At 68.6% G+C, this 53,066-nt stretch carries 64 protein-coding genes and 1 tRNA gene (2 of these 65 only partly in view); 34 read left to right on the forward strand and 31 right to left on the reverse strand.

Annotation, left to right across the window (positions count from 1 at the left end):
* The 4 genes from gcvPA to M1L36_RS16835 all read left to right on the forward strand — a co-directional run.
* Positions 1-538, forward strand: partial view of an aminomethyl-transferring glycine dehydrogenase subunit GcvPA gene (gene gcvPA, locus M1L36_RS16820; RefSeq protein WP_250874893.1) — the end only. The gene continues 800 nt to the left of window position 1, outside the view; only the last 538 of its 1,338 coding nucleotides appear in the window; the start codon falls outside the window, past its left edge; its stop codon occupies positions 536-538.
* Complete coding sequence (gene gcvPB, locus M1L36_RS16825) at positions 535-1,950, forward strand: aminomethyl-transferring glycine dehydrogenase subunit GcvPB (protein ID WP_250874894.1); 1,416 nt, start codon at positions 535-537, stop codon at positions 1,948-1,950. The genes gcvPA and gcvPB overlap by 4 nt, the downstream gene beginning before the upstream one ends.
* Before the next feature lie 184 nt (positions 1,951-2,134).
* Positions 2,135-2,278 carry a hypothetical protein gene (locus tag M1L36_RS16830; protein WP_250874895.1) on the forward strand — a complete coding sequence of 48 codons (144 nt, stop codon included), beginning with the start codon at positions 2,135-2,137 and terminating at the stop codon, positions 2,276-2,278.
* Positions 2,279-2,419: 141 nt separating this feature from the next.
* Positions 2,420-3,100, forward strand: a complete 681-nt coding sequence (locus M1L36_RS16835; RefSeq protein ID WP_250874896.1) for a haloacid dehalogenase type II — start codon at positions 2,420-2,422, stop codon at positions 3,098-3,100.
* A 100-nt stretch (positions 3,101-3,200) separates the two neighbouring features.
* Here the strand turns inward: M1L36_RS16835 and M1L36_RS21470 are convergent, their stop codons facing one another.
* A complete protein-coding gene (locus M1L36_RS21470; RefSeq protein WP_305794558.1) occupies positions 3,201-3,326 on the reverse strand; it encodes a hypothetical protein in 126 nt (41 codons plus the stop codon).
* Between the two features lie 103 nt (positions 3,327-3,429).
* On the opposite strand from M1L36_RS21470, the gene M1L36_RS16840 reads away from it, so the two are divergent.
* Positions 3,430-3,951, forward strand: coding sequence for an HTH domain-containing protein (locus M1L36_RS16840; protein WP_250874897.1), 522 nt, complete (start codon positions 3,430-3,432; stop codon positions 3,949-3,951).
* A 45-nt stretch (positions 3,952-3,996) separates the two neighbouring features.
* Here M1L36_RS16840 and M1L36_RS16845 read toward each other — a convergent pair whose 3' ends face one another.
* Both M1L36_RS16845 and M1L36_RS16850 read right to left on the reverse strand, forming a co-directional pair.
* Entirely contained in the window at positions 3,997-5,421 is a 1,425-nt protein-coding gene (locus M1L36_RS16845) for a dihydrolipoyl dehydrogenase family protein (RefSeq protein WP_250874898.1), read from the reverse strand.
* Positions 5,422-5,540: 119 nt separating this feature from the next.
* Positions 5,541-5,714, reverse strand: a complete 174-nt coding sequence (locus M1L36_RS16850; RefSeq protein WP_250874899.1) for a DUF7331 family protein — start codon at positions 5,712-5,714, stop codon at positions 5,541-5,543.
* 211 nt (positions 5,715-5,925) lie between these two features.
* Here M1L36_RS16850 and M1L36_RS16855 point away from each other — a divergent pair, with 211 nt between their 5' ends.
* Positions 5,926-6,084 carry a hypothetical protein gene (locus tag M1L36_RS16855; RefSeq protein WP_250874900.1) on the forward strand — a complete coding sequence of 53 codons (159 nt, stop codon included), beginning with the start codon at positions 5,926-5,928 and terminating at the stop codon, positions 6,082-6,084.
* Between the two features lie 36 nt (positions 6,085-6,120).
* On the opposite strand, the gene M1L36_RS16860 is transcribed toward M1L36_RS16855, so the two are convergent.
* Positions 6,121-6,294 (reverse strand): DUF7838 family putative zinc beta-ribbon protein, encoded by a 174-nt coding sequence (locus tag M1L36_RS16860; RefSeq protein ID WP_250874901.1) that lies wholly within the window; start codon positions 6,292-6,294, stop codon positions 6,121-6,123.
* 128 nt (positions 6,295-6,422) lie between these two features.
* Here M1L36_RS16860 and M1L36_RS16865 point away from each other — a divergent pair, with 128 nt between their 5' ends.
* Together M1L36_RS16865 and M1L36_RS16870 are read left to right on the forward strand one after the other, a co-directional pair.
* Positions 6,423-6,956 (forward strand): cob(I)yrinic acid a,c-diamide adenosyltransferase, encoded by a 534-nt coding sequence (locus tag M1L36_RS16865; RefSeq protein ID WP_250874902.1) that lies wholly within the window; start codon positions 6,423-6,425, stop codon positions 6,954-6,956.
* Between the two features lie 53 nt (positions 6,957-7,009).
* Positions 7,010-7,084: transfer RNA gene (locus M1L36_RS16870), tRNA-Val, on the forward strand.
* Positions 7,085-7,209: 125 nt separating this feature from the next.
* On the opposite strand, the gene M1L36_RS16875 is transcribed toward M1L36_RS16870, so the two are convergent.
* Together M1L36_RS16875 and M1L36_RS16880 are read right to left on the reverse strand one after the other, a co-directional pair.
* Positions 7,210-9,558, reverse strand: coding sequence for a PPC domain-containing protein (locus tag M1L36_RS16875; protein ID WP_250874903.1), 2,349 nt, complete (start codon positions 9,556-9,558; stop codon positions 7,210-7,212).
* A gap of 196 nt (positions 9,559-9,754) precedes the next feature.
* The gene (locus M1L36_RS16880) at positions 9,755-10,072 is read right to left on the reverse strand and encodes a 2Fe-2S iron-sulfur cluster-binding protein (protein WP_250874904.1); all 318 of its coding nucleotides are present in this window, start codon (positions 10,070-10,072) and stop codon (positions 9,755-9,757) included.
* A gap of 185 nt (positions 10,073-10,257) precedes the next feature.
* Here M1L36_RS16880 and M1L36_RS16885 point away from each other — a divergent pair, with 185 nt between their 5' ends.
* Positions 10,258-10,779: a GNAT family N-acetyltransferase gene (locus M1L36_RS16885; RefSeq protein WP_250874905.1), complete on the forward strand. Its 522-nt coding sequence runs from the start codon at positions 10,258-10,260 to the stop codon at positions 10,777-10,779.
* A gap of 41 nt (positions 10,780-10,820) precedes the next feature.
* On the opposite strand, the gene M1L36_RS16890 is transcribed toward M1L36_RS16885, so the two are convergent.
* From M1L36_RS16890 to M1L36_RS16930, 9 genes are all read right to left on the reverse strand, one after another.
* On the reverse strand, positions 10,821-11,207 hold the full coding sequence (locus M1L36_RS16890) for a hypothetical protein (RefSeq protein ID WP_250874906.1): 387 nt from the start codon (positions 11,205-11,207) through the stop codon (positions 10,821-10,823).
* Between the two features lie 80 nt (positions 11,208-11,287).
* Positions 11,288-12,664 carry a cytochrome P450 gene (locus tag M1L36_RS16895; RefSeq protein ID WP_250874907.1) on the reverse strand — a complete coding sequence of 459 codons (1,377 nt, stop codon included), beginning with the start codon at positions 12,662-12,664 and terminating at the stop codon, positions 11,288-11,290.
* 139 nt (positions 12,665-12,803) lie between these two features.
* Positions 12,804-13,673, reverse strand: a complete 870-nt coding sequence (sucD, locus tag M1L36_RS16900; protein ID WP_250874908.1) for a succinate--CoA ligase subunit alpha — start codon at positions 13,671-13,673, stop codon at positions 12,804-12,806.
* Positions 13,670-14,824: an ADP-forming succinate--CoA ligase subunit beta gene (gene sucC / locus M1L36_RS16905; RefSeq protein ID WP_250874909.1), complete on the reverse strand. Its 1,155-nt coding sequence runs from the start codon at positions 14,822-14,824 to the stop codon at positions 13,670-13,672. Before sucC ends, sucD begins: the two co-directional genes overlap by 4 nt.
* 66 nt (positions 14,825-14,890) lie before the next feature.
* A complete protein-coding gene (locus M1L36_RS16910) occupies positions 14,891-15,118 on the reverse strand; it encodes a hypothetical protein (RefSeq protein ID WP_250874910.1) in 228 nt (75 codons plus the stop codon).
* 115 nt (positions 15,119-15,233) lie between these two features.
* Positions 15,234-15,596, reverse strand: a complete 363-nt coding sequence (locus tag M1L36_RS16915; RefSeq protein ID WP_250874911.1) for a hypothetical protein — start codon at positions 15,594-15,596, stop codon at positions 15,234-15,236.
* A gap of 66 nt (positions 15,597-15,662) precedes the next feature.
* Positions 15,663-16,358 (reverse strand): DUF2238 domain-containing protein, encoded by a 696-nt coding sequence (locus tag M1L36_RS16920; RefSeq protein ID WP_250874912.1) that lies wholly within the window; start codon positions 16,356-16,358, stop codon positions 15,663-15,665.
* Entirely contained in the window at positions 16,355-16,960 is a 606-nt protein-coding gene (locus M1L36_RS16925) for a hypothetical protein (RefSeq protein ID WP_250874913.1), read from the reverse strand. The genes M1L36_RS16920 and M1L36_RS16925 overlap by 4 nt, the downstream gene beginning before the upstream one ends.
* Positions 16,961-17,088: 128 nt before the next feature.
* Positions 17,089-17,307: a hypothetical protein gene (locus M1L36_RS16930; protein ID WP_250874914.1), complete on the reverse strand. Its 219-nt coding sequence runs from the start codon at positions 17,305-17,307 to the stop codon at positions 17,089-17,091.
* A 159-nt stretch (positions 17,308-17,466) separates the two neighbouring features.
* Between M1L36_RS16930 and M1L36_RS16935 the strand changes: the two genes are divergently transcribed.
* From M1L36_RS16935 to M1L36_RS16945, 3 genes are all read left to right on the forward strand, one after another.
* A complete protein-coding gene (locus tag M1L36_RS16935) occupies positions 17,467-18,420 on the forward strand; it encodes an NADPH:quinone reductase (protein WP_250874915.1) in 954 nt (317 codons plus the stop codon).
* A gap of 177 nt (positions 18,421-18,597) precedes the next feature.
* The gene (locus tag M1L36_RS16940; protein WP_250874916.1) at positions 18,598-19,974 is read left to right on the forward strand and encodes a sodium-dependent transporter; all 1,377 of its coding nucleotides are present in this window, start codon (positions 18,598-18,600) and stop codon (positions 19,972-19,974) included.
* An 80-nt stretch (positions 19,975-20,054) separates the two neighbouring features.
* Positions 20,055-20,498, forward strand: coding sequence for a hypothetical protein (locus M1L36_RS16945; RefSeq protein WP_250874917.1), 444 nt, complete (start codon positions 20,055-20,057; stop codon positions 20,496-20,498).
* A gap of 57 nt (positions 20,499-20,555) precedes the next feature.
* On the opposite strand, the gene M1L36_RS16950 is transcribed toward M1L36_RS16945, so the two are convergent.
* Both M1L36_RS16950 and M1L36_RS16955 read right to left on the reverse strand, forming a co-directional pair.
* Positions 20,556-20,951 carry a secondary thiamine-phosphate synthase enzyme YjbQ gene (locus M1L36_RS16950; protein ID WP_250874918.1) on the reverse strand — a complete coding sequence of 132 codons (396 nt, stop codon included), beginning with the start codon at positions 20,949-20,951 and terminating at the stop codon, positions 20,556-20,558.
* A gap of 97 nt (positions 20,952-21,048) precedes the next feature.
* Entirely contained in the window at positions 21,049-21,768 is a 720-nt protein-coding gene (locus M1L36_RS16955; RefSeq protein ID WP_250874919.1) for a uracil-DNA glycosylase family protein, read from the reverse strand.
* A gap of 161 nt (positions 21,769-21,929) precedes the next feature.
* Between M1L36_RS16955 and M1L36_RS16960 the strand changes: the two genes are divergently transcribed.
* Positions 21,930-22,595 carry a helix-turn-helix domain-containing protein gene (locus M1L36_RS16960; protein ID WP_250874920.1) on the forward strand — a complete coding sequence of 222 codons (666 nt, stop codon included), beginning with the start codon at positions 21,930-21,932 and terminating at the stop codon, positions 22,593-22,595.
* 44 nt (positions 22,596-22,639) lie between these two features.
* On the opposite strand, the gene M1L36_RS16965 is transcribed toward M1L36_RS16960, so the two are convergent.
* Entirely contained in the window at positions 22,640-23,347 is a 708-nt protein-coding gene (locus M1L36_RS16965; RefSeq protein ID WP_250874921.1) for an FxLYD domain-containing protein, read from the reverse strand.
* 133 nt (positions 23,348-23,480) lie between these two features.
* On the opposite strand from M1L36_RS16965, the gene M1L36_RS16970 reads away from it, so the two are divergent.
* Together M1L36_RS16970 and M1L36_RS16975 are read left to right on the forward strand one after the other, a co-directional pair.
* The gene (locus M1L36_RS16970) at positions 23,481-25,025 is read left to right on the forward strand and encodes an acyl-CoA carboxylase subunit beta (RefSeq protein WP_369694269.1); all 1,545 of its coding nucleotides are present in this window, start codon (positions 23,481-23,483) and stop codon (positions 25,023-25,025) included.
* Positions 25,026-25,030: 5 nt separating this feature from the next.
* Positions 25,031-25,288 (forward strand): DUF8022 family protein, encoded by a 258-nt coding sequence (locus M1L36_RS16975; protein ID WP_250874923.1) that lies wholly within the window; start codon positions 25,031-25,033, stop codon positions 25,286-25,288.
* Positions 25,289-25,331: 43 nt separating this feature from the next.
* On the opposite strand, the gene M1L36_RS16980 is transcribed toward M1L36_RS16975, so the two are convergent.
* The gene (locus M1L36_RS16980) at positions 25,332-25,829 is read right to left on the reverse strand and encodes an MOSC domain-containing protein (protein ID WP_250874924.1); all 498 of its coding nucleotides are present in this window, start codon (positions 25,827-25,829) and stop codon (positions 25,332-25,334) included.
* An 88-nt stretch (positions 25,830-25,917) separates the two neighbouring features.
* A complete protein-coding gene (locus tag M1L36_RS16985; RefSeq protein WP_250874925.1) occupies positions 25,918-26,598 on the reverse strand; it encodes a glycerophosphodiester phosphodiesterase in 681 nt (226 codons plus the stop codon).
* A 100-nt stretch (positions 26,599-26,698) separates the two neighbouring features.
* On the opposite strand from M1L36_RS16985, the gene M1L36_RS16990 reads away from it, so the two are divergent.
* The 3 genes from M1L36_RS16990 to M1L36_RS17000 all read left to right on the forward strand — a co-directional run bounded on the left by M1L36_RS16990 (position 26,699) and on the right by M1L36_RS17000 (position 30,084).
* Positions 26,699-28,504, forward strand: coding sequence for an acetyl-CoA carboxylase biotin carboxylase subunit (locus M1L36_RS16990; protein WP_250874926.1), 1,806 nt, complete (start codon positions 26,699-26,701; stop codon positions 28,502-28,504).
* Positions 28,505-28,753: 249 nt separating this feature from the next.
* A complete protein-coding gene (locus M1L36_RS16995) occupies positions 28,754-29,068 on the forward strand; it encodes a NifU family protein (protein WP_250874927.1) in 315 nt (104 codons plus the stop codon).
* Between the two features lie 65 nt (positions 29,069-29,133).
* The gene (locus M1L36_RS17000) at positions 29,134-30,084 is read left to right on the forward strand and encodes a biotin--[acetyl-CoA-carboxylase] ligase (protein ID WP_250874928.1); all 951 of its coding nucleotides are present in this window, start codon (positions 29,134-29,136) and stop codon (positions 30,082-30,084) included.
* Here M1L36_RS17000 and M1L36_RS17005 read toward each other — a convergent pair.
* The 4 genes from M1L36_RS17005 to M1L36_RS17020 form a co-directional block, all read right to left on the reverse strand.
* On the reverse strand, positions 30,081-31,160 hold the full coding sequence (locus tag M1L36_RS17005) for an amidohydrolase family protein (RefSeq protein WP_250874929.1): 1,080 nt from the start codon (positions 31,158-31,160) through the stop codon (positions 30,081-30,083). The genes M1L36_RS17000 and M1L36_RS17005 overlap by 4 nt on opposite strands.
* A 1-nt stretch (position 31,161) precedes the next feature.
* Positions 31,162-32,388: an HD domain-containing protein gene (locus M1L36_RS17010; protein ID WP_250874930.1), complete on the reverse strand. Its 1,227-nt coding sequence runs from the start codon at positions 32,386-32,388 to the stop codon at positions 31,162-31,164.
* Positions 32,389-32,505: 117 nt separating this feature from the next.
* Positions 32,506-33,663: an HD domain-containing protein gene (locus tag M1L36_RS17015; protein ID WP_250874931.1), complete on the reverse strand. Its 1,158-nt coding sequence runs from the start codon at positions 33,661-33,663 to the stop codon at positions 32,506-32,508.
* A gap of 36 nt (positions 33,664-33,699) precedes the next feature.
* Positions 33,700-35,601 carry a hypothetical protein gene (locus M1L36_RS17020; RefSeq protein WP_250874932.1) on the reverse strand — a complete coding sequence of 634 codons (1,902 nt, stop codon included), beginning with the start codon at positions 35,599-35,601 and terminating at the stop codon, positions 33,700-33,702.
* Positions 35,602-35,732: 131 nt separating this feature from the next.
* Between M1L36_RS17020 and M1L36_RS17025 the strand changes: the two genes are divergently transcribed.
* A complete protein-coding gene (locus tag M1L36_RS17025; protein WP_250874933.1) occupies positions 35,733-36,395 on the forward strand; it encodes a helix-turn-helix domain-containing protein in 663 nt (220 codons plus the stop codon).
* Between the two features lie 45 nt (positions 36,396-36,440).
* Here M1L36_RS17025 and M1L36_RS17030 read toward each other — a convergent pair whose 3' ends face one another.
* From M1L36_RS17030 to M1L36_RS17040, 3 genes are all read right to left on the reverse strand, one after another.
* Complete coding sequence (locus M1L36_RS17030; protein ID WP_250874934.1) at positions 36,441-36,908, reverse strand: DUF6114 domain-containing protein; 468 nt, start codon at positions 36,906-36,908, stop codon at positions 36,441-36,443.
* A 2-nt stretch (positions 36,909-36,910) separates the two neighbouring features.
* Entirely contained in the window at positions 36,911-37,507 is a 597-nt protein-coding gene (locus tag M1L36_RS17035; protein WP_250874935.1) for a DUF6230 family protein, read from the reverse strand.
* A 118-nt stretch (positions 37,508-37,625) separates the two neighbouring features.
* On the reverse strand, positions 37,626-37,943 hold the full coding sequence (locus M1L36_RS17040) for a hypothetical protein (protein WP_250874936.1): 318 nt from the start codon (positions 37,941-37,943) through the stop codon (positions 37,626-37,628).
* A 142-nt stretch (positions 37,944-38,085) separates the two neighbouring features.
* On the opposite strand from M1L36_RS17040, the gene cofD reads away from it, so the two are divergent.
* From cofD to M1L36_RS17060, 4 genes are read left to right on the forward strand one after another with little or no spacing between them, the layout of a single operon-like run.
* The gene (gene cofD / locus M1L36_RS17045; RefSeq protein WP_250874937.1) at positions 38,086-39,078 is read left to right on the forward strand and encodes a 2-phospho-L-lactate transferase; all 993 of its coding nucleotides are present in this window, start codon (positions 38,086-38,088) and stop codon (positions 39,076-39,078) included.
* The gene (locus M1L36_RS17050; RefSeq protein WP_250874938.1) at positions 39,078-39,881 is read left to right on the forward strand and encodes a beta/alpha barrel domain-containing protein; all 804 of its coding nucleotides are present in this window, start codon (positions 39,078-39,080) and stop codon (positions 39,879-39,881) included. The genes cofD and M1L36_RS17050 overlap by 1 nt, the downstream gene beginning before the upstream one ends.
* The gene (locus M1L36_RS17055; protein WP_250874939.1) at positions 39,878-40,753 is read left to right on the forward strand and encodes a triphosphoribosyl-dephospho-CoA synthase; all 876 of its coding nucleotides are present in this window, start codon (positions 39,878-39,880) and stop codon (positions 40,751-40,753) included. The genes M1L36_RS17050 and M1L36_RS17055 overlap by 4 nt, the downstream gene beginning before the upstream one ends.
* The gene (locus M1L36_RS17060) at positions 40,750-41,436 is read left to right on the forward strand and encodes a DUF447 domain-containing protein (protein WP_379820289.1); all 687 of its coding nucleotides are present in this window, start codon (positions 40,750-40,752) and stop codon (positions 41,434-41,436) included. The genes M1L36_RS17055 and M1L36_RS17060 overlap by 4 nt, the downstream gene beginning before the upstream one ends.
* 20 nt (positions 41,437-41,456) lie before the next feature.
* Here M1L36_RS17060 and gvpO read toward each other — a convergent pair whose 3' ends face one another.
* Together gvpO and gvpA are read right to left on the reverse strand one after the other, a co-directional pair.
* Complete coding sequence (gvpO, locus tag M1L36_RS21475; protein ID WP_305794559.1) at positions 41,457-41,984, reverse strand: gas vesicle protein GvpO, halophile-type; 528 nt, start codon at positions 41,982-41,984, stop codon at positions 41,457-41,459.
* A 17-nt stretch (positions 41,985-42,001) separates the two neighbouring features.
* The gene (gene gvpA, locus M1L36_RS17070; RefSeq protein ID WP_250874940.1) at positions 42,002-42,289 is read right to left on the reverse strand and encodes a gas vesicle protein GvpA; all 288 of its coding nucleotides are present in this window, start codon (positions 42,287-42,289) and stop codon (positions 42,002-42,004) included.
* A gap of 146 nt (positions 42,290-42,435) precedes the next feature.
* On the opposite strand from gvpA, the gene M1L36_RS17075 reads away from it, so the two are divergent.
* The 10 genes from M1L36_RS17075 (at position 42,436) to asd (ending at position 49,527) form a co-directional block, all read left to right on the forward strand.
* Positions 42,436-43,059 (forward strand): GvpL/GvpF family gas vesicle protein, encoded by a 624-nt coding sequence (locus M1L36_RS17075; RefSeq protein WP_250874941.1) that lies wholly within the window; start codon positions 42,436-42,438, stop codon positions 43,057-43,059.
* A gap of 1 nt (position 43,060) precedes the next feature.
* The gene (gvpG, locus tag M1L36_RS17080) at positions 43,061-43,315 is read left to right on the forward strand and encodes a gas vesicle protein GvpG (RefSeq protein WP_250874942.1); all 255 of its coding nucleotides are present in this window, start codon (positions 43,061-43,063) and stop codon (positions 43,313-43,315) included.
* The gene (locus M1L36_RS17085; protein WP_250874943.1) at positions 43,312-44,163 is read left to right on the forward strand and encodes a hypothetical protein; all 852 of its coding nucleotides are present in this window, start codon (positions 43,312-43,314) and stop codon (positions 44,161-44,163) included. The genes gvpG and M1L36_RS17085 overlap by 4 nt, the downstream gene beginning before the upstream one ends.
* The gene (gvpJ, locus tag M1L36_RS17090; RefSeq protein ID WP_250874944.1) at positions 44,156-44,656 is read left to right on the forward strand and encodes a gas vesicle protein GvpJ; all 501 of its coding nucleotides are present in this window, start codon (positions 44,156-44,158) and stop codon (positions 44,654-44,656) included. Before M1L36_RS17085 ends, gvpJ begins: the two co-directional genes overlap by 8 nt.
* On the forward strand, positions 44,653-44,940 hold the full coding sequence (gene gvpK, locus M1L36_RS17095) for a gas vesicle protein GvpK (RefSeq protein WP_250874945.1): 288 nt from the start codon (positions 44,653-44,655) through the stop codon (positions 44,938-44,940). Before gvpJ ends, gvpK begins: the two co-directional genes overlap by 4 nt.
* Positions 44,937-45,839 carry a gas vesicle protein GvpL gene (gene gvpL, locus M1L36_RS17100; protein ID WP_250874946.1) on the forward strand — a complete coding sequence of 301 codons (903 nt, stop codon included), beginning with the start codon at positions 44,937-44,939 and terminating at the stop codon, positions 45,837-45,839. Before gvpK ends, gvpL begins: the two co-directional genes overlap by 4 nt.
* Positions 45,826-46,071: a gas vesicle protein GvpM gene (gvpM, locus tag M1L36_RS17105; RefSeq protein ID WP_250874947.1), complete on the forward strand. Its 246-nt coding sequence runs from the start codon at positions 45,826-45,828 to the stop codon at positions 46,069-46,071. Before gvpL ends, gvpM begins: the two co-directional genes overlap by 14 nt.
* A gap of 409 nt (positions 46,072-46,480) precedes the next feature.
* Positions 46,481-46,669, forward strand: coding sequence for a 30S ribosomal protein S17e (locus M1L36_RS17110; RefSeq protein ID WP_250874948.1), 189 nt, complete (start codon positions 46,481-46,483; stop codon positions 46,667-46,669).
* Between the two features lie 179 nt (positions 46,670-46,848).
* Entirely contained in the window at positions 46,849-48,345 is a 1,497-nt protein-coding gene (locus M1L36_RS17115) for an MATE family efflux transporter (RefSeq protein ID WP_250874949.1), read from the forward strand.
* A gap of 144 nt (positions 48,346-48,489) precedes the next feature.
* Positions 48,490-49,527, forward strand: a complete 1,038-nt coding sequence (asd, locus tag M1L36_RS17120; protein WP_250874950.1) for an aspartate-semialdehyde dehydrogenase — start codon at positions 48,490-48,492, stop codon at positions 49,525-49,527.
* A gap of 8 nt (positions 49,528-49,535) precedes the next feature.
* Here asd and M1L36_RS17125 read toward each other — a convergent pair whose 3' ends face one another.
* Positions 49,536-49,808 carry a hypothetical protein gene (locus M1L36_RS17125; RefSeq protein WP_250874951.1) on the reverse strand — a complete coding sequence of 91 codons (273 nt, stop codon included), beginning with the start codon at positions 49,806-49,808 and terminating at the stop codon, positions 49,536-49,538.
* A gap of 108 nt (positions 49,809-49,916) precedes the next feature.
* Here M1L36_RS17125 and M1L36_RS17130 point away from each other — a divergent pair, with 108 nt between their 5' ends.
* Positions 49,917-50,282 carry a VOC family protein gene (locus M1L36_RS17130; RefSeq protein WP_250874952.1) on the forward strand — a complete coding sequence of 122 codons (366 nt, stop codon included), beginning with the start codon at positions 49,917-49,919 and terminating at the stop codon, positions 50,280-50,282.
* A gap of 14 nt (positions 50,283-50,296) precedes the next feature.
* Here M1L36_RS17130 and M1L36_RS17135 read toward each other — a convergent pair whose 3' ends face one another.
* Positions 50,297-53,066, reverse strand: the 3' portion of a protein-coding gene (locus M1L36_RS17135) for an FAD-binding and (Fe-S)-binding domain-containing protein (RefSeq protein WP_250874953.1). 416 nt of this gene lie beyond the right edge of the window; 2,770 of the gene's 3,186 nt are visible here — the last part of the coding sequence; its start codon lies off the right edge, out of view — the gene reads right to left on this strand; its stop codon occupies positions 50,297-50,299.

The following is a 53,066-nucleotide window of genomic DNA, read 5'->3' on the forward strand; positions in this document are numbered from 1 at the left end:
CGAGGCCGCCTCGCTCGGACTTGGCTACGCCGACGGGATGGGCATGGGCCTGTTCGCCTGCGACGAGTCGTTCCTCCGGCAGGTGCCGGGGCGACTGGTCGGCGTCAGCGAGGACGCGACGGGCAAGCGCGCCTACACGCTCACCCTCCAGACGCGCGAACAGCACATCCGCCGCGAACGCGCCACCTCGAACATCTGTACGAACCAAGCGTGGGTCGCGCTCCGGGCGGCCATCCACGCGGCGTCGCTCGGTCCCGAAGGGCTGGTCGACCTCGCGAACGACTGCGTGAGCGCCGCCACGGACCTCGCCGAGCGCGTCGACGCCGTCAAGGGGGTGCGTGCGCCGGTCCACGACCGCCACCACTTCCGTGAGTTCGTCGCCCACACCGACCAACCCGCGGCGGCCGTGGCCGCCGACCTCGCCGACGAGGGGTTCGCCGTCCACGTCGTCGGAGAGCACCGCATCCAGATCTGTACGACCGAACGGACCGACGGGCAGCGCGACGCGCTGGTCGAAGCACTGGAGGACGCAGCATGAAGTACGAGCAAGCACGCTGGACCGACGACTCGGAGGAACTGTACGAACCGCTGCTGTCGGAGAAACACACCCGCGAGGTCGAGGTCGAGTCGGACCTGCCCGACCACCTCATCCGTGACTCGGTCGACCTCCCCGACCTCTCGGAACCCGAACTCGCGCGCCACTACACGCGGCTCTCGCAGATGAACTACGGCGTCGAGACGGGGCCGTTCCCGCTCGGGTCGTGTACGATGAAGTACAACCCGAAGTTCGCCGACGACGTCGCCGCTCACCCGAAGGCGGCGACTCACCCCGAGCGACCCGCATCCACGCGCCAGGGGACGCTCGAACTGCGCTACCACCTCCAGGACGTGCTCGGACGCATCGGCGGGATGGACGCCGTCACCCTCCAGCCACCCGCCGGCGCGGCCGGTGAGTTCACGGGCATCCTCGTCGCGAAGGCGTACCACCAGTCGCAGGGTGACGACCGCTCGGAGGTCATCGTTCCCGACTCCGCACACGGGACGAACTTCGCGACGGCCGCGATGGCCGGCTACGACGTCGTGACGCTCCCCGGTGCCGACGACGGCCGCGTCGACATGGAGGCGCTCGAAGCGGCCGTGAGCGAGGAGACCGCCGCGCTGATGCTCACCAACCCCAACACGCTGGGGCTGTTCGAGCGCGACATCGAGGCCATCGCCGAACTCGTCCACGACGCGGGCGGGTTGCTCTACTACGACGGTGCGAACCTGAACGCGCTGCTCGGGCGCGCTCGTCCCGGCGACATGGGGTTCGACATCATGCACTACAACGTCCACAAGACGTTCGCGACGCCCCACGGCGGCGGCGGCCCCGGCGCGGGTCCCGTCGGCGTCTGTGAGCGCCTCGCCGAGTTCCTGCCCGACCCCCACGTCCGCAAGACCAACGGCGGGTTCGAGGAGTACGCCCCCGAGCAGTCCGTGGGGAAGGTCCACGGCTACGGCGGGAACTGGCTGGTGCTCGTCCGCGCCTACGCCTACATCGCCCGGCTCGGTGACGCCGGACTCTCCGACGCCTCCGCGAAGGCCGTCCTCAACGCCAACTACCTCGCCTCCCAGATCGACTACGACATCCCGTTCGGCCCGTTCCACCACGAGTTCGTCGCGAGCGCGGACGAGGACGCCGCCGACGTGGCGAAACGGATGCTCGACTACGGCGTCCACCCGCCGACGACGAAGTGGCCCGAGGCGGTCCCCGAGGCGCTGATGACCGAACCGACCGAGATCGAGAACCGCCGGTCGCTCGACCAGCTCGCCACCGCGTTCGACGCCGTCGCGAACGAGGACATCGACACCATCGAGCAGGCCCCCGAGAACACCGCCGCACGCCGCATCGACCAGGTGACGGCCGCGCGCTCGCCACGTCTCTCCTGGCAGGCGCTCGACGAGGAGTAACGGCGGCCATCGGACCGCCCTCCGGACCACCCGCTCGACGACGCCGGTTGGCGGTTCGTCACCCGAACACGGAACCGGTGACCGCTTCGTCGGAACCGGGACCTGAAACCGTCGAAACGGTCGGAACCCGTGAACAACGGTGTCCAGTCGTTATATCTCGCCGAAGAGTACCGACACTCGTACCATGGGAATACTAGGTCGCGTGATGGGCGGGAGCGAACCGACGCCGAAGTACCAGTGTTCGGCGTGTCGCGAAGTGTTCGAGTCGGAGACGACCGAGGGCCTCGTCTGCCCGGTCTGTGGCGACCACAACGTCAACCCGTTCTGAGTGGCCCGCGGGGCCGACCCTTCTCGTACTCCTCCTCACCTCCCCGAGCGGCCGCGTTCGCGCGCCGGCCGCCTCCCGACGACTGCACGGTCGGCGTCGCCCGCGAACAGAGCTTTCCCGGCAGCGTCCGTGCGTCTGCGTATGTTCGACACCGACCGCGTCAGCGCCGTCACGTTCGACTCCTACAGCACGCTCGTCGACGTCGAGTCGGTCGAACGGGCACTCGCGGACCGGGTCGACGAGCCACGCCCAGTGTCCCGACTCTGGCGGTCGCGCTCGCTGGAGTACACGCTCGTCGCCAACCACGTCGACGCCTATCAGCCGTTCTACGAGATGAACCGCGACGCGCTCGCCTACGCCCTCGACGTCCACGACGTCTCGGTGAGCGAGGACGAACGCGACGACATCCTCGCGACGTACCACGAACTCGACGTGTTCGAGGACGTCCGCGGGAGCATCGAGCGACTCCACGACGCCGGCTACCCCTGTTACGTCGTCTCGAACGGCAACCCCGAGATGCTCGACTCGATGGTCGAGCACGCCGGCATCGACGACCTGCTCGACGGCACGGTGAGCGCCGACGAGGTCGGTCGGTTCAAACCGGACGACGAGTTGTACCGCCACGCCGCCGAGCGCGTCGACGAACCGCTCGAGGAACTCGTCCACGTCACCGCGCTGTGGCTCGACGTGCAGGGGGCACGCCACGCCGGGATGCAGGGGGTCTGGCTGAACCGCGACGACGACCCGTGGGAGCCGTTCGGCCCGGAGCCGTCGCTCGAAGTGGACTCGCTGACGGCCTTCGCCGACGAACTGCTCGGCTGAACGGTAGCGCGGGCGCGATGGCGACGGCGCGGTCGCGGCAGGGGCGGTCGCTCCGCTCTCTCGTCTCTCTTCGGTCGGGACCCGCGTGGCCCTCCTCCGCTCAGTCGACGAGGCCCACGTCGTGGACGTGACGACCGAGCGCCGCCGCCGTCTCGAACGTCCGTCCACAGGCCTCGCAGGTGTGTTCGCGCTCCCGGTCGGTCCGGTCGGTCTCGTCCCCACCCATACCGTGGTATCGGCCCCCACGGAGATAACGCTTCACCCGTCAGTCACGTCAACCTGAAAAAGGTTCATGTTCGACGCAACCTCGTCCGACTAGTGAGGACAGCATGGGAGCACCCAACGACCACGAGCGACGCGTCGAACTGTACGTTCGGTCGCTCGCACCCGGCGGCACGCATCGCCAACAAGACACCGTCGTCCGCCGACTCGACGCCCTCCTCGGTGAGGGAGCCATCGCGGACTACGACGTGCGCGTCTGGGGGGACCGCATCTGTCGGAGCTCCGCGTGTGCACGCACGGCCGACGGGAAGCACGTCCAGGACCGCCTCGCGCGCGTCGAGCGCTGGGCCGAGCGTGAGGGCCGCTCGCTCGACGGCATCTACCGCGAGGTCGAGTGCGAGTCGACCATCACCGACGAGTCGTGGGTCGAGGTCCGGTTCCCCGAGATAGCGCTCGCGGAGTTCGAGGAGGACGAACTCGTCCACCTCGCACCGTCACACGACGTGGACGCCGACGAACTGATTCGCGTCACCGACCGACTCGCAGACCTCGCCGACGTCACCGACGAGTCCGACGAGCACTCGGACGGTCGTGGCCGACGCCTCGAGGCCGGTCCCGTCGACCACTGAGCGACCTCTCTTCCCGACTCTCCCCTCCTCTCTCGAATCGCCGCCTCACTCCAGCCGCTCCTTCGCGTCCCGGAACAGACCGTCGAGAATCTCGGGCGTCGTCGGGTGGTACGCCCGGTCGGGAATCTCGCGGACGTCCATCCCTCCTTCGACGACCACCTGCATCGTCTTCGCCATCACGTCGGCGTGGTAGTGGAGTCCCTGGTAGCCCAGCACGGTGCCGTCCGTGCCGACGACGAGCCGAGCGAGGCCGCGAGGCGCGTCCTTCGTCTCGAACACGCCGTCCTGGTCGGCCGCACGGGTGACCGAGACGTAGTCGAGGCCGGCCTCCTCGGCGGCCGCCTCGGAGTGGCCGACGCGGGCGTAGGGGTAGACCGCCAGCCCCGAGAAGACGACGTGGTGGTGGGTGCTGTGGTACTCAAGGAGCGAGTCGCCGTCGCGGTGGCGCAGGACGTTGTCGGCGGCGACGTGGGCCTGCTCCTTCGCGACGTGCAGGATGGGTTCGCGGTCGTTGGCGTCGCCGACGACGAACACCCGCTCGTCGTCCCGGGTCTGCATCGTCGCGTCGACCCACCCCTCGTCGGGGTCGATTCCCCGAGCGTCCAGCCCGAGACCGTCGAGGGCGGGGCGACGCCCGGTGAACAGGTACAGGTCGTCGGCCTCGACCTGCTTCTCCTCGCCGTCCCGTTCGTAGGTGAGGCGGACCCCGGAGTCGGTCTCGTCGGCGTCGCCGTCGCCGACGCCCGTCGGCGCGACGCTCTTCTCCGTGGCGTTCGTCAGCACCTCGACGCCGAACTCCTCGCGGTACGTCTCGAGCAGTTCGTCGCCGAAGGCGGCGTCGGCCTCGTCGAGCGGACGGTCGTCGTGTTCGACGACCGTGACGTCCATCCCACCCGCTTCGGCGAGGTACGGCACCATCTCGAGACCGACGTAGCCAAAGCCCATCACGACGGCCGAGTCGCCGAACCCGGTCGCGTCGAGGACGTCCGCGCTGGTGTGGTAGTCGACGGAGTCCAGACCGGGGACCTCCGGGACGTTCGGCGTCGACCCCGTGGCGACGACGACGTAGTCGGCCTCGACGGTCTCCTCACCGATGCGGACCGACCCGTCCTCGCGGAGCGTCGCCGTCTCGTGGTGGAAGGTGACGTTCTCGCGGCTGGCGAGGTCCTCGACCGCCGCGCGTCGGTGTGCGGCGAAGTTCGAGACGTGCTCGTCTTTGGTGGCGACGACGCGATCGAGGTCGAGGGCCGGCGGGTCGCCGGGGAGGCGGTCGTCGACGCGGGTCTGGTAGTGGTGGGCGGCCGCCGAGTAGACGTCCTTCGAGGGCATACAACCCCTGAGGATACAGAGGCCGCCACCGGGGTCGCCGTTGTCCGCGAGGACGAGTTCGACGTCCGGTTCGTCCGCGAGGCGGTCGGCGACGGCGACCCCCGCGCTGCCGTAGGCTCCGATGACGACGACACGTGTCATACCGGGTGCGCGTCCGGCAGTCGCTTAGCGCTTCGCCCGGGCCGCCCCTCGACGCGACGACCGTCGCGACCGCTCTCCGTGTGGTGGTCTCGAAAATGGAGGTGTTCCAGCGAGGACCGTCAGATGTCCTGCGGTGGCTCGCGCGCTATCGGATAGGCGACGTCGGACTGAATCCACGCCCCGTTCGCGTCCGGGTCGTAGATGATGACCTGGCCGTCCTCGAGTTCGAGGGCGACACAGTCCGTCTCCGTCGGCTGTTCCGTCTGGGACTCGTCGTACGTCCGTGTGCTCATTGTTGGGTTCGTGTTCTGTGGTCGTACCGTTCGACAATCGGTAGTATGTCACCAAGTAGCATAAGTCTTCCACTCGCGTGCCACGTTCTCGCAGTACCGCGAAACGCCGGTTGGGTGGACACAGGAAGCTCATCTCGGCTGTGTGTCAATCGTATGCACTGCAGATAGTCGTCGGCCTCCCCGCGAGGACTACTCTCGAGAGCGGTGTGTCGTGGGACCGACGGTCCGGCGGGTCCTCGGCGACCAGGCGTCGAGCGTGCTCGTCTCGGCGTCCGGGGTGCTGATTCCGCTCTCGGCGCTGTTGCTCGTCGGGAGTCTGGTGCTCGTCGGCAGACGCGTCACTCCGGCCGGCGCGGCCGCTGGAGCGTGAGTGTGTCGTGAGAACGGGTTGCGGGTGTCGCGCGGCTCAGGCCTGTACGTCGGCGTCGCTCTCGATGTCGCCGATGCGGACGAAGCCGTAGTCACACTCGCTGCACTGCCACTTCGTCTTCTCGCCGAGGTGGACGAGCGTGCTCGCCGTCCGCCAGAACGTCTGCTCCTCGCCGCACTCCGGGCAGTAGTGTTGGGTTTCGAGGCTCATACTCCGGCTTCCTCCCGCGGCGCACTTCACGCTTCGCTTTCACTCCGGACCGACGGTCACGTTCGTCGGTGGGTGGGGCGACCCTCGCCTCCGACCGGGTATAAGTCGGTGGCCGACGAGGGAGTGGTATGAAGATCTACACCGGTCGCGGCGACGAGGGGATGACCGACCTCCGGAACATGGCACGCGTCTCGAAGACCAGCGCGCGCATCGAAGCGTACGGCACCGTCGACGAGGCCAACGCGCTCATCGGCGTCATCCGCCCGTCGGGGCACGACGACATCGACGAACACCTCCGGGCCATCCAGAACCACCTCCACGTCATCCAAGCGGACTTCGCGGACCCCGACGACGACAGCGACGTCCCCCGCATCGACGAATCGGACGTCGACGAGTTGGAGTCGTGGATGGACGGGTACGACGACGAACTCGACCCGCTGACCTCGTTCATCCTCCCCAGCGGGAGCGAACCCGGGGCGAAGCTCCACCACGCACGCGCGGTGGTCCGACGGGCCGAACGCCGCGCCGTTCAGTTGGCCGCCAGCGACCCCATCAACGTCGAGGCCATCGCGTACCTGAATCGGTTGTCGGACGCGCTGTTCGTGTTCGGACGCGTCGTCAACAAACGCGAGGGCGTCCCCGAGGAGTCACCGACCTACTGAACGTCACACGACAAGGGAATCGTTAAGTCCCGGGACCGATTTCGTTCGACTGCGGGTTGGTGATCTAGGCCGGTTATGATACCTCCTTCACACGGAGGAAGTCGGCGGTTCAAATCCGCCCCAACCCACTCCTCTCGGTTACGTCTCCCACCCAGAGCGTAGCGGCGAGCAGTCGACACTCACGGTCGGTCTCGGTAAGTAGCGAACCGAGTGCTACTGGGCGGTGAGCACGAAGAGAAGGTCCGAGAGTCGGTTACTGCTGTCGCCGTGCCAGCAGCGCCGCGGCAACGAGTGCCACGAGCGCCGCGACGACGCCGAAGCCGGGGCCGAAGCCGCTGGAGGAGTCGGTGGTTTCGCTGTCACCGCCTCTGACGACGTCGGTGACGCCCTCGGTCGAGTTGTTGTTGCTCACCGGTGCGGCGGGCCCTGCAGCCACGTCCTCACCGTCGGTCGTGGTCGTTGCGGAGCCGCCGTCGGTGGTCGGGGCCGGTTCGCTGGTGGTCGGAGCGGGCGTCGTCGTGTCGTCCGCGCCGTCCGAGGTTCCGCTGTCGGTGTCGCTCTCGCCGTCGGTGTTCGTCTCGTCGGAACTCGACGAGTCGTCACCGCTGCCGACGTCGGAGTCGCTGCTGGAGTCGGACCCGTCGTTCGTTCCCGAGGTCGAGTCCGACCCGTCGTCGCTGGAGTCGTCCGTCTCCGAACTGGTGTCGGAGTCGTCGCTCGTGTCGGACGAGGTGTCGTCGGTGCTGTCGTCGGTCGGATCGTCGCTGGTGTCCGAATCGTCGGACGACGAGTCGTCGGAGCTCTGGTCGTCCGTGCCGTCGTCGGAGTCACTCGAATCGTCCGAGTCGTCGGTTTCGGAGCCGTCTCCGCTCTCGGGAGTGCTCGTGTCGTCCGAACCGTCGCTGTCGGTGTCGGAATCGCTGTCGTCGGCGTCGTCACCGGACCCGTCTTCGGGAGCCTCGGTCGTGTCGTCGGGGGTCTCCGTCTCGTCCGGCGTTTCGGTGTCTTCTGGTGTCTCGGTGTCGTCCGGCGTTTCGGTGTCCTGCGACGGAGCCTCCGCGTCGACCGTCAGTGAGTAGTGGTTGAAGCCGGTGATGCCGTCACCGCCCACCACGACGTAGTACTCGCCGTCCTGGGGGACGGTCGCCGAGAGCAGTCCGCCACCGCAGTTCGTCCCGGGGGTACAGCGGGCGCGGTCCTCGTCGAGCACGTTACCGTCGCCGTCGACGATCCGGTAGTCGAACGAGTTGGTGACGTACCCCTGCCAGTCGAGGCTCACGTCGATGGTCGAGTTTGCAGCCGCGGAGACGGCGTAGTAGTCCGTGTCGCCGTCACCGAGGACCGCGTCGAGCGAGTCCGAGGACATCGCCGCCGCCGAACTCATCGCGTCGTTCGACTCGTAGCTATCGGGACTGGCCGTGTCGACGCCGAACTGGTAGCTCTGCGGGTCCTCCTCGGGGAGGTCACCGTCGTAGGTGTACTCGACGGTGTACTCACCGCCCGTCGTAGCGAGGCCACCGACCTGAACCGCGTCCGGACCCATCTCGGCGCTGTCGAACGTGTTGCCGGACGGGCCCGTGACGGTCACGGACATCACGTCAGGGGTCCCCGCGAGCGCGGAGACGCGGAGGTAGTTCCCCTCCTCGACGTCGACGGTGTAGGTGTCGGTCGTGTCGCTCTGACTCACAGTGTCGTCGTAGCTGTTACCGGGACTGGCGGACTTCGGGTCGCCGTCGTCGACCTGCTCGGTCGTCTCGTTCTCCGGCTGCTGGAAGCTCGTCCACATCTCGTAGGCGTCGTAGCCGCGCACGCCGCCGCTCACGTGGACGTAGTAGGTCCCGTCTGCTGGTGCGTTCGTCGAGACACCCCGCGGGTTGCACGGGCCGGCACCGGGCGTACACTGGCTGCTGGTCTCGGCGAGCACCGTGCCGCTCTCGTCGAGAATCTCGATGGTGTAGGAGTTGTCGAGCAGGTTCTCGTCGCGGTCGAGGTCGGCGACGATGCCCGTTCCCTCGGCCGCTTCGAGAGCGAACCAGTCGTCGTCACCCTCGGTGAGTTCGGCGTCGACGGTCGTCGTCTCGGAGAGCGTCGTCGCGGAACTCATGGCGTCGTTGGACTCGTAGCTGTCGGGACCGACGGTGGTCACCTTGAACGAGTAGTCCGCGGGGTCGCTGCTGGGGTAGTCCCCGCCTCCGTCGAACTCGACGGTGTACTCTCCGGTCTCGGGGGCCTGTGCGCCAAGCAGAATCCACTCGACATACACGTCGTACGAGTCGAGCGTCTCCCCGGAGGGCGTGTAGATGGTCGCGTCCATCGTGCTCGGGCTCCCCGTGATGCTGCCGAGGCGGATGTACTCACCCTGTTCGGCTGAGAACGTGAACGAGTCGCTCGTGTCGTTCTCCGACAACGACTCGTCGTAGCTCTGGCCGGTCGAGATGGCCGTCGGCGCGTTGCCGCCGTCCTGGGCGGCCGCACCGACGCTGATGGCGGTCGCCATCCCACCGAGAACCACCGTGAGGGCGAGTGTGAGGGCGAGGATGCGGGGAAGGGCAGTGCGTGTGCGGGAACGTGCCGGCGTACTGGCCGGTCTCCTAGGACGCATAGTCCCGCGTTCAAGACCAACCAGTATATATGTTCACAAAATAGCATATTTCCGTGAGTTTCTTTGTTGGGTGTATGTCTGCCGAAAGCGCCGAATTCGTCGCGCTGAGCCGCGACGATGCGTGTCCTTGCACAGGCAACCGAAACGAACGACATACCCTCAGACATTTTGGTAAGGAAACTGTCAGTTGTGCGGGTCACTCGGGGCCGGTCCTGCCACCCCAAACTAGCTTCTCGGGAATCCGGACGTGTGTGTCCCGCTCGACCGACAACTGGCAGGACAGCCGTGGGTAGCCGAACCGAGCTGCCAGTCGGTCGTGCCAGTGGTTGGGTGCACGAGGTGTCAGTAGTCGGGCCCCACAGGTCGCACAGAGGCCGCGACCGCCACAGTTCGCCCGCTCGGTGAGTGTGGTGTACGGCGAGAGCCCTTCGGCCAGCAACACCTCCCGGAGATTCGCCCCACGGGGGACGGCCAGTTCAGTCGTGCCGCCGTCGTGCTCGACCCTGACCGTCACGGTCGGACCGTCGTCGCTCGTCGCGTCTCGCTCGGTCGCTCCGTCGTCGACACGCCGGGTTTCTCACGACCGGAGAGAGGGCTGTGAGAGGGTTACACGTTGTCCAGGCGGCGACTCCCCGTCTCCGACCAGCGACCGAGAGGGGGACCGGACGACCTTTCGCCCGGAGCCACGAACGGCACCCGATGACCGAGGAGACCGACGACACCGACGACGGGCGCATCGTCGTCGTCGATGGCGAGACGCGAATCGAGGACGCGCTGGCGGTCCGACGAACGGTGTTCATCGAGGAGCAGGCGGTCCCCGAGGACCTCGAACTCGACGCCTACGACGACGCGCCCGACACGACCCACCTCGTCGCGTACGACGGCGACCGGCCGGTCGGAACCGCACGACTCCGCCCGTACGACGGTGAGACACACGAGGAGAGGAGGGATGGAGACGACGGGGACGGCGAGCACCAGACGGGGACCGTCGGGAAGGTCCAGCGGGTCGCCGTCGTAGCCGACCGCCGCGGCGAGGGGTGGGGCCGACGACTCGTGACCTGCATCGAACACGTCGCGCGCGAGCGGGGATTCGACCGACTCACGCTCGACGTCCAGACCCACGCGCGGGAGTTCTACGAGGGACTGGACTACGAGGTCGTCAGCGAGGACGAGTTCCTGGACGCGGGCATCCCGCACGTCGAGATGGAGAAGCGACTGTGAGCGGAGCGTGCGGAAGAATCGATTGCGGTGCCGCGCGGCGTCTACCGGTCCGAACGGATGCGGTACTCGTCGCGGGCGGCCTGGAGCGCGGCCGCGAAGATGGCGAGGTAGTCGACGAGGTCGAGGTCCTCGAAGCGGTCGCCGCCGAGACCCTGGCCGCTCGACGTCTTGACCTCGAGACCGTCGTCGTCATCGTCGTCCTTCGTCGAGACGGTGTCGATACCTGCTTCGTCGTCGTCGACGCTCCCGACGGCGCTCGACGTATCGTCGGTGGTGGCGTCCGGCCCCGACGAGCCTCGCCCCTTGAGCTTCAGCACGACGAACAGGACGGCGAGCAGGCCCAGCGCCCCGACGATGCGTTTGATCTTGCCGCCGCCGCTCTCGACCTCCTCGATGTCGACTTCCTCGGCGATATCTGAATCGGACATTGTCGATTGCAGTGGTTCGCCAGCCGCGTATTTAGTCACTCAATTGCCGGTGATTTTGGCCTCGAAATGGCGGCCGCGCGTCAGGTCTGTTCTCTCACCGCACGCTCGTGGAGGACGATCTCGATGGGGTCGCGAGGGTGCATCGTCAGCGACGGCCGGAGGTCGAGGTCCGGCGACGAGGCGAGTTCGGGTGTGAACCGTCGCAACGCCATGCTCAGGATTATCTTCGCCTCGACCAGCGAGAACTGGCGGCCGATACACGCTCGCGGGCCGGCCCCGAACGGGAAGTAGGCGTACGGGTGGCGCTCGCGGGCGCGCGCCGGCGTCCAGCGGTCGGGGTCGAACGTCTCTGGGTCCTCCCAGTAGTCGGGGTGGCGGTGGAGCACCCACTGGGGCACCATCAACAGCGAGTCCGCCGGCACCCGGTAGCCACTCAGTCGCACGTCGACGTTCGGCTGACGGAACATCGTGTACACCGGCGGGAGCACGCGCATCGTCTCCTTCAGGACGCGCTCGGTGTACTCCAGGTTCCGGAGGTCGCCCATCCCCGGGCGCTCGCCCGCGTCGAGCACCGCGTCGACCTCCTCGTGGAGTCGCTCGAGCACCTCGGGGTGGTTGCCGAGCTGGTGGAACGCGTAGGTGAGCGTCAGCGCCGTCGTGTCGTGCCCCGCGAGCAGCATCGTCGTCATCTCGTTGTGGACCTGTTCGGCGGTCTGGTCGCCCGCACCCTCCGCGCGAAGCAGTCGCGAGAGGAAGTCGTCGCCCGCGTTCCCGCCGGAACGAGCGTGCCCGCTGGTACGACCCAACGCCCGGCGACGCTCGATGAGGTCGTCGACGACACCGTCGAGCGTCTCCAGTGCCTCGTTGTACTCCCTGTTGCTCGGCGTCGGCACCCACGGCGGCGTCAGAAAGCGGATGGGGTCGGGTTCGAACCGCGCCCCCAGCGGTTCGAGGTTGTTCTGGACCTCCAGCACCGTCTCCGGGTCGGGGTCGACGCCGAACATCGCGTTGACGATGACGTCGACGGTGAGCCGCGCCAGCGGCAACTGCACGTCGAACGGCTCGCCGCTGGGCCACTCGTCGAGCGCACGTTCGGTCTTCTCGCCCATCGTGTCGACCAGCCCCGCGATGCGACCCATGTTGAACGCGGGTTGGGCGATGGCGCGCTGTCGCTCCCAGTACTCGCCCGTCGAGAGGAGGAGACCGTCACCCAGCAACCCCGTGAGCGCGTCGTCCTGGAAGTCGGCCTTCCGGAACGCCGCCTCGTCGTTCGTCAGCACGGTCTCGACGTCGTCGGGGTTCATCAGGATGTACGTGTCGAGGGGCCCGAGTCGGAACGTCGCGATGTCGCGGTACGCGCGGCGGACCGCGTCCATGAACCGAAACGGGTCCCGCGCGTAGTCGAAGGTGCTGCCCACGACCGGCGGTTCGGGCGGTCCGGGCGGCTGGGTGTTCATAGAAAACGTAGGGTTCGGCGAGCGATAAGGGTTGGTTCGTTCGGGGTTCCGTAGTGTGGTTCCGGGGTCGACGAATCCGACGCGGTCGCTCGCCGTCGGACCGAGACCACACCGAAAAATCGTCGACGGACGACGCCGCTTACAGCAGGTCCTCGACGTTGTCGGCGACCTCCTCGGGGGTGTCGCCGACGGGGACGCCCGCGTCCTGGAGCGCCGAGATCTTCGACTCTGCCGTCCCGGTCCCGCTACCGGAGACGATGGCCCCTGCGTGACCCATGCGCTTGCCCGGCGGTGCGGTGCGGCCCGCGATGAAGCCCGCGACGGGCGTGTCCATCTGCTCGCCGATGAACGCGGCGGCCTCCTCCTCGTCCTCGCCACCGATCTCACCGCACATCACGACGGCGTCGGTGTCGGGGTCCTGCTCGAACAGGTCCAGCGCACCGATGAAGTCCGTCCCGATGATGGGGTCGCCGCCGATACCGACGGCGGTCGTCTGGCCGATGCCACGCTGCGTGAGGCTGTCGACGACCTGGTAGGTCAGCGTCCCCGAGCGGGAGACGAGACCGACGTTCCCCGACGAGAAGATGTTGCCCGGCAGGATGCCGAGTTTCGCCTCGCCGGGCGTGATGAGACCGGGGCAGTTGGGACCGACGAGGTGCGTGTCGGTCTCAGAGAGGCGCTTGTAGACGCGCGCCATGTCCTGCTGGGGGACGCCCTCGGTGATGGCGACGACGAGGTCGAGGTCCGTGTCGAGCGCCTCGAACATCGCGTCGGCGGCGAACGCCGGCGGGACGAACACGACGCTCGCGTCGGCCTCTTCCTCCTCGACGGCCTGCGAGACGGTGTCGTAGACCGGGATGCCGTCGACGTCCTGGCCGCCCTTGCCGGGGACCGCACCGGCGACCACGTTCGTGCCGTAGTCGACCATCTGCTGGGTGTGGAACTTGCCTTCCCCACCCGTAATGCCCTGTACCACCACGCGCGTGTCGTCGTCTACGAGAATGCTCATTTGTCTGCCTCCGTGTCCGCGTACTCGACGGCACGCTGGACGGCGTCCTCCAGCGTCTTCTCGACCGTCACGAGGTCCGTGTTCAGAATCTCCATCCCCTCCTCTGCGTTCGTCCCCGCGAGGCGGACGACGACGGGCTTGGGAATCTCCTCGAACGATTCGAGCGCCTCGTTGATACCCTTCGCCACCTCGTCACCGCGGGTGATGCCGCCGAAGATGTTGAACACGACGCTGTCGACGTTCTCGTCGGAGAACACCATGTCCAGCGCGTTCGCGACACGGGACGCCTTCGCGCCGCCCCCGATGTCGAGGAAGTTGGCGGGTTCGCCGCCGTAGTAGTCGACGAGGTCCAGCGTCGTCATGACGAGGCCCGCGCCGTTGCCGATGATGCCCGTGTTGCCCGAGAGCCGGACGTAGTCGAAGCCGTACTCGTCGGCCTTCGCCTCCAGGTCGTCCTGGGAGCTGTCGCCCTCCTCTTCCATCTCCTGCAGGTCGGCGTGGCGGAACAGCGCGTCGTCGTCGATGTTCATGACGGCGTCCGCACAGACGACTTCGCGGTCGCTCGTTATCATGACCGGGTTGACCTCGATGTCCGTCGAGTCCTTGTCGTCCCAGAGCTGGTAGAGCGTCGTGAGAACGCTCGCGACGTCCATCGCGACGTCGCGCTCGACGCCCGCGTCGTAGACCGCCTTGCGGGCCTGGAACGGGTGCATCCCGAACGACGGGTCGACGTGCACGCGCGAGATGGCCTCGGGCGTCTCCTCGGCGACCGACTCGATGTCGACGCCGCCTTTCGTCGAGACCATCGCGACGGGCTTGCCCTCGTTGCGGTCCATCGTGACGCCGACGTACAGTTCGTTGACGAAGTCGACGGCCGCCTCGACGAGCACGCGGTCGACGTGCAGCCCCTTGAGGTCCATCCCGAGGATGCGGTCCGCGGCCTCGCGGGCCTCCTCCTCGTCGTCAACGAGTTCGATACCGCCGGCCTTCCCGCGGCCCCCGACCTGCACCTGCGCCTTGATGGCGACCGGGTAGCCCACGTTCTCGGCCGCTTCGACGACCTCGTCGACACTCGCGGCGAGCTTCGAATCCGGTACCGGAAGCCCCGCGTCGGCGAACACCTGTTTCGCCTGATACTCGTGGAGTTTCATCGCCTGTAGGCGCGTTCGGACTCCGCTTAAATCCCGCCGGTTCCGGTATGGTTCGCGGTCACTCGGTCACCGACGAGAGCCGCCCGTGTGGGCGTGTTGCTCGGTCGGGTCGTCGTCTCTCTCGTCGACGAGGCTCACGAACACCACGGTGAGACCGACGACGACGAGGTGTGACCCGAACCACGCTGGATGCGGGTAGTAGATGTCGTTACAGCCGTCGGTGAACTCCACCATCGGGTACGGCGAGAGTCGGACTCCCGTCACCGTCTCGGCGTGCGTTACGCTCGGGTCCAACCGACGGCCGTCGAGAGACCGACGATATTCACTGTCGAAAGAGAGTAGCAGACGAGGACCACACCGAGAACGACCGAGACCGCACCGACCCGTCGGAGCGTCCGCGCCGGGAGACTCACCGCCACTCCTCCTCGCCGGCCTCGGGCCCGTCGAGCGACGGGCGGGGAGCGCCCCGGTGCCGCTCGTACGCGGTTTCGATGCCCTCGGCGACCAGCCCACAGAGCGCGAACGTCGCGGCGAGGAACGCCGGGTGGGCGTACGCGACGGTGTTACAGCCGTCGTCGTAGACCAGCGCCGGTACGGGGACGCCGTCCACGCCGACGACCCAGACGCTCTGCGGGGAGAACGACGGGGTGTGGTTGAGGCAGGCGGCCGCCGTGGACCACTCCGCCGTCGGGACGCCGGGGACGAACCAGAGGACGAAAGCGACGGCCGTACAGCCGGCGAACACCGTCAGGCCGACGCGCGAGCGGGTCATTCGTCGTCGGTCTACCACGAAGTACTGTATATACGTTCGCCCTGATTCTCACGAAAATATGACGGCTCAGCGACCGGCCCCACGCGCAGTCATGCGGTTCGCCAATTGGTTCGAGACGTCGGCGAGTCGCGACGCGCCGAACGTCGCGACGACGAGGCCCCCGAGCGAGTTGTAGAACAGGTCGAGGACGGTGTCGTCGAGACCGTACTGCGTGAGCACTTCCCCCGTTCCGAACAGTTGGGCGGAGACGCCGATGTAGAACTCCAGAAGCTCCCAGACGACGCCGAACGCCATCACGAACAGCAGGATGGCGAGGAACATGAGCCGCGGGGGGAGTCGAATCGCCGCCGAGTACTGCTGGAGCGCCAACAGAGTCGCGAGCGCCGCCCCGGCGACGAGCGACGAGGACAGCGCGTGGGTCAGGTGGTCCCACCACCAGGTCCCCGAGTACAGCGAGACGTCGAGACCGGGAATCGTCAGCGTCCCGAGCGCGTGGAGGAACATCGCGGTCGTGATCCAGAGCACGAGGCCGACGCCGAGGGTAACGTCGAACCGCCGCGAGAGGAGGTTCGGCAGGAACGTGACGAGGAGACCGACGCCGGCGTTGACCGCGACCCCACCGTTGCCCGAGAGTACGCCGACGGCGACCATGGCGGCCAGCGACGCCTGGAGGACGCGGACGATGGTGCGCTGGCGTGCGGGGGTCAGACGGCGCTGGCGCGGGGCGGTCTCGCGGTGGTCGGTCCGTTCGCTGGCGGTCACGCCGACACCCCCTCGACGCCCGTCTCCTCGTACGTCTCGCGGAGTCGCCGGCGGAAGTACCACCGGAAGACGCCGCCGGCGACCAGGCTCCCCAGCAGCGCGGCGGTGAACACGACCATCAGCGCCGTGTTGTCCGCGACGAACGGCGTTCCGAGGTACCGTGCCGACGCCGCCGACCCGAGCGCCCAGAACCCCGTGAACGCGAGCGTCGTGACGACGACGAACCCGACGGCGACGGTCGGCGTCATCCGGAGGTCGGTCGTCAACTGGAGCGCCGAGATGGCGAGCAACGCCAGCGTGGCGATGCCGATACCGCTGGCGACGTCGTCGAGGAACGACGGTCCGTACGCGCCGACCCCGATGGGAACCGTCGCGACGAGCAACAGCGCCCAGGGCACGGTCCGTCGCCAGGACCGGTAGACCACCGGGGGGACGAGCGCGACGGCCGCCGCCGCGAGCGCGAGCGTCGTGTCCACCAACAACCCATCCAGGAGGTACCCGACCGCACCCACGACCAGGAGCACCGTGAACAGCCACGCGACGACCGCGTTCACGCGTCGATTCCTGACGAACCACTCCTCGGGCAACTGCTGTTGACTCATGACGGACTCCACGCGACGTGCCGCGAGCGGTGTGACTCACGGCGCGTCACCTGAGCGTCGTTCGCTTCCGGCCCGCAATAACCTGTCGTCGAACCGACCGGAGTTCGGAGGTGTCGCGGCCGTGCGCGTCAGTCGTCGAGGTTCGCGTAGAACAGCGTGCGTGCGCACTCGGGGCAGACGAAGGGGTCGATGCGGTGTTTCTCCTTCACGCCGAGACTGCCGAGCAGTCCCTCCCGGTTCTCCTCGGAGACGGCGCGGACCTGGAACCCGTCGTCTGTTCGGAGTTTCATCGGTTCGAGCGTCACACCGCAGTCGGGACAGCGTCGGTCGGTCGGTTCGGAGACCATACCGTCGGTATCGCGCCCGTGACCTTCACTCTACAGGGCATCGCGGCGGCCCGACCGTCCCTCGGGGCAGACGCCCGCGTCCGTCGCTCGTCTCGTGGCCGGTCGGGTCCGCCGACGTGCTCCACCTACGCTTTTGGAGTCGGGCGACGACGGCACACCATGCACGCTGTTCGCTACCACGAGACGGGCGGCCCCGAGGTGTTGCAGGTCGACGACATCGACCCGCCGGACCCGGGCCACGGCGAGGTCGTCGTCGACGTCCACGCGGCGGGCGTCAACCCCGTCGACACCTACTTCCGGACCGGTGCGTACCCGGTGCCCGAACTGCCGTGGGTCCCCGGGTCGGACCTCGCGGGCGTCGTCGGGGCGGTCGGTCCCGACGTGACCGGGTTCGACGTAGGTGACCGGGTGTTCGGGACCGGCCTCGGCCGGACGGTGCAGGGTACCCACGCCGAGCAGGTCGTCGCGCCAGCGGACCTGCTCGCGACGCTCCCCGACGACGCCTCGTTCCTCGAAGGGGCGGCCGTCGCGCTCGTCGGCGTCACCGCCTGGCAGGCGCTCGTCGGCTACGCGGCGCTCGAACCCGCCGAGACGTGCCTGATTCACGGTGGGAGCGGCGGCGTCGGCCACGTCGCGGTCCAACTCGCCGAGGCGGCGGGAGCGACCGTGCTGACGACCGCGAGCGAGCAGTACCACGACCACCTCCGCGACCTCGGTGCCGACCGGGTGTTCGACTACCGCCGCGACGACCTCGAAGCGGCCATCGCCGAGACCGCCGCGCCCGACGTGGTCCTCGACACGTTCATGAACGAGTACTTCCCGCTCGACGCGCGGGTCGCCGCCCCCGGCGCGCGCATCGTCGGCATCGGGAACACGAGCGACGAGGCCCGCATCCCGCTCGGACAGGCCAAGAGCAAGGACCTCGACTTCCAGGTGATGTCGATGTTCAACGTCGAGGACACCGCGGCCGTCCTGGAGCGACTCGGTCGCCTCGTCGTCTCCGGCGAGGTCGTCCCCGAGGTCGCCCAGACGTTCGCGCTCGACGAGACCGCCGACGCCCACCGCACAGTGATGGAGGAGTCGTTCCTCGGGAAACTCGTCGTCGAACCCTGAGACCGCGTCGGTGGAGCGACCCGGCGGTCACCCCGCCGCGAAGGCTACAGTCGGGAATAGGCCGACAGTTTACCGGAAGCGCCTCGTATCACCAACACGTGGGCCGAGTGACGATTTCACGCGAGACAACTTCCGCCGCGTTTATTATTGGGGCCAGTGTCCTCACGGCGCACACACATGGTAGAACGTGAGACGTGGGCGACACGAGCGGGGTTCATCCTCGCGGCAATCGGGAGCGCGGTCGGACTGGGGAACATCTGGCGGTTCCCGTTCCAGACCGCGACCAACGGGGGGTCGGCGTTCCTGCTGGTGTATCTCGTCGCCGTGCTCGTCATCGGCATCCCGGCGTTGCTCGGCGAGTTCGTCATCGGGCGGCGCTCGAACATCAACGCCATCGAGGCGTTCAACAAACTGGGTCGGCCGCAGTGGGCGTTCATCGGCGCTATCGGCGTCATCGGCAGCTTCTGGACGCTGTCGTACTACAGCGTGGTCGGCGGCTGGGTCATCCGGTTCGTCTACGGCTTCGGGTCGGGCGTCGTCCTCGACGCGCCACAGGAGTACTTCGGGTCGGTCGCCGCCGGACCGGAGGCGGCCGCGCTCCACGCACTGTTCATGCTCATCACGGTGACCATCGTCGCACTGGGCATCGAAGACGGCATCGAACTGGCGACGAAGTTCATGGTGCCGAGCATCGTCGTGTTGCTCCTCGGCCTCGCCGTCTACGCGTTCACGCTCCCGGGAGCGGGTGCGGGCTACGAATTCTACCTCTCGCCGGACTTCGCGGCGGTCTCGAACAACGCGATGACCGTCGTCCCCGCAGCGGCCGGGCAGGCGCTGTTCAGCCTCTCGGTCGGGTTCAGCGTGATGATAACGTACGCCTCCTACCTCGGGAAAGACGACAGCCTCACCGCCGACGGTCTCACCATCGCGGTGTCGAACACGTTCGTCGGCGTGCTCGCCGGTCTCGTCGTCATCCCGCTGCTGTTCGCGGCGGGCATCGGTATCGGTGACGGCGGTCTCGTCAGCGGCGGTGGCGGTGCGGGCGCGGTGTTCGTCGGCGTCACGACGGCGCTCGCGGACCTCCCGGGGGTCGCCGCGCAGGTCGTCGGCGTCGTCTTCTTCGGGACGGTGCTGGTCGCGGCGCTCTCTTCGTCCATCAGCCTGCTCGAAGCGGTCGTCTCCTACCTCGTCGACAACTACCGACTCTCGCGTGCGCCGACCGCGGCGGGACTCGGGACGGTCATCTTCCTGCTCGGCGTCCCCTCGGCGCTCGACACGGCGTGGCTGACGTGGTTCGACGGCATCGGCGTCTCGCTGTTCCTGCCCGTCGCCGTGTTCCTCGTCGTCCTGTTCGTCGGCTGGATCCTCGGCGCGGAGGCCGTCGACGAACTCCGACAGGGCACTAGCGGCGGGTCGACGCTCCCGATGGTGTGGCTCTGGGGGCTACGGACCGTCGTGTTGCTCGCTATCCTCGCCGTGTTGGCACTGAACTTCTACGACCTGTTCTTGACGCCCGAGGCCGGCGACTACTACATCGTCCCGCCTGGGCTCTGAGCGACGGTCTGTCACGGTCTTCCACCGCCCGCACTGCCGCGGGCGCGGAACGTATACGGCTCAACTGCGTACCGAGGGCAATGGCATCTCCTCGGTCGCGTTATCCCTCGTCGAGCGACGAGCCACCGCCGACGGCCAGCGCCGAGTACCGCCCCGGGTACTGCAACATCGGTCACCGCGAACAGCGTCGACGCTACCGGTACGCCGGCGTCGGCGCGCTGGTGACGCTCGTCTACCTGAGCGCGGTGCTCGCGGCGAGCGCCCCCGCGGGGTTGGTCGTCGGGGCGTTCGCACCGCTCGCGCTGGCCTACGAGTTCTTCGTCCAGGCGCGCGCCCAGTTCTGCGTCAAGTTCGCCGTGCTCGGTCGCTACGACTTCACGGGGTCGGGCGGCGAGGCGGGCCGGGTCGCCGACCCGGAGAACCGCCGTGCCGACACCACCTCCGCGATTCGAATCACGGTCGTCTCCGTCGTTGCCGCGGGCGTCACGACGGGCGTCCTCTACGCGCTCGTCGAGTCGCTCTGAGGCGACGAGCGAGCGTCCACCCTCCCCGACCCTTCCCGCCACTGGGCCGTCCCACGCTCACTGCAGGTGGACCGACACGCGGCGCTCGCGTGGCCCGTCGCACTCGACGAACAGCACCGACTGCCACGTCCCGAGAGCCGGCCTGCCGTCCCGGACTGGGACGGTCACGTCACGCCCGAGGAGCATCGACCGCAGGTGGGCGTCGGCGTTCCCGTCCAGTTCGTCGTGCGCCCACTCGTGTTCGGGCGCGAGTCCGGCGACGAACCGCTCGATGTCCCCGACCAGTCGTGGCTCGAACTCGTTGAGCGTCACGCCCGCCGTCGTGTGAGCGACGAACACCGTCGCGAGACCGTCGTACCCGTCGGGGAGCGCGTCGGCGACGCGGTCGGTCACGTCCAGTACCTCGACCCGCTCGTCGGAGCGGACGGTGAACTCCGTGGGTCCTCCGTTCATGGGTGTCGTTCGCACGCCGGGGAGAAATCCTCGGTGGTGGTCGCTCGCAGGGGGAGGGTGAGGGACGCCCGTCACCGGGAAGCGGTCGGGGCAGGTCTCAACGGACGCGCCAGGACTCCTCGCCGGGGAGGAACCGCCCCAGGTCGACCTCCCGGCGGAAGTCCGTCGACTGGAGGGCGCGGAGGGCGTCGACGAGGCGGTCGTGGTCGTCGTCGCCCCACTCGCTCGGGTCGCGGATGGGGTAGACGAGGAAGCCGCTGCCCCGAATCTCGGTGCCGTGGAGCGCGGCCATGTCGGTGTCGACCTTCGCGGCCTGTGCGGTGTACTGTTCGAGGACGTGGCGAGTCGCACGCTCGCCGACCGGAAGCAGGACGTGGGCGGCGATAGCGCGCAACTCGGCGTCGAAGTACCGCTCCATCTCGGTGTACTCTCGGGCCGTCGGCGTCCCGTCGGGGACGCACATGTGCAGGTACGAGAGGAACGTGTCGGTCACCGTCGGGCGCTGGCCGGGGTCGGCGAGCAACCCCGCGTCGGCGAGCGCCCGCTGGAGGCGGACGCCGGACTCGTTGGTGAACGGGACGCCCACGCCGTCGATGGCCGACGCCCCGTCGTCGTCGGCGTCCGTCGCCGGCCCGGACGACCCGGTTCGTGCGGACTCCGGCGTCCCGCCGTCGGCGAGTCGCGCGCCGCCGTGGACGCCGGGGTGGTCGCCGACGACGTGGAACGCGGCGTTCGCGTCGCCGTATCCGGCGACGTACTGCTCACAGGGCGGGCGCATACCGAACGGGTTGCTCGTCCGGTCGGTGACGTTCTCCACGCGAGGCTGTAGCCCTCGCGCGCTCAAAGCCGGTGCGGTTCGGGGACGGTTCGGTTCGTCACGGGTCGCCGGCCGCGCGACCACCGCGGCAGTCAGCCGAGAAGCGGCCACTGTCGCTGGAAAGCCGAGCCTCTTTGCCGCCGCTGGTCGCACGGTGGGTTATGGGAGTCGTCGTCACCGGGACCGTCCCCGTCGAGGAGTTCGCGCTGGCACACACCCGCTCGACGGTGCCGTCCGTCGAGTTCAGCGGCGGACGCATCGTCAAGTCCTCCGAGGACGAGGTCGTCCCCATCCTCTGGGCGCGCGGAGCCGACCGCGACGAGATACGAGAGGCGCTGGAGGAGGACCCGTCGACCGAGGACACGGAGATACTCGCCGACCTCGACAGCGAGTGGCTCTACCGGATGCGCTGGACCGAGCGGGTCAGACTCGTCGTCCAGATGATCCTCGACTCGCAGGCGACGTTACTGGACGCGGAGGTCGGTGCCGGGTCGGGCGTCTGGTCGCTCCGCGTGCTGTACCCCACCCGCGAACAGCTCTCGTCGACCTACGAGTTCTGCGACGACAACGACCTCACGTTCGACGTCCGGAAGGTGTACGAGATGAACTCCGAACCCGCCGGCCAGTACGGCGTCACCGAGGGCCAGTTCGCCGCGCTCCGGGCGGCCTGCGAGGGGGGGTACTTCCAGGTCCCCAGAGGGACCGACCTCGACGCCATCGGCGAGGAGTTGGACCTCTCACACCAGGCCGTCTCCGAGCGCATTCGACGCGGGATGGACCGCCTCGTGACGGAGACGTTGCTCATCGGCAACAGTCGCGACCACTGAACTCGGTCGGGTGACGGTGAGGACGGCGTCCGTTGCGGTGGTGCTCAGGCGTCCCCGGCGTTCTCCTCGGCGGAGCGCTCGCCCGACTCGTTCCGTCCCGTCTCCTCGTCGTCCTCCCGGCGACGCTCGCGTTCGAGGTCGTCGGGCGTCGGTTCGTCGCCGTCGATGGACCGGGGGTCGCTGGCGTCGACGGCGGCGACGTCGTGGTACGACGCGTCGTCGGGGACGTAGACGGTGAACGAGACGTCGCGACGGTCGCCCGAAGCGAGGTCGTACGCGCGGCTCTCGACCTTCCGGGCGACGGTGCCGTCCTCGTCGTAGAACACGACCTGGAGCGTCGCCGAACGGTCCTCGCCCTGGTTGACGAGGACGCCCTCGACCTCGACCAGGTCGCCGCGCTGCCGGTCCAGGTCGACGGCGGTGCCGTTCCGGGTGAGTCGCGGGTCGGCGACGTCGAGAGTGTCGCTGGCGGTCCGGCGCGCGGTCCGGTACTGACGGACGCGGTTCTCGACGGCCTCGGCGTACCAGTCGGCGTCGCCCGAGAGCCGTTCGCGCAGGGCGAGCACGTCGTCCTCGATGTCGTCGACGACGGTGCCACCCCCGTCGCGCGTGGCGAGTCGGTCGAGGTTCGCGCGGATAGCGTCGACCTCCTCGCTGACGTCCCGGTTGGCCTCGCGCTCGACGTCGTCGAGCGTGTCGCGCACGTCGATGAGGGGGGGCAACTGCCCGTCGTTCGCGCCGGATTCGGACATAGAGGGTGCTACTCCCGACGACGGGTTAGGCGTTTACCCCCCGGAAACGAGGGCGGGGTCGGGTCGTCGCGAAACCGGCCTGTTCCCGGTATTCTTTTGACCCGACTCGGAGAACCACCGACAATCAATGACGATGGACGAGCGCATCGACGACTTGCGCGAGCGGAAGGCCCGCGCCGAGCTGGGAGGCGGCGAGGACCGCATCGACTCCCAACACGAGAAGGGCAAGATGACCGCCCGCGAGCGCATCGACCACTTCCTCGACGACGGTAGCTTCGAGGAGATGGACCAGCTTCGAACGCACCGCGCGAAGAAGTTCGGGATGGACGAACGCCAGATACCCGGCGACGGCGTCGTCACCGGCTACGGGACGGTCGACGGCCGGACCGTGTTCGTGTTCGCGCACGACTTCACCGTCTTCGGCGGGTCGCTGGGCGAGGTGTTCGCGGAGAAGGTCTGTAAGGTGATGGACAAGGCGATGGAGGTCGGTGCCCCCATCGTCGGGCTGAACGACTCGGCGGGCGCGCGCATTCAGGAGGGAATCGCCGCGCTCGGTGGCTACGCCGACGTGTTCCACCGCAACCAGCAAGCCAGCGGCGTCATCCCCCAGATATCGGCCATCATGGGGCCGTGTGCGGGCGGGGCGGTGTACTCCCCGGCAATCACGGACTTCATCTTCATGGTCCAGGAGACCAGCCACATGTTCATCACCGGCCCCGAGGTCATCAAGACCGTCACGGGTGAGGAGGTCGGGTTCGACGAACTCGGCGGCGCACAGACCCACGCCGGGAAGACGGGCGTCTCGCACTTCGCCGAGGCCGGCGAGGAGGAGGCGCTCGACGACATCCGGATGCTCCTCTCCTATCTCCCCCAGAACAACGTCGAGGACCCGCCGAGCGTCGAGCCGTGGGACGACCCCGAGCGGGCCGACGAGCACCTCAACGACGTCGTGCCCGACCAGCCACAGAAACCGTACGACATCCACGAGGTCATCGGTGGAGTCCTCGACGAGGACTCGTTCTTCGAGGTGCAGGAGGACTACGCCCGCAACCTCGTCGTCGGCTTCGCTCGCCTCGACGGTCACTCGGTCGGCGTCGTCGCGAACCAGCCACGCGCCAACGCCGGCACGCTCGACATCGACGCCTCGCTGAAGGGCGCGCGGTTCGTCCGGTTCTGTGACGCGTTCAACGTGCCCATCGTGTCGTTCGTCGACGTGCCCGGATTTATGCCCGGCACCGACCAGGAGCACAACGGCATCATCAAACACGGCGCGAAGCTGCTGTACGCCTACAGCGAGGCGACCGTCCCGCTCCTCACCGTCATCACCCGAAAGGCGTACGGCGGAGCGTACTGCGTGATGGCGTCGAAGCACATCGGCGCGGACGTCAACTACGCGTGGCCGACCGCCGAAATCGCCGTCATGGGGCCCCAGGGCGCGGTCAACATCCTCTACCGCGGGGAGTTGAACGAGGCCGACGACCCCGAGTCGCGCCGTCAGGAACTCATCGACGAGTACCGCGAGGAACTCGCGAACCCCTACACCGCCGCCGACCGTGGGTTCGTCGACGACGTGCTCGAACCGCCCCAGACCCGCCAGCGACTCATCAAGGACCTGGAGATGCTCCGCAGCAAGCGCGTCGATGGCTCGTCACGCAAACACGGGAACATCCCGCTGTAACCGCCATGACCGAACACCTCAGCGGCCTGGCCGACGCCGACCCGGAGGAAGCGGCCGCCATCGTCGCCGCGGTCCGGGCACACCTGCGCGCGCAGGCCCCCGCCGCGGCCGCCGCCGACGAGAGCGAGGACACGTGGGAGGGGTCGCGCTGGTCGTTCGCCGGCCGCCTCGAAGCGACCGGCGTGCGCGGCCTACGCCGGCGCGTCCCGGCGTCCGCACCGCGCGACGCCTGGACCGCGTCGGGTCGGTCCGACCGGTTCTGAGGCGGGAGCGTCGCCGCTCACTGACTCCCGTTCGCTACGCCGCTCAGAGCGGCGTGACCGCGTCGCCGACGGCGAGTTCGCCCGACTCGACGATGCGTGCGCGCAGGCCGCCGCGGTGGACCAGCGCCTCTCTGATACCTCGCTTCTCCAGTGACCGTTCGAGGTACGAACAGGGCTCACAGAGTTCGACGCCCTCGCAGACCGCCTCGCCGACGCGGAATCGCTCGCCGACGAGGTGGTCGAGCGCGACCCCGCCGACCGTGACGTTCCGTCGGTGTTCGCCCGGGGAGAGCGTCACGTCGTAGTCGCGTTCGACGGCCGCGAGCGTCTCCCGTTCGATGAGCGTGACGTCGTTGGGCGTCTCGCTGGCCGCGTCCGAGAAGGTGCCCGCGCCGTCGAAGTACCGGTCGCCGCGCAGGCCGCGGTCGGCGACGGCCTCGACTCGCTCGACCGGTTCGACGGGGGCCGCCGACTCGGGGGCGACGTGAACTGCGAGAACGGTGCCGGGTCGGGGGGCGGTCGTCTCCGCGTCGTCGTCCATACCACGAGTACGTCGACCGCGAGGTAACTCTTCGGCCGACGGGGAACCGGGAGGTTCGGTCGGCCGCGCGAGTCGCGGCGCGCGGGGGTCAGACTACGGCCCAGTCGTCGACGATGAGGCCGTCGACGCCCATCTCGCGGAGTCGCCGGGCGGTCGCCGGGCGGGCGACCGTCCACACGTTGACCGCGAACCCCTCCTCCTGTGCCCGCGCGATTCGGTCGGAACTGTCGGTACACAGCCCTACCGAGGGGTGGAGCGCGGCGCAGTCGAGGGTCCGCGCCCGCGCGAGACCGTGTCGCCAGTCGCGGCCGAGTCGCTTCAACTCCTGGTGGAACAGGTAGCCCAGTGGGAGGTCCGACACCGCACGGACCTCCTGGAGCGCGGCCGGTTCGAACGAGGAGACCAGCACGTCGTTCGCCACGCCGTCGAGGACGGCGAGGAGGTCGCCGGCCATCCCGGCATGTTTCAGTTCGACGTTGACGCCGACGGCGTCGGGGACGTCCGCGAGGAGGGCCGCGAGGAGGGGGATGGACTCGTCGCTGTCGAGGACGCGAAGCGACTCCAGGCGAGCGTAGGCGGTCTCCGAGACCCGACCGCGCGCGCCGGTGAGTCTGCGGAGGCGGTCGTCGTGACAGACGACGAGTTCGCCCGAGCCACAGCGACGGACATCGATCTCGACCATGTCGACGTGGGCGGCCGCCCGACGGACCGCGAGGCGGGTGTTCTCGGGTGCCCGGTCGGCACACCCGCGATGCCCGATGACCTGCATACCGCTTTCGATGACGTCGACTGACAAATAGCTCCGCGGTGAGGCTGGACACTCGGGACCGATAGAAACAGGTACCCGTTGGGAATAGTGCCACGCAAGAATGTTCGACAAGGTACTCGTCGCCAACCGTGGCGAAATCGCGGTACGAGTGATGCGCGCCTGTGAGGAACTCGACGTCGGCACCGTCGCCGTCTACTCCGACGCCGACAAGAACGCCGGACACGTCCGGTACGCCGACGAAGCGTACAACGTCGGCCCGGCACGTGCGGCCGACTCCTACCTCGACCAGGAGGCAATCGTCGACGCCGCGAAGAAGGCCGGCGCGGACGCCATCCACCCCGGCTACGGCTTCCTCGCGGAGAACGCCGAGTTCGCCGCGCTCGTCGAGGAGACCGAGGGCGTCACGTGGGTCGGCCCCACGAGCGACTCGATGGAGCAGATGGGCGAGAAGACGAACGCCCGCAAGGTGATGCAGGCCGCGGACGTCCCCATCGTGCCCGGGACGACCGACCCTGCCGAGTCCGCCGAGGAGGTCAAGCAGTTCGGCGACGAGCACGGCTACCCCGTCGCCATCAAGGCCGAGGGTGGCGGTGGCGGCCGCGGGATGAAGGTCGTCTGGGACGAGAGCGAGGCCGAGGACCAGTTCGAGACCGCCAAACGCGAGGGTGAGGCGTACTTCGACAACGACTCGGTCTACCTCGAACGCTACCTCGACCACCCGCGGCACATCGAGGTCCAGGTCGTCGCCGACCACTCCGGCAACGTCCGCCACCTGGGCGAGCGTGACTGTTCGCTCCAGCGCCGTCACCAGAAGGTCATCGAGGAGGGCCCCTCGCCCGCGCTCGACGAGGCGATGGCCGAGGAGATTCGCGAGGCCGCCCGTCGCGGTGTCGCCGAGGCCGACTACCGCAACGCCGGGACCGTCGAGTTCCTCGTCGCCGACGGCGAGTTCTACTTCCTCGAGGTCAACACCCGTATCCAGGTCGAGCACACCGTGACCGAGGAGATCACGGGTATCGACATCGTCAAGTGGCAACTGCGAGTGGCCGCCGGCGAGGAGTTCGACTTCTCTCAGGACGACGTCGAACTCGAGGGCCACGCGATGGAGTTCCGCATCAACGCCGAGAACGCGGCGAACTCCTTCGCGCCCGCGACCGGGAAACTGGCGACGTACGACCCACCGGGCGGTATCGGCGTCCGGATGGACGACGCGCTCCGACAGGGCGACACCATCGGCGGGGACTACGACTCGATGATCGCGAAGCTCATCGTCTACGGGAGCGACCGCGAGGAGTGTATCGCCCGCTCGAAGCGCGCCCTGGAGGAGTACACCATCGAGGGTGTCACGACCATCATCCCGTTCCACCGGCTGATGCTCACCGACGAGAAGTTCGTCTCGGGCGAGCACACCACCGACTACCTCGACGAGGAACTGGACACCACGCGCATCGAGGAGGCTCAGGAGAAGTGGGGCACCGAGACCGACGCGAGCGACGACGAGGAGGTCGTCGAACGCGAGTTCACCGTCGAGGTCAACGGCAAGCGATTCGAGGTCTCGCTCGAAGAGCGCGGTGAACTGGCGGTCGCCGCCGCTGGCAGCGCCAACGGCGGGTCCAACCGCCCCAAGCAGCGCTCGGGTGGCTCCGGAGGCTCCGGTGACTCCTCGGGCGGGTCCGACGCGACCAGCGCCGCCGGCGACACCGTCGCTGCCGAGATGCAGGGGACCATCCTCTCGGTCGGCGTCAGCGAGGGCGACGAGATCGAAGCCGGCGACGTGCTCTGCGTGCTCGAAGCGATGAAGATGGAGAACGACATCGTCGCAGAGCGCGGCGGCACCGTCACCGAGGTCGCCATCAGCGAGGGCGAGTCGGTGAACATGGGCGACGTGCTGGTCGTCATCGACTAACAACGACCTTTTACGCACGCGCCGGGGTCGCTCTGCGACCCCGGCAGTGTAAACGCTCGAACGAAAGGATTCGTCGCCCAGTTCACGCTCCTCGAACGTTCCGTTCGCTCGTCAGCCCGCTCACTCGTTTCACTCGTCGCAGTACAGCGTGCTGGCGACGACTGCACCGACAGCACTGCACCGCTCCGCCCCGAATCACATCCACCCCGACCGTGGACACTAAACTGCTCGACCACCTCCTCTCTGGTAATGAGTAGTGACGCCGCCGCAGTCGACGAGAACGACCTCCGCGAGCGCATCACCCAGTTCCTGATGCGGAACTTCCCGCAGATAGAGGGCCACGGCGGGAGCCACGAGATTCTCGACCTCGACGTCGAGGCGGGGTCGGTCACCATCGCGCTCGGCGGCGCGTGCGAGGGCTGTGGGGTCTCGCCGATGACCACCCAGGCGCTCGAAGCGCGCCTCCCCCGCGAGATTCCAGAGATTCAGGTCGTCCGCGCGGAGACGAGCGACACGTTCTCGGCTGGCGGTCGCGGCTTCGACCCCGACGACGTCCCGTTCTGAGCGGCCGTCCGATTCCTTCCGCACTGGACGAACAGTCTCAAGCACCCTCCAGCGCAAGCGAGCGCATGAACCAGACGCGCTTGCGGGTCCTCGAAGCGCTCACCGACGGCCCGGTGACGGGGCCTGCCATCGCCGAGCACCTCGACGTCTCGCGGAACGCGGTGTGGAAACACGTCGAGGCGCTGCGCGAGGACGGCTTCGACGTCCGGAGCGGCGACGACGGCTACACGCTCGGCGGGCTGCCGGCGCTCCACGAACTGTCGGTCGTGCTCGGTCTCGACGCGCCGTTCACCGTCGAGTCACACGCGCGACTCGACTCGACCAATCGTCGGGGACGCGACCTCGCCGAGGAGGGCGCTGCGGACGTGGTCGTCCTCGCGAACGAACAGACCAGCGGGCGCGGCCGCCTCGACCGGACGTGGGAAGCACCGCCGGGTGGAGTCTACCTGAGCATCGTCGTCCGTCCCGACGTGCCGATGCGCGACGCGCCGCTGTTCACGCTCGCCGCCGCCGTCGCGACCGCACGCGCTGCCCGCGAGCAAGGCGCCGACGCGCACATCAAGTGGCCGAACGACGTGGTGGTTCCGAGAGACGGCACCAGCTACGACAAACTGTCGGGCATCCTGACGGAGATGCAGGGCGAGGCCGACCGCGTCGAGTGGGTGCTCCCCGGCATCGGGACGAACGCCGAGGCGAGCACCGCAGACCTCCCAGAGGGGGCGACGAGCATCCGCGCCGAGACCGGTGCGGTTGACCGGCGCGCGTTCGTCCAGCGGTTGCTGGAGGAGTTCGACGCCCTCCGGGAGAACCTCGATTCGGTCGTTCCCGCGTGGCGCGAACTGGCGCTCACGCTCGGCCAACGCGTCCGCGTGGAGACGCCCGACGGCGACGTCGTCGGCGAGGCTATCGACGTCGAACGGCCGGGAACGCTCGTGGTCCGCCGCGACGACGGCGAGGAGGTTCGGGTGAACGCGGGCGACTGCGAGCACCTGCGGCCGGTCGCCAGCGAGGATTAGGGGAGCAGCACGCGCTCGACGTCGCTCGTTCCAGCGCGCCGGACGACCGCCCGGACCACCTCCTGTGCGCCCGCGAGGTTGTCCGAATCGCCGTCGAGCACCAGCAGTCGGGCGTCGCGGCCCGGTTCGACGACGCCGCAGTTCAGCCCCAGCGCGTCCGCGCCGGCGTGGGTCGCCATCCCGAGTATTTCGGTGGCCGTAAGGTCGTACAGCTTCGCTGTGAACTCCATCTCGCGGAACATCGACGGGGCGTTGAGGAAGACGTTGTCCGTCCCGAGCGCGACCGTCGTGTGCTCCCGAAGCTCCTCGACGGGTGGGAGACCGACGTCGGTGACGAGGTTCGAGCGCGGACAGACCGCGACGGGAATCTCCTCGTCGGCGACCCGCTGGAGGTGGTCCGAATCGGCGTGGACCATGTGGACGAGCAGGTCAGGGTCGAGCGCGAGCGCGGGGTCGATATCGCTGGCGTCCACCTCGCCGGCGTGGATGGCGAACGGCTTGCCGGCGTCGCGGGTCGCCGCCCGCTCGTCGGTGAAGTCGTAGTCGTTCGCGCCGCTCGCGCCGAACCCGTCGGCGACGTCGAGCACGGCCGTCTCCTCACGTCCGAACACCCGCGCGTCGATGGCGAGGTCGTCGAGCGCCCGGTGGAGGAGGTCGACGCCCGCGACGCCACCTTCGCGGAACTCGAAGAACGCGCCGGTCCCCGACCGCTCCATGTACCGCAAGGAGCGAACCATCCCGGCGACGAGGTCGGCGTCGTCGGCCGCCCGCAGGAGGCGGTGTTTCAGACCGTCCGGTGGCGCGACGAGTTCCTCCAGCGAGAGACCGCCGCCGGCCTCCTTGGCGATGGAGTCGCCGATGTGGGTGTGGGCGTTGACGAACGCCGGGAGGACGACGGCGTCGGAGTCGACCGGCGCCTCCTCGACGGCCGTTACCGTGCCGTCCTCGACGACGACGCGACCCTCCACGGGGTCGAACTCGCGCCCGCGGAGAATCGTCCCTTCGACCGTCGTCTCACCGTCGGTGGTGACGACGTCCGGGTCTCCGGTCGGCGTGTCGTGACTGTCACCGTTCATCTCAGAGCGCCTCGAACTCGTCGAGCGTCGCGGGCCGGGACTCGCGGATGTCGCTCACCAGCGCGTCGAGGTCCAGGCCGAGGACCGCCTCGGCGGCGTGGCCGACCTGTTCGGTCTCCTCGCGCGGGGCGTAGACGCCGAGTCGCCACTGGTCGCGCTGGACCCGCAGGACGGCCTTGACGAGCGTCGACTGCTCGCGCAGGCGACGGACCTGCCCGTTGACGACGACGCGACTGGTCGACTCCGGGATGGAGGGTCGCGACGGCACGTCGAGGACGACGTGTTCGGGGTCGACGCCGGCCTCCTCGGCGACCTCGCGTTCGAACTCGCGAATGGCGTCGTGGTCGGCGTCGATGAGGTCCTCGTCGACGGCGTCGAACTCAGCCCACACCGCCCGTTTGTAGAGGTCGCGCGTGTCGAGACGGCGGGCGTACTCGGCGGTCTCCTCACAGCGCCGGAGCGCGACGGTGAGGTCGCGGTCGTCCATCCGCCGGAGCGTCCAGGCGTCGGTCGCGTCCGCCCGGAGCAGGCCCTCCGCGGCGCGCCGGAGCATCGACTTCGAGATGCGCGCGACGTGGTGGCTGTAGACGGTGGGGTTCATCAGCGCACGAGCGAGCAACAACGACTCGCCGGTCTGGACGTTCCCCTCTCCGAGCACCAGTTCGCCCTCGGTGAAGTCGAGTTCCCGCACGAGTCGGCCGGTGTCGATGGTGCCGTAGGGGACGCCGGTGTGGTGGGCGTCGCGGACGAGGTAGTCCATCCGGTCGACGTCCAACTCCCCGGAGACCAACTGGCCGTACTTCCCCTCCCCGCGGACGAGGTCGGCGACCGACGACGGCGAGAGGTCGTGTTCGCGCAGCACCTCGGCGACCTGCCCCTCCCCGAGCAGATCGTCGATCTCGTCGTGGTACCGCCCCGTCTGGCGGTAGATGAGCCCTTCGAGGTTGTGGGAGTACGGACCGTGGCCGGTGTCGTGGAGCAACGCGGCGGCGCGGATTCGGTCGGCGTTCTGGCCCTCGATACCGAGGTTGTCGAGCGCGCGGTCGGCGAGGTGGTAGACGCCCAGCGAGTGCTCGAATCGCGTGTGGTTCGCCGAGGGGTAGACGAACGAGACGGTACCGAGCTGTCGGATGCGCCTGAGTCGCTGGACGAGCGGCGTGTCGAGCAGCGCCTCGGCCACACCGTCGACCTCGATGTGGTCGTGGACGCTGTCCTTGATGGAAATCATGGTCGCGGTTTGTTCGGGGTCGCTTAAAAACCGTCGCACCGAGTCGGCGTCAGCGCGGTCTCTCGTGCGGTTCAGCGCCCTCGGCGCTCGCTACCGCTCGGACTCGGCAGTGCCCGCTCACTCCCCGGCGATGCCGAGCACGTCCCGGGCCGCCGTCGCTACGTCGTCGACGCACTCGTCGGGCGTGTAGACGCCCAGTCGCCACCGCGCTCGCTCGCCCGCACGGAGCGCGCCGACGAGGTCGGACGCCGTCTCCAGCCGTTGGACGACACCACCGACGACGACGCGGGCGTTGGCCTCCCGCATCGACGGGAGCGAGGGGACGTCGAGCAGGACGTCGTCGTCGGGCACGTTCGCGCGGTCGGCGATGTCGCGCTCGGCCTCTCGAATCGACTCGCGTGGGAACTCGGTGACGCCGGCCGGGACGGTCTCCTGACCGACCCACACCGCGCGTTTGAACAGGTCGCGTTCCTCGATGCGACGGCCGAGGTCGGGGGCGTGCTCGCGGAGGGCGAACAGCAGGTCGTGGTCGGCGAACCGTCGGAACGTCTCGATGGGGACGCCGCCGTCGACGATGCGCTCGGCACCGCGTTCGAGCATGGTTCCGGCGATACGCGAGACGTGGTGGCGGTAGACGATGCCGTTCATCAGCGACCGGGCGAGCAGCATCGACTCGGCGGTCTGGACGTTCCCCTCCGCGAGGACCAACTCGCCGTCACGGACCCGGAGCTGGCGGACGAGTCGGCCGGTGTCGATGGTGCCGTAGGGGACGCCGGTGTGGTGGGCGTCTCTGACCAGGTAGTCCATCCGGTCGACGTCGAGTTCGCCCGAGACGAGCTGGCCCAACTCGTCGTCGCCAGCGACGAGGTCGGCGACGCGGTCGGGCGAACAGTCGAACTCCCGCAACACGGCGGCGGCCTCGGTGCCCGACAGCAGGTCGTGGATCTCGTCGTGGTGCTCGCCCGCGTGGCGCATGATGACGTCCTCGGTCTGGTGACCGTAGGGTCCGTGGCCGATGTCGTGGAGGAGCGCGGCGGCCCGGACGTGGCGAGCGCGCTCGCCCGTGACGCCCAGCGAGTCGAGCGCCTGGCGCGCGAGGTGGTAGACGCCCAGCGAGTGCTCGAATCGCGTGTGGTTCGCCGAGGGGTAGACCAGTCGGACCGTCGAGAGCTGTTTGATGTGGCGTAACCGCTGGAAGGCGGGCGTGTCGACCAGTGCGTCCGCCAGCGGGTCGAGGGCGATGTGGTCGTGGACGCCGTCCTTGACCGTGTTCATGTCCCTCGCTCGTGAGGGGGAGAGAAAGGTGCCTCGCTACGCGGACGGGCGAGCGTCCAGGCCCGACAGGACCGTCCCGAGCGAGAACAGTCCGTCGTCGTCGTCGTCGCTCTCGTTCCCGCTGCTCCCGTCGTCGTCACCGCCCGTCGCGCCGTCGAGCGTGTCGCCGACGCCGTCGGTGACGTTCTCGACCGTCTCACCGGTCTCCTCGACCGCGCTGGAGGTCTCGGTCGTGGTGGATTCGGTGGAAGTGGATTCGGTCGTCTTCTCCGTCGACGTGGTCTCGGTGGACGTGGTTTCCGTCGTGGTCTCGGTCGTCGTGGTCTCGGTCGTCCCCGAAGTCGTGCTCTCCGTCGTCGAGTCGTCGGTGCTGAGAAGTCCGCTCGTCGTGTTGTCGACGGCGTCGGTGGTGTCGTCGACGGCGTCAGTCGTCTCGTCGACCACGTCGCTGGTCGTGTTCGTCACCGCGTCGGTCGTGTCGTCGGTGGTGTTCTCGACGGCGTCGGTGGTGTCGTCGACCGCGTCGGTGGTGTCGTCGACGGTGTCGCCAGCAGCGGTGTCGTTCGTCGCGTCGTCGAGCGCGCCGGTGACACCGTCGGTCGTGTTGTCGACCGTATCGGTGGTGTCGTCGACGGTCCCGCTCGTCTCGCCGAGCGTGTCGTCGGTGGTGTTGTCGACGGTGTCGGTGGTGTCGTCGACCGCGTCGGTGGTGTCGTCGACGGTGTCACCGACGTTGTCGCCCGTCTCGTTCACCAACTCCCGGGTCTCGTTGCCGGCCTCCGTCGGGTCCGAGACGGTGTCGTTCACCGCGTCGGTGGTGTCGTCGACGGTGTCGCCCACCGTGTCCGTCGTGTCGTTGACGGTGTCACCGACCGTGCCCGTGGTGTCGTCGACCGCGTCACCGGTGGTGTCCGTGGTGTTCTCGACGGCGTCACCCACGTCGTCGGTGGTGTTCTCGACCCCGTCGCCGACCGTGTCGGTGGTGTCGTTCACCACGTCTCCGACCGGGCCGGTCGCGTTGTTGTCGACCACGTCCCCGACCTCGTCCGTGGTGTCGTCGACGGTGTCGCCGACCGAATCGGTCGTGTTGTCGACCGTGTCACCGACGGTGCCGGTGGTGTTGTTGACGGTGTCACCGACCGTCCCCGTAGTGTTGTCGACGACGTCTCCGACCGTCCCCGTGGTGTTGTTGACCGTGTCGCCGACCGTGCCAGTGGTGTCGTCGACGACGTCGCCCACTGTCCCGGTCGTGTTGTCCACGACGTCCCCGACGGTGTCGGTCGTGTTGTTCACGACGTCACCGACCGGGTCGGTCACGTTGCCGATGGGACCGCTGTCGTTCGCGCCCGGAATCGGGAGCTGTGGGAGCAGCGTGCGGAGCGTCGACGCGGACACCCACAGACGCATTCGGTCGGCGTGGGCGCGCTGGAACGCGAGGTCGAGTTTCCCGCCGCGGATGGAGCCGTCGGTGATGTCGACGTCGTCCATCACGAGTTTGAACCCTCGGCGCTCGTCGACGGGCGACCGGATACAGAGCTTCCCGACGACGATCTTCGAGGCCTCGACCGTGAACGGCCCCTCGTGGCTCTCGGCTTTGGTGTCGGCGGCGAGCGAGCGGATGTTCAGCCGCGTCGTCTCCTGTCGGTAGGCGTCGATGGCGACGTTCGAGAGCACGAGGTTCGCGGGCAGACAGCCCGCGTCGACCAGCGATGCGAGACTCCCGTTCCCCGACTCGCTCGCCGAACCGTTCGTCGAACCGTCGGCCGAGTCGTTCGACGTCCCGTTCTCCTGGAGGAGCAGCGGTGGGCCGGTGCCCCGTACCGTCTCGTCCTCGGCCACGCCGAGACCGACCGCGGAACTGGCCGGCGCGACGGCCCCCACCAGCAACGAACAGACGAGTCCGACCGCGAGCATCGTACGGAAGGCGCTGGGGTTCACGACTGACGCGTGGTACGACAGCGCACGACAAGGGGGTTGACCGAGGCATTGCCGGTGGTTTAAGAGCCCCTATCGAGACCCATAACCGTTAGCCAGAACGGTAATACTGGAAACTATGTTAGTAGTCGGATATGCGATACGTCACCATCGCACTATATCCTCCGAGCGGCGGTATCCATCCGGTGGGGGCGTCGATCTCGGAGCTCCCCGGCGTCGAACGGGAGGCGCTACGGTACGTCGACGCGATGTTCGACGGCACCGGCGTGCTGTTCTACGAACTGAGTGGACCGCTCGACACGCTCCGCGAGCGCCTTGACGACCACGAGGACGTCATCGACTACGAGGTGCTCGACGTCACCGAGGCGGCGTCCTACATCTACGTCTACGTCAAGCCGGGGCCGCCCGCGGGGACGCTGATGTACCTCGCTCAGAAGTACGCGCTCGTCGTCGAGACTCCCATCGAGTTCCGCGAGGACGGTGCCGTCCTCATCACCGTCGCCGGCCGTCAGGAGAGCCTGCGGGAGGCGTTCCACGAGTTCCCCGACGACCTGGTCGTCCACGTCGAGTGTGCCGGGGAGTACGCACCCGGTGACGGCCAACTGCTGACCACGCTGACCGACCGTCAGCGCGAGGTGCTGAAGACGGCGTTCGAACTCGGCTACTACGACGTGCCACGCGACGCGACCCACGAGTCCATCGCCCGGGAACTGGACGTCGCTACCTCGACCATCGACGAACACCTCCGGAAGGCGGAGGCACGCCTGTTCGGGACGCTGCTCCAACGGGGCGTCTGACTCTCCTCGAACCGTCGCTAGAAAAAGAACCGAACCGGTGAGCGCTCAGTCCGTCGTCTCCGCGGCGTCCGTGGACGAGGACTGCTCGGTGGGTGCGGCCGCCGACTCCTCGCTCGGGTGGACCCACGCGATGCACAGCGCGCCGCCGAGGATGCCGAGCAGCGTCCCGACGACGAACCCCCCGAGCGCGCCGAATATCGAGATGATGCTGATGAGCATCCCCGCCGCCCCGAAGAACTCCGCCAGTTCGGGTTTCGCCAGGGCGAACAGCCCACAGAGCACCACGAACACGGCGAATATGAGCCCGACGAAGGCGAACTCCGTCGGGATGAGCGCGAACTTCATCGCCAGGTCGAGCGGGATGATGCCGATGACCAGCCCCGAGAGCGTCAGCAACACGCCACCCCAGAACGGGCGGTCGTGTTTCCACGACTGCCAGCGCGACCGGTAGCTCGCCGCCCGCTGGACGGGGCCGGACTGCCGGACCGTCGACACGGCGTCTATCGCACTCATGGTCAGTTGGACGCCGCGCAAGCGGTCTTGGGCGCGGTCGCCGAGTCGTTCGGGTTGAGCGTGGTCTGGACCTGAGTCCCGGGCAGCGTGATGGAGTTCACGAACTGCGCCTGTGACTTGATGGTCGCGTCCTCGATGGTGACGCCCGGCGCGGACAGCGAGATCTGGTCCTGGACGTCGGCCGAGGGCGCGCCGGCCTGGATGGTCTGGCCCTGGTCGAACGTCAGGTCGGCGTTGAGGTACGTCGCCTTCTGTGTCAACCCGGTGAACTCAGCGGTCTGATCGGACTTGATGGACAACCGCATCGTGTCGCCGTTCGGCATCTCGATGTCCTTGTACAGGTGGAGCCCCGAGATGGTCCCGCTGTCTATCTGTGCGGTGAACGACGGGTAGGCCGCACACTCGGAGTTGTTCTCGACGCTAGCGTACTGCTGGAACCCCTCCCCTTGCAACTGGTCGAACTCGACGGTGAACCCCCCGACGCCCGCAGTCGGGACGGCCACTGCGACACCACCCATAACGATGGAAGCGCCGACGCCGAGCAACAGAACGTTCCCGACCACGAACGCGATGACGAACCGCCGTCTGTTAATTGCCATGGTCTATCACGACACACTGTACGTTCGACCCTAACCCTTCGCTGGGTTATTCCCGGTCGTTTAAGTGCCAGTGCGCTGTCGTTCAACCGTTCGTGACTGTCTACCCTCCGAGAGTACGCTACTCGGCCGTCGCGATGTTCCACTCGCTGTCGGCGACACGCTCGGTCAGGAGGCGTTCGTCGGTGTCCCCGAGGACGCGAATCTCGAACGCGCCCTGCCGACGCTGGACGTCGACCGAGACGGTCCGGACGTCGGCGGTCGTCTCGCGCTCGATGGGGTCGGGGCGCTCACCGTCGCGGACGGCGACGAGTCCGAACTCGCCGTAGGGGACGCGCTCCGACGCCGCGAGGAGGTCGTCCTCGTCGTAGAGGTCGACGGTCATCCCCTCGGTCGTATCGGCCTCCGCGACGACGAGTCGGTAGGTTTCGAGCGACATGGTGGGCGGGACTCGCGCCACCCCCGTAGTCGTGGTGGCCGCACACTGCAAGCCCCGGCCACCACACGCCGCCTCGCTCGCGGGCTCTCCCCCGAGGGCCGTGACAGTCAGATACAAGCCCGTAACCGCACAACGCCGAGCCATGACGACGTTTCTCGCGGGCGGAACTGGGACGCCCAAACTGCTGGCCGGTGCCGACGCGGTGTTCGCCCCCACCGAGACGACGGTGGTGGGCAACACGGGCGACGACGTGGAGATAGCGGGCCACCTCGTCAGCCCGGACCTCGACACCCAACTGTTCCTCGACGGCGGCGTCCTCGACCGCGAGACGTGGTGGGGCATCGCCGACGACGGGGGGACCACTCACGAGCACCTCCACGACCTCGCCGAGTCGGCCGGTCTCGACACCGAACCACGCTACCTCCCCCCCGAAGCTCAGACCGCAGGTCGGGACATCGCCCGGTGGCGGCGCTTCTCGGGCGTCGCGGAGTTCATGTACATCGGCGACGCCGACCGCGCGGTCCACCTCACCCGTACCGGCCTCGTCGACGAGGGGTACACGCTGACCGAGGCGACCCGCGTGCTCTGTGACGCGTTCGACGTCGAACGCACCCTCCTGCCGATGAGCGACGACCCCGTCGCGACGATGATTCACACGCCCGACGGTCCGATGCACTTCCAGGAGTGGTGGGTGGCGCGCGGCGGTGACCCTCGCGTCGAGGACGTGGAGTTCCGCGGTGCCGAGACGGCGACCGTCACCCCCGCCGTCGCGGACGCGCTCGACGCACCGGTCGTCATCGGCCCCTCCAATCCGGTGACGAGTCTCGGGCCGATGCTCGCGCTCGACGAGTTCCGCGCGGCGCTCGACTCGACGCCGGTGGTCGCCGTCTCGCCGTTCGTCGGCGACCGGGTGTTCTCCGGGCCGGCCGCGAAGCTGATGGCCGCGACCGGTCGCGACCCCTCCACGGCGGGCGTCGCCGACACCTACCCCTTCGCCGACGCGTTCGTCCTCGACGACGAGGACCCGACAGACCTCGACCGACCCGTGGTCCGTACCGACACGACGCTCGACACCTCGGACGACAGCGAGCGCGTCGCCCGCGCCGTCCGCGCGGCGCTCGACGAGGTGGCGTGATGTGCGCCGCGACGACACGTTTCGACCCGTTCGAACCACGCGTCGCGGTCGCGAGCCTCTCGGGAGCGGCCGACGCCGAGTGGGCACGTGCAGCCAGCGAGTACGCCGGGTGTGCGTTCCTCGGCGGTGTCTCGCTCGACGACGCCACACGGGAGGCGGCCCGAGCGCTCGTCGCCCGCGAGCGCGAGGAGTTCCTGCCCGACGACCCCGTCGCGTTCGTCGACGCCCAACTCGCGGCGCTGGCTGACGTTCCCGTCCGTCCCGCGATGAACGTCCGCAGTGCGACGCTCGACCCCGTTCGCGCCGTCGGCGCGGTCTGTGCCGACCACGGCGCGCTCCTCGAACTGAACGCGCACTGCCGACAGGACGAGATGTGCGCGGCCGGCGCGGGCGAGACGCTCCTGCGCGACGGCGACGGACTGTGCGAGCAAGTCGCCGCAGCCGCGGCGACGGGGGCGACGGTGAGCGTGAAACTACGCGCCGAGATTCCTGGCGTCGACCTGCCGACGCTCGCGCCCGACCTGGTCGCTGCGGGTGCGGCCGTCCTCCACGTCGACGCGATGGACTCCGAACACGTCGTCGGGGAGGTCGCCGCCGCGTGCGACGCGTTCGTCGTCGCCAACAACGGCGTCCGTGACCGCGAGACGGTCCGCGAGTACCTCGACTTCGGTGCGGACGCGGTGAGCGTCGGTCGCCCGAGCGACGACCCGCGTGTGCTGAGGCGAGTCCGCCGCGCGACCGACGAGTGGTTCGCCACGCACGCTCCCGAGACGACCGAGGAGCGACCGACGGGGGCACGATGAGCGAGGGTACTGGTGACCGCTCGACCGACGACGTGCGTCGGCGTACCCCCGCACGGAACGCCGAACTCGCCCTGCTGCTCGAAGTCGCGGGCACGCCGAAACCGGGCAACGTCGACCGCCAGCGCGACCACCCCGACCTCCACTTCGACCACTTCCTCGCGGGAGCGGTCGGCGCGGCCCCCGGACTGCGCGCGGCCGCCGGCGACGGGCCGCTCGGCGAGGCGTTCGAGCGAGCGGTCTGTGGGATGGCCGACCAGCGTGGCGGCAACACGCAGTTCGGGGCGCTGTTGGCGCTCTGTCCGCTCGTCCGCGCGGCGAGTCGCGACGACTCGACGCACGAGGGCGTCGAGGCCGCCGTCGCGGACACGACGGTCGACGACGCCTGTGCGTTCTATCGCGCGTTCGACCACGTCGGCGTCGCTGTCGGTGACCCGCCCGAGGAGATGGCCGCCCTCGACGTCCGCCGTGGGAGCGCGGCGGTCCCGGCGGTCCGCGAGCGTGGACTGACGCTCGCGGAGCTGATGGCGCAGAGTGCGTCCGTCGACGGCATCGCCCGCGAGTGGACCGAGGGGTTCCCGCGGACGTTCGCGACGGCCGAGCGTGTCGTCGCCGACGACGGTCCCGTCTCCGAGCGCGGTGCGCGAGCCTTCCTCCACCTGCTCGCCGAGGAGGGTGACACGTTCGTCGCGAAGACGAGCGGCGAGGCCGCCGCGGAGGAGGCGACCGAGCGCGCGCGGGCGGTGCTCGCCGGCGACGCGGACGCCGAGACGGTCGCCGCGGAGTTCGTCGAGCGGGGTGTCAACCCCGGGACGACCGCCGACATCGTCGCGGCGGGGCTGTTCGTCGCGCTCGAACGCGGGGTGGTGGTGTGACTGGCGAGAGGGAGACTGGCGACGGGGGAGTCGGAGCGGAACGGACGGGCCACGAGCACGTCGGGCCGCCCGCACCAGCGGGCTGGCCGGTCGGCTGGGAGGGGGCGACCGAGTCCGTCGTGACGACGCTCGGTCCCAACGACCGGTGGAACGTCGCCGCGCTGGGGCTGTTCGCCCCCGCGGACCCGACGACCGACCCCGGCGACTCCGGCGGCCCCGACGCGCGCGTCACCGCCCGAACGTGGGGGCGGACCCGGACGTGGCGGAACTTCCGCGAGCGCGGCGCGGGGTACGTCCAGTTCACCCGCGACCCGGTGGACTTCGTCGAGGCGGCGTGTACCGTCCGCGAGGAAGACGAACCGGTCCTGCCGAGCGCCGACGCGTGGGTCCACGTCACCGTCGACGCCGTCGCGGAGGGAGCGGCGGGCGAGACGGAGTGGGTCGAGTGGGCGCTGTCGCCCGTCGAGGCGAGCGTCGAGCGACGGGTCGTCCCGACGGTCGACCGTGCACACGCTGCGGTGGTCGAGGCGACCGTGGCGGCCTCGCGACTCGGGGTGCCGGGGTACGAGGACGCGAGGCTCCGCGGGCGAATCGAGGACTGCGAGTCGGTCGTCGACTCGTGTGGCGGGCCGCGCACCAGAGAAGCGTGGAAGCGGTTCGAGGCGACCCTGGAGGACGCCTGACCGGTCGACCGTTCGGCGAGTCAGACCTCCGACTCGCCCGTGTCGCCGCGGTGGAGTCGCTGGACGCGCCGGTACGACTGGAACTCCCCGCGGTCGTTCAGGTCGATCTCGTAGCGGCCGAGGATGTCCTGGGTGTCGGGGACGGCCTTGCGCTCGACGACCTCGACGACCGCCAGCCAGCCGTCGTCCTCGCCGTCGTCGTCGCGCTGTCGGCCGACCTCGACGAGCGCGTCGAACGGGTGGCCGATGAGTTTGCCGGCGTTCGACCGGACCGTGTCGCGCACTTCGATGAGGCCGACCGTCCCGTCGTCGCTCTGGCTTGCTTCGGACTCGTCGTCGCCGACGTCTTCGTCGTTCTCGTCGCTCACGTCGTCCTCCGTGGTCGACGATTCGGCGGTCGATTCGTCGTCCGTCGTCGTGTCGGTTGTGTCGTCATCGATGGTCGGGTCGTCTTCGTCGTGCTGGTAACAAAAACCATCGTCCTGTGCGGGGCGGGTGCACCGCTCGCCGCCGGCGGTGAGCGCTCGACACTGGTCGGTGTCGGACATAGCTCACTCGGTGGCGCTCAGGACTCCTCGACTTCGATAGCGCGGGGTTCGATGGGGCCCACGCCCGTCTCGAGGTTCTGCATGTCCTCCAGTTCGCCAGTCTGACTGGCTTGTTCTATCATCGATATCTGTTGGGCGTAGTGGATGAACGTGTCGACGGACGCGACCACGACGCGGGCTTCGACGGTCAGGATCTCGATACCGACCACCGAGATACGGGCCCAGACGTCGATGACCATACCCTTGTCGAGGATTCGGTCGAGGACCTCCGCGAGACTCGACGCGTTCGGCGTGTTGGTTGCCATCGGGTACCGACACTCGAAGCGAGGGGTAGACCCTATTGCCTGCACAGGCCGGTCGGCCCCCCGCGGACCGGGACGGGGGACGTCGACCTTTCGTGTGCAGGCACGGGTTATTGGTAGCGGTCTGGAGAATCCCCGCGCGATAGCGGATGAGCGACAACCTTTACGCGTACGGCGTCACGCCCGACGACGGGAGCTTGGCGGTCGACGCGACGGGCGTCGACGGCTCCGAGGACGTCTCGACGGTCTCACACGGGCCGCTGGCAGCCGTCGTCTCGCCGGTCGACGACATGGACCCCGAGCGGACCGACGAGAACGTCCGGGCGCACGACGACGTCCTCAGAGCGGTGATGGTCGACGCCGAGCGGACCGTCGTCCCGATGCAGTTCGGGATGGTGTTCAAGGGCAAGCGACCGTTGAAGAACATCCTCCGAACGGGCCGACCGACGTTCTCGCGGTCGTTGAACGACATCGACGGCACCTACGAGCTCGGCGTCAAACTCGTCGCCGAGGAGGGGGCCACGGTCGACCGCGAGGCGGTCGCCGAACGGGTCGACGAGCGACTCGCGCCGGTGAGCGTCGGTACCGTCGAGAACGACCTGTTCTCGGACCGACTCGTCGTGAACAGCTCCTACCTCGTCGAGCGCGACGAACGCGAGGCGTTCGACGAGGCCATCGACGACATCGACGAGGCGTACGACGCGCTCACGCTCCAGTACACGGGACCGTGGGCACCGTACAACTTCGTCGACGTCGCCATCGAGGCGAAGTGAGATGACGTTCGTCGTCGACGACCTGCTCGTCCGGCCGTTCCTCGGACTGCTCAACGTCATCCACTCGATGGCTATCGAGGGCATGTACGACACCGACGCGCTCCGGGACGAACTGAAGGAGAACCGTCTGCTGTTCGAACTCGGGGAGCTGACCGAGACGGAGTACGAGGAGCGTCGCGCCGACATCGAGAACCGCCTGGAGGTGGCCGAACAGGCACGCGAACAGTTGAGCGGCCGCATCGAGGTGCGACAGTGAGTCCCGACGACGAGGCCGGCGGCACGAACGGCGAGTCTTCGAGCGAGGAGACCGAGACGACCCTCGCCGAGCGCGCCCGTCAGGACCTGGTCGACATCGTCACGTCGCTGGCGACCGGCGCGACCGGGGACGCCCTCGACGCGCTCGAGGACCTCGAGAGCGTCGCGACGGAGGCCGGCGAGCTGGCGGGGACCGTCGACGCGGACCGACTCCCCGACGCCGTCGACCTGAGCGAACTGCCCGAGGCCATCGACGTCGACGCCCTCGCCGGTGCCATCGTCTCCGGCGAAGCGGGCGACGCCGTCGACACGACGAAACTGCTCGACGTGCTCGAACTCGGTGACCTGTTCGACGCCGTCGACGTCCGGGAGTTCTGGCGCAACGCCAACGAGTTGGAGGCGGCCATCGAGGAGGCGCTCGGGGAGGAGGCGCTCGCGGAGTGGAAGTCGTACGTCGGCGAGTCGGTCGACGACGCGGGCGGCGACGACGCGGGCGTCGAGTGGTCGAGTCTCGCGGACGCCGCCGACTCCGAGGCGTTCCAGACGGCCATCCAGTCCCAGCTACGCGACGCCGTCGACGAGTTCCGCGAGGGCGTCCTCGACGCTCGGAGACAGCTAATCGAACGTCGCGCGGAACTCGCCGAGAAGACCGAGGGCGTCGGCCAGCCCGACTCTCGGAACCCGTCGGCGTTCTCGACGATGGCCGCCGCGCGGGCGGACATCGGCAACGCCGGGAAGTTCTCGACCGTCCCGACCGAGACGCGCTACTCGACGGCACCGAACCGCGAGCGCATCTACGGCGACCGGTTCGAGGACCCCACGGAGGACACGGAGGACAACAATGACTGACCGAACCCAACCGGACCGCGAGAGCCGCAAGCGACGCACGCCAGGACCGACCCGCGAGGGCGACAGCCTCGCGGACGTCGTGGAGCTCCTGCTCGACAAAGGAATCGTCATCAACGCCGACATCGCGGTCTCGGTCGGCGAGACCGAACTGCTCGGCGTCCACATCCGGGCCGCCATCGCCTCGTTCGAGACGGCCGCGAAGTACGGCCTGCAGTTCCCCGACGGCACCGACGCGAAACGCGTCCAGGAGGCCGCCGGCGTCGACCCACTGGAGGAAGGCGACGAGGCCGACGACGGGGCCCCCATCTCGGTCCGCAGTCCGAGTCGCGGCGGCGTGGGCGAACGACCGGCCGACGACGAGGACGACTCGGTGGCCGAGGCGGTCGAGGACGCCGTCGAGAACGTCGCCGAGGCCACGACGGGCGAGGGAGACGACGGCGGGAGCGGCGACGCCGCAGACGACGCGGCCGAGGACACGGAGGGCGAGGAGTGACGCAGATCGACATCGACGGGGAGGCGGCCGGTGACGGGCTCGTCGCGCTCGTCGTCACGGTGGTCGAACTGGTCGTCGAGGCGCTCGAACGCGAGGCCATCCGCCGGATGGAGTCTGGGTCGCTCACCGACGCCGAGATCGAACGCGTCGGCCAGCAACTCGCGTCGCTGGAGGACGAACTGGAGCGGATGAAGGAGGTCCACGGAATCGAAGGACCGGTCGACGAACTCCGCGGTGACCTCGACGGACTGGTCCGCGACGCGATGATGCAGGTGGAGCTATGACCGACTCGACGGCCGATGCCACCGAGGACGCACCCGGCGACGCGACCGACGGTGCGGATACCGAAACGACCGACGACGCGAGCGGGAGCGACACCGCCCGCTACGTCTACTGTGCCGTCGCGCTCGACGACGACTCGGACCGGACGCCCGACGTCACGGGTGTCGAGGACGAACCCGTGCGACTGGTCACAAGTGACGGGTCGCAGGCCGGTCGCGGCGTCGGCCTGCTCGTCCACGACTGCGACGGACTGTACGACTCGAACGACCCGACCGAGGTGCAGGGCTGGCTCCTGTCACACCAGGCCGTCGTCGACGCCGCCACCGAGCGATTCGGGACGCCCGTCCCGTTCCGGTTCGACACCATCGTCCAGGGTGACGACGACACCGTCCGGACGTGGTTGGCCGACCAGCACGACGGACTCAGGGCCGTCCTGGAGGAGTTCGCGGGTCGGTCGGAGTACCGTATCGAGGTGCTCGTCGACGAGGAGACGCTGGACGCGGGGCTCGCCGACACCGACCCACGCCTCCAGGAACTCGCCGACCAGCGCGACGATTCCAGCGAGGGGACGGCGTTCCTCGTCGACAAGCAGTACGACCAGCGCCTGAAGGAACTACGCCACCAGCGTCGGGCCGAGCGCACCGAGACACTCGTGTCGGACGTGTCCGCCCACGCCGACGACGTCCAGACGCTCGACGACCCGACGACGACGCTCGGGGACACTCCCGACCGGGAGGGGACCGTCCAGGCCCGGTTGACGATGCTCGCCGACGACGACGCCGTCGAGGCGGTCGGGGCGCTCCTCGACGAGGTGGCCGCCGAGGAGGGCGTCTCGGTGCGGTTCACCGGGCCGTGGCCGCCGTACTCCTTCGTCCCAGAGGTCGACGATGGAGCCGCGTAGGGACGGCGACGCCATCGTCGACCTGCTCGACGTCATCCTGCGCGACGGCGTCATCCTGCAGGCGGACGTCATCATCAGCGTCGCGGAGGTCCCGCTCGTCGGACTCCAGTTGCGGGCCGCGCTCGCGGGGATGGACACGATGACGCGCTACGGACTGCTCACCGACTGGGACGAGGAGACCCGGACGCGGGCGGTGGCGGACGAGGACGCGCCACCGACGCGCATCGAGTAGGTCGCGGCGGGCCGAAAGCGCGGACGACCGTCGGTCGTCCGTCAGACGAGGGCCGCCGAGTCAAACCATCCCGGCATCAGCTCTTTACATACCCCCTTCGCATGGCCGGTGGCGCGTACACTGGTCTCCGAGAAGCGGACACGACGGTGCGAGCCCCAACCCGCACCTTCGTCGTGTCGGTCTCCCATGTCTCATGCCGCCACTGTACCGTTTCGGCCCAGTGTACGTGTCTCTCCACACTACGACTCGATAGCTGTTGTCGGCTACACTCATCGACCCGCTCGTGAGCGTCGCCCCGGTCCCCGGAGGACCGTACTCGGTGCCCCGACCACCCATCGGGAGACGGTCTCACGACCGAGATTCGATACAGAAACGAACGCTTTTAGCCGCGCCGACGAGACGAACGGGCATGGCCATCAAACCCGCCTACGTCAAGAAGACGGCGACGACGCTGCTGGAGAAGTACGACGAAGCGTTCAGCACCGACTTCGACCACAACAAGGAGGTCGTCGTCGAACTGACCAACATCGACTCGAAGGAGGTCCGCAACCGCGTCGCAGGCTACATCACCCGTAAGAAGGGCGGCAGCGTCGAGTAAGCTCGTTTCTCGTCCGTTCGACTGGCCCGTCGAGCGACGGGTCCGGACCGTCTGGTAGCTCCTGGTCGCCAGTGACACCCAGGCACGTTCGGAGTCGTAACGCATTAGCGGGTCGCTGACTAACCGTTCAGTCAGCAACCGATGTACGTCCAACCGCCGGTCTCGACTCGGGTGGTGCGGTGAGTCTGCGAGAGCGCCTCTCGGGGCTGTTCGGAGGCCGAGAGGAGGTCGACCTGACCGACGGCGGCATCGGCTGGCCGCTGTTCTACCTCTCGTTGCCCATCGTCGTCACCAACCTCCTCCAGACGGCGTACAACCTCGCGGACACGTTCTGGCTCGGCCAGTACTCAACGACGGCGCTCGCGGCAATCACGTTCGCGTTCCCGATGGTGTTCCTGCTCATCTCGCTGGGGATGGGGGTCTCCGTCGCCGGGTCCATCCTCGTGGCCCAGAACACCGGGAAGGGCGACGAGCGCGCGGCGGAGTACGCCGCCTCCCAGACGGTGACGTTCTCCATACTCGTGAGCGTCGCCGCCGGAGCGCTCGGTTTCTTCGTCGTCGACGACCTGCTGGGCCTGCTCGGGGCCTCCGCGGAGACGCTCCCGGCCGCCGCCAGCTACATGCAGGTCATCGCGCTCGGCCTGCCGTTCATGTTCGGCTTCTTCATCTTCATCTCGCTGATGCGCGGGGCGGGCGACACCGTCACGCCGATGCTCGTCATGCTCGGGACCGTCGTCCTCAACATCCTCATCGACCCGATCCTCATCTTCGGGTTCGACGGCAACCCGCTGTTCTCCATCCTCGGTCTGGAGGGGCTGGAGGCGTCGCTGCTCTCGGCGACGGGCTACACCGGGTCGGGCATCGCGGGGGCGGCCATCGCGACCATCGTCTCGCGGGCGTTGGCGATGGTCGTCGGTCTCGCAATCATGTTCCGCGGCCGGCGGGGCATCCAGATTCACCTGCGGGACATGGGCCCGGACCTGGAGTACGCGGAACGCATCGTGAAACTCGGCGTGCCCGCGTCCATCGAAGGGACCGGGCGGGCGCTGTCGGTGAACCTCTTTCTGGTCATCGTCGCGCTGTTCCCCCAGACCGTCGTCGCTGCGTTCGGTATCGGCGTGCGCGTGTTCTCGGTCATCTTCCTGCCCGCTATCGCGGTGGGTCGGGGCGTCGAGACGATGGCCGGTCAGAACATCGGGGCGGGGAAACCGGACCGCGCGGCGAAGTCGGCGGGTATCGCCTCGGGGGCGATGTTCCTCATCCTCTCGGCGATGGGGCTGGTCGTGTTCGCGTTCCCCGAACCCATCGTGAACGCGTTCACGGGCGACCAGGAGGTCGTCGAAGTCGGTGCGGAGTTCCTGCGCTGGGTCGCGCCGTCGTTCGGCTTCATCGGCGTGCTCCGGGCGTACACCGGGGCGTTCCGCGGTGCGGGCAAGACGCTCGTCGCCGCCGTCATCTCCATCGCCACGCTCGCGGTCATCCGTCTCCCGTTCGCGTGGGTCGCCTCCCAGTACTTCCCGGAGTTCTTCCCGGTCGCTCGTCAGGGCGTCTGGGCGGCGTTCCTCGTCTCGAACGCGCTGGGGGCGCTCATCGCGTTCACCTGGTACCGGACCGGGTCGTGGCGCGACGCCGACGCGACCGCCGGGGCACGGGGCGCGCCGACCGACGACGACTGATGCGTCTCGGAGCGTCGTCGACGACGGTCCAGTCGGAGTCGGTCTGTCACTCTGCGACGGCGTGACAACGAACAGGACTGTCCGTTGGCGTCCGATTCCGCCCATATCACAACCGTTTTTGCCCGCACGTCCGGAGCCACGGCAATGTCTCACACTGTCGGTATCCTCGGTGCGACCGGGGCCGTCGGCCAGCGACTCGTACAGCTTCTCGACCCACACCCGGAGTTCGACCTCGTCGCGCTCACCGCGAGCGACGACAGCGCGGGGAAGAGCTACCGCGAGGCCGCCAAGTGGCGACTCGACTTCGCCATCCCCGACGCGGTGGCCGAGATGACCGTCCGACGGACCGACGCCGACGACATCCCCGACGACGTCGACCTGTTGTTCTCCTCGCTCCCGTCGTCGGTCGGCGAGCGCGTCGAACCCGGCCTCTGTGAAGCGGGCTACGTCGTCTCCTCGAACTCCTCGAACGACCGCACCGCCGACGACGTGCCGCTCGTCGTCCCCGAGGTGAACGCCGACCACATCGACCTCCTCGAAGTCCAGCGCGACGAACGCGGCTGGGACGGCGCGCTCGTGAAGAACCCCAACTGCTCGACCATCACGATGGTGCCGACGCTCGCGGCGCTGGACCGCGCGTTCGAACTGGACGCCGTCCGCGTCTCGACCCTCCAAGCGGTGTCGGGGGCGGGCTACGACGGCGTCTCCTCGATGGAGATCATCGACAACGCCATCCCGCACATCGGCGGGGAGGAACAGAAGATGGAGTCCGAAGCCCGCAAACTGCTCGGCGGCTTCGACGGCGCGGCGGTGTCGTGGCACGACGCCGACGTCGCCGCCTCGTGTAACCGCATCCCGACGCTCGACGGCCACCTGGAGAACGTCTGGGCGGACCTCGGCGAGGACGTCACGACCGAGGACGCGGCCGACGCCCTGCGCGAGTTCCCGAGCCTCGACCTGCCGTCCTCGCCCGACCCGCTCATCCACGTCTTCGAGGAGCCGGACCGCCCACAGCCACGGCTCGACCGGATGCGCGGCGACGGGATGGCCGTCACCGCGGGTGGGTTCCGCGAGACGTCGGGCGGGGTGCAGTACAACTGCCTCGCGCACAACACGCTCCGCGGCGCAGCGGGTGCGAGCGTCCTCAACGGCGAACTACTGGCCGACAGCGGCTACATCTAGACGAGCGTTCAGAACCCGTCGATTCGTGCCCAGAGGTGGCGGACCTCGTCGAACTGGTTGGTCCACCGAATCGTGGCCGCGGTGAGACCGAGTGCGCTCCCGAGGAAGGTGAGACCCCTGACGACGACCGTTCCGAACTCGCTCCCGAACGTCAGGACGCCGACGAGTCGCGCGTACGGCTCGCTGTGGACGAGAACCATCCCGCCGACACAGCCGACGACGGTCGACGCGGTGATGGCGGTCACCGCGAAGACGAACGCTACGACCGCTTCGATACGCATACCGACACGTTCGATTCCCGATAGAAAACGGTTCGGGTCGTCCCCGGCGACGTTCGCAGGTTCCGCCGCGACACCGCGAGTTATGTGGTCACGGCACAGGAATCGAGCATGCACAGCATCCACGTCTGCCTGTTCGTCACCGACGCCGACGCGAGCGCCGACTGGTACGTCGAGCAACTCGACTTCGAACGCTCGTGGCAGTTCTCGGCGGGCGACCAGCGCCACGTCTACGTCACCGACGAGAACGGCTTCGAACTCCAGTTGACCGAGACCGACGGGCAGGAGGAGATTCCCGTCGAAGAGCGCCTCGACCACCTCGCACTCGGCGTCGAGAGCGTCGACGCGACGTTCGAGGCCGTCGAGAACCACGGCGTCGTCGAGGAGCCGAGCGACCAACCCGAGGCCGGTGCGCGCACGGCGTTCCTCGAAGACCCCGACGGCAACGTCGTCGAACTGGTCGAACCGCTCGGCTGAGTCCGACCCGCTCCTCAGCGGCTCAGCCGGCCGAACAGCCCCGCGACCGCTCCCGCGAGCGAGCGGTCGGACTCGGCGTCGGCCTCGCCGCCGGGGCGCTCGGGCCGGTCAGTCAGCGCCTCGGCGACGAGTTCGATGGGGTGGGTCGGCATCGTCTCACCGGGGCGGTCCCCGAGTTGCGAGCGACAGGACCCGCCGGGCGCGCACACTCGGTCGGCGGGCGAGGCGGCGACCTGTCCGAACAGTCGGTCGCCGATGGCCTGCGAGAGGTCGTAGTGTTCGGCCTCGTAGCCGAAACTGCCGGCCATCCCACAACACGAGGAGTCGAGACGGTCCACGTCGTAGCCCGCCGCGAGCAGGACCGCGACGGCGTGGTGGTCGGTGTTGGTCGCCTTCTGATTGCAGTGGCCGTGGTACGCGACCGGGCCGGCGTCTTCGGCGAAGCCCGTCTCCGCGGCCAAACCCGTCTCGTCGAGGTACGCACAGACGCCGTAGGTGGCCCCCGCGACCGTCTCGACGTCCGGGCCCGCCAGCAGGTCGCGGTACTCGTCCTGGTACATGACGGCGTCGGAGGGTTCGACGAACACCACGTCCCAGCCCTCGCGGACGCGCGGAGCGAGCGTCTCGACGTTGTGCTCGGCGCGGTCGCGAGCGAGGTCGAGAAAGCCCTTCGAGTACGCCGCCCGCCCGCTCGGGCCGACGCCCTCGGGGAGCGCGACGTGACAGCCCGCCGCTTCGAGGACACGCACGGCCGCCTTCCCCGGTTCGGGGTACGAGTAGTTCGTGTAGGTGTCGGGCACCAGCAGGACGCGACGGTCGGTTTCGTGGTACGGCACCCGTGACCCGCCGCGCGACTCGAACCAGCGCGTGAGGGTGTGGCGGGTGAACGTCGGGAGTTCTCGGTCGGCGGCGATACCGACGGTGCGCTCCATCGCCGTGCGCGCGCCAGGGAGGTGGGGAGCGACGTTCGACAGCGGAGCGAGCGCACTGCCGACCCGCGACAGCGTGTCGATGTTGGCGAACAGTCGCTCGCGGACGCCCGAGCCCTCCCGTTCGTGGTACTGGTGTTTCACCTCGGCTTTCAGCTTCGCGAGGTCGACACCGGTCGGGCAGTCGCTCGCACAGCCCTTACAGCCGACACAGAGGTCGAGCACCTCCGACTGGAACCGCTCGGAGTACAGCTCGTCGGGCGGTAACTCGCCGGAGATGGCCGCCCGGAGCATGTTCGCACGGCCGCGGGTCGTCTGGACCTCCTCCTTCGAGGCGCGATACGTCGGGCACATCACGTCCGAGCGGGTCTGGCGGCAGGTGCCACAGCCGTTGCACAGTTCGACGAGGTGGGCGAACCCGCCGTCGTCGTCGAAGTCGAGGGCGGTCTGCGGTTCGAGCGACTGGTACTCGGGGCCGTACCGGAGGTGCGAGCGGTTGTCCGCACCGACGCCGCGCTCGGAGTCGGGGCCGACGTCGTCGGGGCCGTCGCGGTAGACGACGTTGCCCGGGTGGAACAGCCAGTCGGGGTCGAAGGCGGTCTTCAGCTCCTTGAACGCGGCCCAGAGGTCGGGCCCGTACATCTTCGGGGAGAACTCGGTTCGGGCCATCCCGTCGCCGTGTTCGCCCGAGAACGCGCCGTGGTACTCCAGAACCAGGTCGGTCACGTCGTCGGTGATGGAGTGGAGCGCCTCGACGCCGCCCTCGGTCTTCAGGTTGAGGATGGGCCGGATGTGGAGCGTCCCGCTGCCGGCGTGCGCGAAGTACGCCGCCGAAGTGCCGTGATTCGCGAGCACCTGCTGGAACTCCTGGACGTACGCGGCGAGGTGTTCGGGGGGCACCGTGGCGTCCTCGATGAACGGGTACGGTTTGGGGTCGCCGTCCATGCTCATCAGGAGCGGAATCGCGGCCTTCCGGAGCTTCCAGATGTCGGCCTGTGCCTCGTCGGTGTACGCCTCGACCACGTCGAAGGCGTCGCCCTCGCCGACGAACCGGGCCGTCGTCTCGGCGACGGCCGCCTCGAACGCACGGCGCTGGGGAGCGGGTCCGTCGGTCCCCTCGTCGGTCTCCTCGGTCGCCGCGTCCGCCGTGACGACCTCCGAGTCGAACTCCAGCAACAGCGCGGCCTCGGTCCCCTCGGGCACCTGTTCGACGTACTGTGCGTACCCCTCCGACGCGGCGGCGAGGCGGAACACCTCGTCGTCCATCAGTTCGACGGCGCTCACGTCGAACTCCAGGGCCTCGGGCACGGCCTGCATCGCCTCGACGAGGTCCGCGAAGCAGTACATCGCCAGCGCGCTCTCCTCGGGACGAGTCACCAGCGAGACGGTCGCCTCGACGACGACGCCGAGCGTCCCCTCCGCGCCGACGAACAGCTTCGAGAGGTTGACGACGTACTCGCCGTCCTCGTCGTCGTCGGCCTCCCGAATCACCTTGTGGAGGTTGTACCCCGACACCGAGCGCTTGAGTTTCGGGTACTTCTCGGATATCTCGGCTGCGTTGGTCTCGACCAGTTCGCGGACGGCTTCGTAGAGGTCGGCTTCGAGCGTGTCCCGCGAGACGATGTCGTCGTACTCCGCCGAGTCGAGCACCACGTCACGAGTCCGAATCAGCGACCCGTCCGAGAGCACGACCTTCAACGCCTCGGTGTAGGCGTCGGTGATGCCGTAGCGCACCGAGTGCGCGCCCGTCGAGTTGTTGCCGATACCGCCGCCGACGGTCGCCCGGTTCGAGGAGGCGGGATCCGGCGCGAACTTCAGACCGTGCGGTTCGAGGGCGGCGTCGAGGTGGTCCTGC

The organism is Halomarina rubra (assembly GCF_023699475.1).
GTDB classification, from domain to species: Archaea; Halobacteriota; Halobacteria; order Halobacteriales; family Haloarculaceae; genus Halomarina; species Halomarina rubra.

Bases quoted from the DNA above. Each gene is read 5' to 3' on its own strand.
- gcvPB (WP_250874894.1), top strand. From the start codon at position 535: ATGAAGTACGAGCAAGCACGCTGGACCGACGACTCGGAGGAACTGTAC.
- M1L36_RS16830 (WP_250874895.1), top strand. From the start codon at position 2,135: ATGGGAATACTAGGTCGCGTGATGGGCGGGAGCGAACCGACGCCGAAG.
- M1L36_RS16835 (WP_250874896.1), top strand. From the start codon at position 2,420: ATGTTCGACACCGACCGCGTCAGCGCCGTCACGTTCGACTCCTACAGC.
- M1L36_RS21470 (WP_305794558.1), bottom strand. From the start codon at position 3,326: ATGGGTGGGGACGAGACCGACCGGACCGACCGGGAGCGCGAACACACC.
- M1L36_RS16840 (WP_250874897.1), top strand. From the start codon at position 3,430: ATGGGAGCACCCAACGACCACGAGCGACGCGTCGAACTGTACGTTCGG.
- M1L36_RS16845 (WP_250874898.1), bottom strand. From the start codon at position 5,421: ATGACACGTGTCGTCGTCATCGGAGCCTACGGCAGCGCGGGGGTCGCC.
- M1L36_RS16850 (WP_250874899.1), bottom strand. From the start codon at position 5,714: ATGAGCACACGGACGTACGACGAGTCCCAGACGGAACAGCCGACGGAG.
- M1L36_RS16860 (WP_250874901.1), bottom strand. From the start codon at position 6,294: ATGAGCCTCGAAACCCAACACTACTGCCCGGAGTGCGGCGAGGAGCAG.
- M1L36_RS16865 (WP_250874902.1), top strand. From the start codon at position 6,423: ATGAAGATCTACACCGGTCGCGGCGACGAGGGGATGACCGACCTCCGG.
- M1L36_RS16875 (WP_250874903.1), bottom strand. From the start codon at position 9,558: ATGCGTCCTAGGAGACCGGCCAGTACGCCGGCACGTTCCCGCACACGC.
- M1L36_RS16885 (WP_250874905.1), top strand. From the start codon at position 10,258: ATGACCGAGGAGACCGACGACACCGACGACGGGCGCATCGTCGTCGTC.
- M1L36_RS16890 (WP_250874906.1), bottom strand. From the start codon at position 11,207: ATGTCCGATTCAGATATCGCCGAGGAAGTCGACATCGAGGAGGTCGAG.
- M1L36_RS16895 (WP_250874907.1), bottom strand. From the start codon at position 12,664: ATGAACACCCAGCCGCCCGGACCGCCCGAACCGCCGGTCGTGGGCAGC.
- sucD (WP_250874908.1), bottom strand. From the start codon at position 13,673: ATGAGCATTCTCGTAGACGACGACACGCGCGTGGTGGTACAGGGCATT.
- sucC (WP_250874909.1), bottom strand. From the start codon at position 14,824: ATGAAACTCCACGAGTATCAGGCGAAACAGGTGTTCGCCGACGCGGGG.
- M1L36_RS16915 (WP_250874911.1), bottom strand. From the start codon at position 15,596: ATGACCCGCTCGCGCGTCGGCCTGACGGTGTTCGCCGGCTGTACGGCC.
- M1L36_RS16925 (WP_250874913.1), bottom strand. From the start codon at position 16,960: ATGAGTCAACAGCAGTTGCCCGAGGAGTGGTTCGTCAGGAATCGACGC.
- M1L36_RS16930 (WP_250874914.1), bottom strand. From the start codon at position 17,307: ATGGTCTCCGAACCGACCGACCGACGCTGTCCCGACTGCGGTGTGACG.
- M1L36_RS16935 (WP_250874915.1), top strand. From the start codon at position 17,467: ATGCACGCTGTTCGCTACCACGAGACGGGCGGCCCCGAGGTGTTGCAG.
- M1L36_RS16940 (WP_250874916.1), top strand. From the start codon at position 18,598: ATGGTAGAACGTGAGACGTGGGCGACACGAGCGGGGTTCATCCTCGCG.
- M1L36_RS16945 (WP_250874917.1), top strand. From the start codon at position 20,055: ATGGCATCTCCTCGGTCGCGTTATCCCTCGTCGAGCGACGAGCCACCG.
- M1L36_RS16950 (WP_250874918.1), bottom strand. From the start codon at position 20,951: ATGAACGGAGGACCCACGGAGTTCACCGTCCGCTCCGACGAGCGGGTC.
- M1L36_RS16960 (WP_250874920.1), top strand. From the start codon at position 21,930: ATGGGAGTCGTCGTCACCGGGACCGTCCCCGTCGAGGAGTTCGCGCTG.
- M1L36_RS16965 (WP_250874921.1), bottom strand. From the start codon at position 23,347: ATGTCCGAATCCGGCGCGAACGACGGGCAGTTGCCCCCCCTCATCGAC.
- M1L36_RS16970 (WP_369694269.1), top strand. From the start codon at position 23,481: ATGGACGAGCGCATCGACGACTTGCGCGAGCGGAAGGCCCGCGCCGAG.
- M1L36_RS16975 (WP_250874923.1), top strand. From the start codon at position 25,031: ATGACCGAACACCTCAGCGGCCTGGCCGACGCCGACCCGGAGGAAGCG.
- M1L36_RS16980 (WP_250874924.1), bottom strand. From the start codon at position 25,829: ATGGACGACGACGCGGAGACGACCGCCCCCCGACCCGGCACCGTTCTC.
- M1L36_RS16985 (WP_250874925.1), bottom strand. From the start codon at position 26,598: ATGCAGGTCATCGGGCATCGCGGGTGTGCCGACCGGGCACCCGAGAAC.
- M1L36_RS16990 (WP_250874926.1), top strand. From the start codon at position 26,699: ATGTTCGACAAGGTACTCGTCGCCAACCGTGGCGAAATCGCGGTACGA.
- M1L36_RS16995 (WP_250874927.1), top strand. From the start codon at position 28,754: ATGAGTAGTGACGCCGCCGCAGTCGACGAGAACGACCTCCGCGAGCGC.
- M1L36_RS17000 (WP_250874928.1), top strand. From the start codon at position 29,134: ATGAACCAGACGCGCTTGCGGGTCCTCGAAGCGCTCACCGACGGCCCG.
- M1L36_RS17005 (WP_250874929.1), bottom strand. From the start codon at position 31,160: ATGAACGGTGACAGTCACGACACGCCGACCGGAGACCCGGACGTCGTC.
- M1L36_RS17010 (WP_250874930.1), bottom strand. From the start codon at position 32,388: ATGATTTCCATCAAGGACAGCGTCCACGACCACATCGAGGTCGACGGT.
- M1L36_RS17015 (WP_250874931.1), bottom strand. From the start codon at position 33,663: ATGAACACGGTCAAGGACGGCGTCCACGACCACATCGCCCTCGACCCG.
- M1L36_RS17025 (WP_250874933.1), top strand. From the start codon at position 35,733: ATGCGATACGTCACCATCGCACTATATCCTCCGAGCGGCGGTATCCAT.
- M1L36_RS17030 (WP_250874934.1), bottom strand. From the start codon at position 36,908: ATGAGTGCGATAGACGCCGTGTCGACGGTCCGGCAGTCCGGCCCCGTC.
- M1L36_RS17035 (WP_250874935.1), bottom strand. From the start codon at position 37,507: ATGGCAATTAACAGACGGCGGTTCGTCATCGCGTTCGTGGTCGGGAAC.
- M1L36_RS17040 (WP_250874936.1), bottom strand. From the start codon at position 37,943: ATGTCGCTCGAAACCTACCGACTCGTCGTCGCGGAGGCCGATACGACC.
- cofD (WP_250874937.1), top strand. From the start codon at position 38,086: ATGACGACGTTTCTCGCGGGCGGAACTGGGACGCCCAAACTGCTGGCC.
- M1L36_RS17050 (WP_250874938.1), top strand. From the start codon at position 39,078: ATGTGCGCCGCGACGACACGTTTCGACCCGTTCGAACCACGCGTCGCG.
- M1L36_RS17055 (WP_250874939.1), top strand. From the start codon at position 39,878: ATGAGCGAGGGTACTGGTGACCGCTCGACCGACGACGTGCGTCGGCGT.
- gvpO (WP_305794559.1), bottom strand. From the start codon at position 41,984: ATGTCCGACACCGACCAGTGTCGAGCGCTCACCGCCGGCGGCGAGCGG.
- gvpA (WP_250874940.1), bottom strand. From the start codon at position 42,289: ATGGCAACCAACACGCCGAACGCGTCGAGTCTCGCGGAGGTCCTCGAC.
- M1L36_RS17075 (WP_250874941.1), top strand. From the start codon at position 42,436: ATGAGCGACAACCTTTACGCGTACGGCGTCACGCCCGACGACGGGAGC.
- gvpG (WP_250874942.1), top strand. From the start codon at position 43,061: ATGACGTTCGTCGTCGACGACCTGCTCGTCCGGCCGTTCCTCGGACTG.
- gvpJ (WP_250874944.1), top strand. From the start codon at position 44,156: ATGACTGACCGAACCCAACCGGACCGCGAGAGCCGCAAGCGACGCACG.
- gvpL (WP_250874946.1), top strand. From the start codon at position 44,937: ATGACCGACTCGACGGCCGATGCCACCGAGGACGCACCCGGCGACGCG.
- gvpM (WP_250874947.1), top strand. From the start codon at position 45,826: ATGGAGCCGCGTAGGGACGGCGACGCCATCGTCGACCTGCTCGACGTC.
- M1L36_RS17110 (WP_250874948.1), top strand. From the start codon at position 46,481: ATGGCCATCAAACCCGCCTACGTCAAGAAGACGGCGACGACGCTGCTG.
- asd (WP_250874950.1), top strand. From the start codon at position 48,490: ATGTCTCACACTGTCGGTATCCTCGGTGCGACCGGGGCCGTCGGCCAG.
- M1L36_RS17125 (WP_250874951.1), bottom strand. From the start codon at position 49,808: ATGCGTATCGAAGCGGTCGTAGCGTTCGTCTTCGCGGTGACCGCCATC.
- M1L36_RS17130 (WP_250874952.1), top strand. From the start codon at position 49,917: ATGCACAGCATCCACGTCTGCCTGTTCGTCACCGACGCCGACGCGAGC.